Origin of the sequence: Pseudomonas sp. HAR-UPW-AIA-41, assembly GCF_002304225.1 — a bacterium.
Taxonomy (GTDB): domain Bacteria; phylum Pseudomonadota; class Gammaproteobacteria; order Pseudomonadales; family Pseudomonadaceae; genus Aquipseudomonas.
Window position 1 is genome coordinate 223,361 of record NZ_NSLB01000003.1, and the last position, 52,629, is coordinate 275,989.

General features: G+C 62.0%; 61 protein-coding genes and 1 pseudogene (2 of these 62 only partly in view). 28 read left to right on the top strand and 34 right to left on the bottom strand.

The annotated features are described in order from the left end of the window. From CK486_RS08280 to CK486_RS08310, 6 genes and pseudogenes are all read right to left on the bottom strand, one after another. Window positions 1-147: the 5' portion of a chemotaxis protein CheW gene (locus tag CK486_RS08280; protein WP_095939816.1), read on the bottom strand. Its footprint begins 342 nt before the window's first position; only the first 147 of its 489 coding nucleotides appear in the window; it begins with the start codon at window positions 145-147; its stop codon lies beyond the left edge, outside the window. Next, window positions 131-2,211 (bottom strand): annotated as a pseudogene (locus tag CK486_RS18495) (chemotaxis protein CheA). The gene CK486_RS08280 and the pseudogene CK486_RS18495 overlap by 17 nt, the downstream one beginning before the upstream one ends. A 27-nt stretch (window positions 2,212-2,238) precedes the next feature. Continuing rightward, window positions 2,239-2,604, bottom strand: a complete 366-nt coding sequence (locus CK486_RS08295; protein ID WP_095939818.1) for a response regulator — start codon at window positions 2,602-2,604, stop codon at window positions 2,239-2,241. Window positions 2,605-2,631: 27 nt separating this feature from the next. Beyond that, on the bottom strand, window positions 2,632-4,362 hold the full coding sequence (locus tag CK486_RS08300) for a fused response regulator/phosphatase (protein ID WP_095939819.1): 1,731 nt from the start codon (window positions 4,360-4,362) through the stop codon (window positions 2,632-2,634). Window positions 4,363-4,371: 9 nt separating this feature from the next. After that, on the bottom strand, window positions 4,372-4,662 hold the full coding sequence (locus CK486_RS08305; protein ID WP_095939820.1) for an STAS domain-containing protein: 291 nt from the start codon (window positions 4,660-4,662) through the stop codon (window positions 4,372-4,374). A gap of 9 nt (window positions 4,663-4,671) precedes the next feature. Then, a complete protein-coding gene (locus CK486_RS08310; RefSeq protein WP_176481672.1) occupies window positions 4,672-5,880 on the bottom strand; it encodes a methyl-accepting chemotaxis protein in 1,209 nt (402 codons plus the stop codon). 147 nt (window positions 5,881-6,027) lie between these two features. Here CK486_RS08310 and CK486_RS08315 point away from each other — a divergent pair, with 147 nt between their 5' ends. Next, complete coding sequence (locus tag CK486_RS08315; RefSeq protein ID WP_095939821.1) at window positions 6,028-6,414, top strand: MAPEG family protein; 387 nt, start codon at window positions 6,028-6,030, stop codon at window positions 6,412-6,414. Between the two features lie 60 nt (window positions 6,415-6,474). Next, window positions 6,475-6,924: a cytochrome c gene (locus tag CK486_RS08320; RefSeq protein ID WP_095939822.1), complete on the top strand. Its 450-nt coding sequence runs from the start codon at window positions 6,475-6,477 to the stop codon at window positions 6,922-6,924. Between the two features lie 72 nt (window positions 6,925-6,996). Here the strand turns inward: CK486_RS08320 and metK are convergent, their stop codons facing one another. From metK to CK486_RS08335, 3 genes are read right to left on the bottom strand one after another with little or no spacing between them, the layout of a single operon-like run. Beyond that, a complete protein-coding gene (metK, locus tag CK486_RS08325) occupies window positions 6,997-8,187 on the bottom strand; it encodes a methionine adenosyltransferase (protein WP_095939823.1) in 1,191 nt (396 codons plus the stop codon). Between the two features lie 16 nt (window positions 8,188-8,203). After that, window positions 8,204-9,199, bottom strand: coding sequence for a metalloregulator ArsR/SmtB family transcription factor (locus tag CK486_RS08330; RefSeq protein WP_095939824.1), 996 nt, complete (start codon window positions 9,197-9,199; stop codon window positions 8,204-8,206). Window positions 9,200-9,245: 46 nt separating this feature from the next. Continuing rightward, window positions 9,246-10,157 (bottom strand): LysR family transcriptional regulator, encoded by a 912-nt coding sequence (locus CK486_RS08335; RefSeq protein WP_095939825.1) that lies wholly within the window; start codon window positions 10,155-10,157, stop codon window positions 9,246-9,248. 110 nt (window positions 10,158-10,267) lie between these two features. On the opposite strand from CK486_RS08335, the gene CK486_RS08340 reads away from it, so the two are divergent. The 6 genes from CK486_RS08340 (at window position 10,268) to fba (ending at window position 17,313) form a co-directional block, all read left to right on the top strand. Beyond that, complete coding sequence (locus CK486_RS08340) at window positions 10,268-11,380, top strand: TDT family transporter (RefSeq protein WP_095939826.1); 1,113 nt, start codon at window positions 10,268-10,270, stop codon at window positions 11,378-11,380. A gap of 147 nt (window positions 11,381-11,527) precedes the next feature. After that, window positions 11,528-13,528 carry a transketolase gene (gene tkt, locus CK486_RS08345; RefSeq protein ID WP_095939827.1) on the top strand — a complete coding sequence of 667 codons (2,001 nt, stop codon included), beginning with the start codon at window positions 11,528-11,530 and terminating at the stop codon, window positions 13,526-13,528. 51 nt (window positions 13,529-13,579) lie between these two features. After that, on the top strand, window positions 13,580-14,671 hold the full coding sequence (gene epd, locus CK486_RS08350; protein WP_095939828.1) for an erythrose-4-phosphate dehydrogenase: 1,092 nt from the start codon (window positions 13,580-13,582) through the stop codon (window positions 14,669-14,671). Further along, window positions 14,668-15,831, top strand: a complete 1,164-nt coding sequence (locus tag CK486_RS08355; protein WP_095939829.1) for a phosphoglycerate kinase — start codon at window positions 14,668-14,670, stop codon at window positions 15,829-15,831. The genes epd and CK486_RS08355 overlap by 4 nt, the downstream gene beginning before the upstream one ends. A gap of 23 nt (window positions 15,832-15,854) precedes the next feature. Beyond that, the gene (locus CK486_RS08360; protein ID WP_095939830.1) at window positions 15,855-16,178 is read left to right on the top strand and encodes an MliC family protein; all 324 of its coding nucleotides are present in this window, start codon (window positions 15,855-15,857) and stop codon (window positions 16,176-16,178) included. A 70-nt stretch (window positions 16,179-16,248) separates the two neighbouring features. Next, window positions 16,249-17,313 (top strand): class II fructose-bisphosphate aldolase, encoded by a 1,065-nt coding sequence (gene fba / locus CK486_RS08365; protein ID WP_095939831.1) that lies wholly within the window; start codon window positions 16,249-16,251, stop codon window positions 17,311-17,313. Between the two features lie 85 nt (window positions 17,314-17,398). On the opposite strand, the gene CK486_RS08370 is transcribed toward fba, so the two are convergent. Next, window positions 17,399-18,358 (bottom strand): carboxylesterase, encoded by a 960-nt coding sequence (locus CK486_RS08370; RefSeq protein ID WP_095939832.1) that lies wholly within the window; start codon window positions 18,356-18,358, stop codon window positions 17,399-17,401. 126 nt (window positions 18,359-18,484) lie between these two features. Here CK486_RS08370 and CK486_RS08375 point away from each other — a divergent pair, with 126 nt between their 5' ends. Continuing rightward, complete coding sequence (locus tag CK486_RS08375) at window positions 18,485-18,991, top strand: M48 family metallopeptidase (protein ID WP_095939833.1); 507 nt, start codon at window positions 18,485-18,487, stop codon at window positions 18,989-18,991. Window positions 18,992-19,444: 453 nt separating this feature from the next. Beyond that, window positions 19,445-21,346 (top strand): bifunctional diguanylate cyclase/phosphodiesterase, encoded by a 1,902-nt coding sequence (locus CK486_RS08380; RefSeq protein ID WP_095939834.1) that lies wholly within the window; start codon window positions 19,445-19,447, stop codon window positions 21,344-21,346. Here CK486_RS08380 and CK486_RS08385 read toward each other — a convergent pair. After that, a complete protein-coding gene (locus CK486_RS08385; RefSeq protein WP_095939835.1) occupies window positions 21,337-21,807 on the bottom strand; it encodes a transcription elongation factor GreAB in 471 nt (156 codons plus the stop codon). The genes CK486_RS08380 and CK486_RS08385 overlap by 10 nt on opposite strands. Before the next feature lie 444 nt (window positions 21,808-22,251). On the opposite strand from CK486_RS08385, the gene CK486_RS08390 reads away from it, so the two are divergent. Next, a complete protein-coding gene (locus CK486_RS08390; RefSeq protein ID WP_095939836.1) occupies window positions 22,252-23,109 on the top strand; it encodes an HDOD domain-containing protein in 858 nt (285 codons plus the stop codon). A 22-nt stretch (window positions 23,110-23,131) separates the two neighbouring features. Here the strand turns inward: CK486_RS08390 and dbpA are convergent, their stop codons facing one another. Both dbpA and CK486_RS08400 read right to left on the bottom strand, forming a co-directional pair. Then, window positions 23,132-24,520 carry an ATP-dependent RNA helicase DbpA gene (gene dbpA, locus CK486_RS08395; protein ID WP_095939837.1) on the bottom strand — a complete coding sequence of 463 codons (1,389 nt, stop codon included), beginning with the start codon at window positions 24,518-24,520 and terminating at the stop codon, window positions 23,132-23,134. 82 nt (window positions 24,521-24,602) lie between these two features. After that, window positions 24,603-25,841, bottom strand: a complete 1,239-nt coding sequence (locus CK486_RS08400; protein WP_095939838.1) for a diguanylate cyclase domain-containing protein — start codon at window positions 25,839-25,841, stop codon at window positions 24,603-24,605. Window positions 25,842-26,020: 179 nt separating this feature from the next. On the opposite strand from CK486_RS08400, the gene CK486_RS08405 reads away from it, so the two are divergent. Further along, window positions 26,021-27,277, top strand: coding sequence for an HD-GYP domain-containing protein (locus CK486_RS08405; protein WP_095939839.1), 1,257 nt, complete (start codon window positions 26,021-26,023; stop codon window positions 27,275-27,277). Window positions 27,278-27,285: 8 nt separating this feature from the next. Here CK486_RS08405 and rfbD read toward each other — a convergent pair whose 3' ends face one another. From rfbD to rfbB, 4 genes are read right to left on the bottom strand one after another with little or no spacing between them, the layout of a single operon-like run. Continuing rightward, complete coding sequence (rfbD, locus tag CK486_RS08410; protein ID WP_095939840.1) at window positions 27,286-28,149, bottom strand: dTDP-4-dehydrorhamnose reductase; 864 nt, start codon at window positions 28,147-28,149, stop codon at window positions 27,286-27,288. Then, window positions 28,146-28,694 (bottom strand): dTDP-4-dehydrorhamnose 3,5-epimerase, encoded by a 549-nt coding sequence (gene rfbC, locus CK486_RS08415; protein WP_095939841.1) that lies wholly within the window; start codon window positions 28,692-28,694, stop codon window positions 28,146-28,148. The genes rfbD and rfbC overlap by 4 nt, the downstream gene beginning before the upstream one ends. Then, entirely contained in the window at window positions 28,691-29,563 is an 873-nt protein-coding gene (gene rfbA / locus CK486_RS08420; protein ID WP_095939842.1) for a glucose-1-phosphate thymidylyltransferase RfbA, read from the bottom strand. The genes rfbC and rfbA overlap by 4 nt, the downstream gene beginning before the upstream one ends. Before the next feature lie 2 nt (window positions 29,564-29,565). Next, window positions 29,566-30,624, bottom strand: a complete 1,059-nt coding sequence (gene rfbB, locus CK486_RS08425; RefSeq protein ID WP_095939843.1) for a dTDP-glucose 4,6-dehydratase — start codon at window positions 30,622-30,624, stop codon at window positions 29,566-29,568. Between the two features lie 356 nt (window positions 30,625-30,980). Between rfbB and CK486_RS08430 the strand changes: the two genes are divergently transcribed. Both CK486_RS08430 and CK486_RS08435 read left to right on the top strand, forming a co-directional pair. Then, the gene (locus CK486_RS08430) at window positions 30,981-31,502 is read left to right on the top strand and encodes a hypothetical protein (protein WP_095939844.1); all 522 of its coding nucleotides are present in this window, start codon (window positions 30,981-30,983) and stop codon (window positions 31,500-31,502) included. 1 nt (window position 31,503) lies between these two features. Continuing rightward, complete coding sequence (locus CK486_RS08435) at window positions 31,504-32,109, top strand: hypothetical protein (RefSeq protein WP_095939845.1); 606 nt, start codon at window positions 31,504-31,506, stop codon at window positions 32,107-32,109. 39 nt (window positions 32,110-32,148) lie between these two features. Here CK486_RS08435 and xerC read toward each other — a convergent pair whose 3' ends face one another. From xerC to CK486_RS08520, 17 genes are all read right to left on the bottom strand, one after another. Beyond that, window positions 32,149-33,297 carry a tyrosine recombinase XerC gene (xerC, locus tag CK486_RS08440; protein ID WP_095939846.1) on the bottom strand — a complete coding sequence of 383 codons (1,149 nt, stop codon included), beginning with the start codon at window positions 33,295-33,297 and terminating at the stop codon, window positions 32,149-32,151. Continuing rightward, window positions 33,294-33,506, bottom strand: a complete 213-nt coding sequence (locus tag CK486_RS08445; protein WP_095939847.1) for a DUF4224 domain-containing protein — start codon at window positions 33,504-33,506, stop codon at window positions 33,294-33,296. Before CK486_RS08445 ends, xerC begins: the two co-directional genes overlap by 4 nt. Before the next feature lie 15 nt (window positions 33,507-33,521). Further along, complete coding sequence (locus CK486_RS08450) at window positions 33,522-33,983, bottom strand: hypothetical protein (protein WP_095939848.1); 462 nt, start codon at window positions 33,981-33,983, stop codon at window positions 33,522-33,524. A gap of 9 nt (window positions 33,984-33,992) precedes the next feature. Next, entirely contained in the window at window positions 33,993-34,820 is an 828-nt protein-coding gene (locus CK486_RS08455) for a DNA cytosine methyltransferase (RefSeq protein ID WP_256574387.1), read from the bottom strand. Next, entirely contained in the window at window positions 34,736-35,308 is a 573-nt protein-coding gene (locus tag CK486_RS08460; protein WP_095939850.1) for a phosphohydrolase, read from the bottom strand. The genes CK486_RS08455 and CK486_RS08460 overlap by 85 nt, the downstream gene beginning before the upstream one ends. After that, a complete protein-coding gene (locus CK486_RS08465; RefSeq protein ID WP_095939851.1) occupies window positions 35,305-35,856 on the bottom strand; it encodes a 3'-5' exonuclease in 552 nt (183 codons plus the stop codon). The genes CK486_RS08460 and CK486_RS08465 overlap by 4 nt, the downstream gene beginning before the upstream one ends. Then, window positions 35,853-36,353: a hypothetical protein gene (locus tag CK486_RS08470; RefSeq protein WP_095939852.1), complete on the bottom strand. Its 501-nt coding sequence runs from the start codon at window positions 36,351-36,353 to the stop codon at window positions 35,853-35,855. The genes CK486_RS08465 and CK486_RS08470 overlap by 4 nt, the downstream gene beginning before the upstream one ends. 72 nt (window positions 36,354-36,425) lie before the next feature. After that, window positions 36,426-37,247, bottom strand: coding sequence for a YfdQ family protein (locus CK486_RS08475; protein WP_095939853.1), 822 nt, complete (start codon window positions 37,245-37,247; stop codon window positions 36,426-36,428). Between the two features lie 35 nt (window positions 37,248-37,282). Further along, entirely contained in the window at window positions 37,283-37,633 is a 351-nt protein-coding gene (locus CK486_RS08480) for a hypothetical protein (protein ID WP_095939854.1), read from the bottom strand. Window positions 37,634-37,695: 62 nt separating this feature from the next. Next, complete coding sequence (locus CK486_RS08485; RefSeq protein ID WP_095939855.1) at window positions 37,696-37,935, bottom strand: pyocin activator PrtN family protein; 240 nt, start codon at window positions 37,933-37,935, stop codon at window positions 37,696-37,698. After that, window positions 37,932-38,312 carry a hypothetical protein gene (locus CK486_RS08490; RefSeq protein ID WP_095939856.1) on the bottom strand — a complete coding sequence of 127 codons (381 nt, stop codon included), beginning with the start codon at window positions 38,310-38,312 and terminating at the stop codon, window positions 37,932-37,934. The genes CK486_RS08485 and CK486_RS08490 overlap by 4 nt, the downstream gene beginning before the upstream one ends. Then, entirely contained in the window at window positions 38,309-38,593 is a 285-nt protein-coding gene (locus CK486_RS08495; RefSeq protein ID WP_095939857.1) for a hypothetical protein, read from the bottom strand. The genes CK486_RS08490 and CK486_RS08495 overlap by 4 nt, the downstream gene beginning before the upstream one ends. Before the next feature lie 9 nt (window positions 38,594-38,602). Then, window positions 38,603-39,181, bottom strand: a complete 579-nt coding sequence (locus tag CK486_RS08500) for a deoxynucleotide monophosphate kinase (RefSeq protein ID WP_095939858.1) — start codon at window positions 39,179-39,181, stop codon at window positions 38,603-38,605. After that, on the bottom strand, window positions 39,178-39,360 hold the full coding sequence (locus CK486_RS08505; protein ID WP_095939859.1) for a hypothetical protein: 183 nt from the start codon (window positions 39,358-39,360) through the stop codon (window positions 39,178-39,180). The genes CK486_RS08500 and CK486_RS08505 overlap by 4 nt, the downstream gene beginning before the upstream one ends. Window positions 39,361-39,444: 84 nt before the next feature. Further along, window positions 39,445-39,825, bottom strand: a complete 381-nt coding sequence (locus CK486_RS08510; protein ID WP_095939860.1) for a hypothetical protein — start codon at window positions 39,823-39,825, stop codon at window positions 39,445-39,447. Next, window positions 39,822-40,457, bottom strand: coding sequence for a BRCT domain-containing protein (locus CK486_RS08515; RefSeq protein ID WP_095939861.1), 636 nt, complete (start codon window positions 40,455-40,457; stop codon window positions 39,822-39,824). Before CK486_RS08515 ends, CK486_RS08510 begins: the two co-directional genes overlap by 4 nt. Window positions 40,458-40,483: 26 nt before the next feature. Beyond that, on the bottom strand, window positions 40,484-41,125 hold the full coding sequence (locus CK486_RS08520) for a LexA family transcriptional regulator (RefSeq protein ID WP_095939862.1): 642 nt from the start codon (window positions 41,123-41,125) through the stop codon (window positions 40,484-40,486). A 100-nt stretch (window positions 41,126-41,225) separates the two neighbouring features. On the opposite strand from CK486_RS08520, the gene CK486_RS08525 reads away from it, so the two are divergent. From CK486_RS08525 to CK486_RS08580, 14 genes are all read left to right on the top strand, one after another. Then, window positions 41,226-41,453 (top strand): hypothetical protein, encoded by a 228-nt coding sequence (locus CK486_RS08525; protein WP_095939863.1) that lies wholly within the window; start codon window positions 41,226-41,228, stop codon window positions 41,451-41,453. A 168-nt stretch (window positions 41,454-41,621) separates the two neighbouring features. Further along, entirely contained in the window at window positions 41,622-42,110 is a 489-nt protein-coding gene (locus tag CK486_RS08530) for a phage regulatory CII family protein (RefSeq protein ID WP_095939864.1), read from the top strand. After that, window positions 42,103-42,306: a TraR/DksA C4-type zinc finger protein gene (locus CK486_RS08535; protein WP_095939865.1), complete on the top strand. Its 204-nt coding sequence runs from the start codon at window positions 42,103-42,105 to the stop codon at window positions 42,304-42,306. The genes CK486_RS08530 and CK486_RS08535 overlap by 8 nt, the downstream gene beginning before the upstream one ends. Further along, window positions 42,303-45,008, top strand: coding sequence for a bifunctional DNA primase/polymerase (locus tag CK486_RS08540; protein ID WP_095939866.1), 2,706 nt, complete (start codon window positions 42,303-42,305; stop codon window positions 45,006-45,008). Before CK486_RS08535 ends, CK486_RS08540 begins: the two co-directional genes overlap by 4 nt. Continuing rightward, window positions 45,005-45,349 carry a hypothetical protein gene (locus tag CK486_RS17940; RefSeq protein ID WP_141248892.1) on the top strand — a complete coding sequence of 115 codons (345 nt, stop codon included), beginning with the start codon at window positions 45,005-45,007 and terminating at the stop codon, window positions 45,347-45,349. Before CK486_RS08540 ends, CK486_RS17940 begins: the two co-directional genes overlap by 4 nt. After that, window positions 45,342-45,872: a hypothetical protein gene (locus CK486_RS08545; protein WP_095939867.1), complete on the top strand. Its 531-nt coding sequence runs from the start codon at window positions 45,342-45,344 to the stop codon at window positions 45,870-45,872. Before CK486_RS17940 ends, CK486_RS08545 begins: the two co-directional genes overlap by 8 nt. Before the next feature lie 300 nt (window positions 45,873-46,172). Further along, complete coding sequence (locus CK486_RS08550; RefSeq protein ID WP_095939868.1) at window positions 46,173-46,514, top strand: phage holin family protein; 342 nt, start codon at window positions 46,173-46,175, stop codon at window positions 46,512-46,514. Continuing rightward, window positions 46,495-46,857, top strand: coding sequence for an HNH endonuclease (locus CK486_RS08555; protein ID WP_095939869.1), 363 nt, complete (start codon window positions 46,495-46,497; stop codon window positions 46,855-46,857). The genes CK486_RS08550 and CK486_RS08555 overlap by 20 nt, the downstream gene beginning before the upstream one ends. Window positions 46,858-47,014: 157 nt before the next feature. Then, window positions 47,015-47,506 carry a P27 family phage terminase small subunit gene (locus CK486_RS08560; protein ID WP_176481673.1) on the top strand — a complete coding sequence of 164 codons (492 nt, stop codon included), beginning with the start codon at window positions 47,015-47,017 and terminating at the stop codon, window positions 47,504-47,506. Next, window positions 47,469-49,292 carry a terminase large subunit gene (locus tag CK486_RS08565; protein ID WP_095939871.1) on the top strand — a complete coding sequence of 608 codons (1,824 nt, stop codon included), beginning with the start codon at window positions 47,469-47,471 and terminating at the stop codon, window positions 49,290-49,292. The genes CK486_RS08560 and CK486_RS08565 overlap by 38 nt, the downstream gene beginning before the upstream one ends. Next, window positions 49,289-49,465, top strand: a complete 177-nt coding sequence (locus CK486_RS18065; protein ID WP_176481674.1) for a hypothetical protein — start codon at window positions 49,289-49,291, stop codon at window positions 49,463-49,465. Before CK486_RS08565 ends, CK486_RS18065 begins: the two co-directional genes overlap by 4 nt. Before the next feature lie 2 nt (window positions 49,466-49,467). Continuing rightward, the gene (locus CK486_RS08570) at window positions 49,468-50,742 is read left to right on the top strand and encodes a phage portal protein (protein ID WP_095939872.1); all 1,275 of its coding nucleotides are present in this window, start codon (window positions 49,468-49,470) and stop codon (window positions 50,740-50,742) included. Beyond that, window positions 50,735-51,685: a S49 family peptidase gene (locus CK486_RS08575; RefSeq protein WP_095939873.1), complete on the top strand. Its 951-nt coding sequence runs from the start codon at window positions 50,735-50,737 to the stop codon at window positions 51,683-51,685. Before CK486_RS08570 ends, CK486_RS08575 begins: the two co-directional genes overlap by 8 nt. A 63-nt stretch (window positions 51,686-51,748) precedes the next feature. Next, on the top strand, window positions 51,749-52,629 hold the 5' portion of the coding sequence (locus tag CK486_RS08580; RefSeq protein WP_095939874.1) for a phage major capsid protein. It continues 430 nt past the right edge of the window; the window shows 881 of its 1,311 coding nt (coding positions 1-881); its start codon is at window positions 51,749-51,751; its stop codon lies off the right edge, out of view.

Genomic DNA, 52,629 nt, shown 5'->3' on the forward strand with positions numbered 1-52,629 from the left:
CGGGCTGTTGGCAATCGCCGTGACTTGATCGTAGCCGCGGATTTCCTGCACTCGCAGGATGTCGATGGCGTATTCCTCGCTACCTAGGGTAAAGGTGAGGAACTCCTGCACCGGCTCGCTGCTGTTGTTGTCACTCGCAGGATTCATTGACTAGCTCTCCATGACTGGCCAGGCGCGGCAGTGCGTCGACGTCGAGAATCAGGGCGACGCTGCCATCACCCATGATGGTGGCGCCGGTGATGCCGTCGATGCGGCGGAAATTCTGTTCCAGGCTCTTGATCACGACCTGCTGCTGGCCGATCAGGTCGTCAACCAGCAGGGCAAACTTGCGCCCTTCGGCTTCGAGGATCAGCACAATGGCCTCCCACGGCGCGGGCGGTTCGCCTTCCAGGTTGAGCAGGCGATGCAAGCTGAGTAGGGTCAGGTATTCGCCGCGCACGCGGATCACCGTGCGCTGGCTGCCACGCATGCTGCGAATGTCATCGACCTTGGGTTGCAGTGACTCGATGATGTACGTCAGCGGAATCACGTAGTGCACTGTACCTGCCGCGACGATCATGCCGTCGAGGATGGCAAGGGTCAGTGGCAGGCGAATGGTGATGCGGGTGCCGTGGCCGGCCAGTGACTCGATGTCGATGCGGCCGCCGATGGCGGAGATGTTGCGTCGTACCACATCCATGCCGACGCCGCGGCCGGACAGGTCGGTGACCACTTCGGCGGTGGAGAAGCCGGGCATGAAGATCAGCTGCCAGACTTCGCTGTCGGGCATGTCGTCGCTGACCGTCATGCCCTGTTCGCGGGCCTTGGCGAGGATCTTTTCGCGGGCCAGGCCTTTGCCGTCGTCATTGATCTCGACCACGATGCGGCCGCCCTGGTGAAAGGCGGACAGCCGTACGGTGCCGTGCTCGGGCTTGCCCGCGGCGAGGCGCTCGGCCGGCATCTCTATGCCGTGGTCGACGCTGTTGCGGATGATGTGGGTGAGCGGGTCGGTGAGCTTCTCGATCACGCCCTTATCCAGCTCGGTGTGCTCGCCCTGGAGGATCAGTTCGACCTTCTTGCCCAGCTTGCTGGCGGTGTCGCGCACGACTCGTGGGAAGCGGTTGAAGATAAAACTGATTGGCAGCATGCGGATCGACATCACCGACTCTTGCAGCTCGCGAGTGTTGTGCTCCAGCTGACTGAGGGCTTGGTTGATCTTCTCGAAAACTGCCGGATCGAGGCCGGCCGTCAGTTGGGCGAGCATGGCTTGGGTTATGACCAGCTCGCCCACCTGATTGATGAGGCTATCGATTTTTTCCACGCTGACACGGATTGAACTGGACTCATTGTCACCTGCTGGTCGTGGTGAGGTCGGCATACTGCCGGAGGCTCGTCGATCGGTGCTGCGTCGGTCGCCACTGCGACGCTCTTCCATCGGAGCATTGGGGCTGCTGAGCGGCGCCGTAACAACTGAGGGGGCTTGGGCATTGGTAGCTTCCGGGCTGCCGGGTGCTTGGCATAGAGACCATAGCTAGGTGTTTCCACGACCATTTCAGCAGTCTCGACAGGAGCTCCTGGCTGCTCATCGAAGAAACCGAAGGACTCATCTTTCGCTACGGTTGCCACTTCGCCAAACAGGCCATACGCCTCTGCTTGAACGGAGGCATTTGGGCTACCTGGCTGTTCCTCGAAGAAGCCAAATGCGTCCTCGCTGGCTGTGGTCGTGTGTGTTGATCCCGGTGTGTCGTCAAAGAAGCCAAATACTTCATCTTCGCTCTGGGTTGGCTCGGCAGTGAACAGACCATAGGCGCCATCCTCTGCAACACCTGCATGCGTCTCAGATTGGCTATCGATGAGGGCCTGCAGGCGGGCCACGGTGCTTTCCACCGGAATGCTTGGGTCGACACTTTGATACTTGTGGCAGGCCAGCAGTTGAGCCAGTACATCGCGTGCCTGGAGAAAAACGTCGATCATCTCGCTACGTAGAGCAATCTGGTCGCTGCGGATCTTGTCGAGCAGGGTTTCCAGAACATGGGTGACGGCCGTCAGGTCGTCGAAACCGAACATGCCGCTGGAGCCTTTGATTGAATGAGCAGCACGGAAAATGCCGTTTAATGCCTCGCGATCGGGCCTGCTGACGTCCAATGTCAGCAGCAGGTGTTCGAGATTGGCCAGGTGTTCCTCGGCCTCCTCGAAGAACACCTCGAGAAATTGCTCCATGCCAGCATTCATGATGATCTGCCTGTGCGGGGCTGCGGATTAGGGGAGCACCTTTTTGGTAACTTCCAGCAGCTTAGGCGGATCGAACGGTTTGACCAGCCAGCCTGTTGCTCCAGCGGCTCGTCCCTGTTGCTTCATGGCATCGCTGGATTCCGTGGTCAGCATGAGAATCGGTGTGCTGCGGTAAGTGGGTAGGCCGCGCAGACTCTTGATCAGGGTCAAGCCGTCCATGTTGGGCATGTTTTGGTCGGTAAAGACCAGTTGGTAGGCCTTACGCTGGGCTTTGCCCAGGCCGTCTTTGCCGTCTACAGCTTCATCCACTTCATAACCGGCTGCGCGCAGGGTGAATCCCAGCATCTGGCGAATCGACGCCGAATCATCGACGATCAGGATGGACTTGCTCATTGCACTGCTTCTCCCTCATAACCTTAGCTAATTCCTTTCTGCGGCTCCTGCCGCCTCTTGGCTCCAGCGTAGTTCAGCAATTACCTGATTGCCGTTGCCGAGAAACTCCAGGCGCGAACATATCTGTCTCAGCAACATCAACCCGCGACCGTGATAGCTCACGGTGTCGTTTCGTTTGCTATCGGGGTCCAGTCGGTGAAATGCGAAACCGGGGCCGCTGTCGCTGACCTTGATCGTCAGGCAGTTACCGCTAAGGTCATGGTGCTGACTGATGTCTAGACGTATTTCGCCTTCACGGAGCTCTTGCAGACGTTCGCTGCGTAGCTGGAAGTAGCGCTCAAATCCGTCCATTTCTCGCTTGAGACTGGAGTCAAGCCCCAGCAGGCCGTGATCTAGAGCGTTGCACAGCAACTCTCGCAAGATCAGGCTGAATGCGCCCTGGCGTGATTCGTCGAGCCCTAGGACCTGGCAAAAGTTGCTGATCAGTGGCTCAAGATCAAGGCGCTGGAGTTGTGGCGCTGTCAGTAGCAGCTGCAGGCTCCATTTATCGGCTGTTTGCGGACTGTTTGGTTCACTACTTTGCTGGGGGGGCTGATTGTCGGCGCTGAGATTCTTGCAAAGCAGTTGCAGATAAGAGACGTCGTCATGTGCCGGTTGTTTGCCGAGGTGATCATCTAGGCTGGTTCGTAGTTTGACGAGCCGCTCTTCGGGACGGCATTGCAATACATCTTGTAATCGCTGTTTGCCAAAGGCCTCGCCGGTTGCATTCTCGGCTTCTATCAGGCCATCGGAATACATGAACAGCTGTGTGTCTTCCTCAGGAAGCTTGAAGGCTTCTACTTCACGGCTGAATAAGTCGTTTCCCACAATGCCCAGTGGCAGATTCTGTGAGCGGAAGCGCCATAGCACTTGCCCGCTGCTGTTTAAAAGCAATGCCGGTGGAATACCCCCGTTCCATACCTCCAGGATGCCTTCGCGTGGCCTGTAGCAGGCGGCGATGGTGGCGACAAAGCGATCGGAAGGGCTGTGAGCGCGATGTTGCAAGTTCAGTTCGTGAACAATGGTACTGAGTTGGAATCCCTTGGCGGCCATGGCGTAGAAGGTCTGCGATAGCGGAATAAGGGATAGTGCCGCGGGTAGTCCGTGGCCGGTGGCGTCAGCCAGCATCACGTATATATCTTTGCTGCGTGAGGTACAGACCAGCAGTAGGTCACCGGAAACCACGCTTGCGGGTTGTAAATGGTGCTGGATCAGGGGATTTTCCAGTTGCTCGCGTCGCACCAATCGCTCCATGAGGAAGTTACTGATGCGCTTTTCTTCAGCCTCAAGATTGGCGTAGTGCAGTAACTCATCGTGCTGACGAGCAATCTGTTGCTGCATGTCTGCAATGCGCCAGAAGGCGTTGATCTTGGCTTCAAGGATGCTGAAGTTAATTGGCTTGGCGAGAAAGTCATCACAGCCTGAGTTTAGAGCCAGCACTTGCTCATCAATGTTGCTTGCTCCAGAGAGCATGATGATGGGGCGCCAACCGCTTTGCTCCTGCAATGTGCGCAGCTGGTGTGTGGTCTCCAGTCCGTCCATGCCGGGCATGATGCGGTCTACCAGTACAAGATCGAAATCGCTTTCCTGATAGCTGCGGATGGCTTCGATCCCCCCAGTCGCATGTACGCACTGGTGGCCTAGGCGCTTGGCAAAAGCACTGATGGTCAGACCAATCAGTGGATCGTCATCGACGGCAAGAATCTGCAGTGGGCGCATTTTGAGCGCTTAGCGAATGGTGAAAATTTTCTGGAAATTAGCGATCTCCAGTACTTCCTTCGCTGTTCCCTGCAGGTTGTGCAGTTCGACCTGCTTGTTCAGGCTGGTAGCGCGATCACGTAGCAGCAGAAGTATGCCCAGCGCTGCCGAGTCGATGTATTGCACATCTTTCATATCGACAACCAACAAGCGTACGACGGGGCTTTCCAGAGCCGCCTCATAGGCATTGCGAAAGTCGCGAAAACTGTTGAAGTCGAAGCGGGTGGCGGGACGCAGTGAAACCGTGCTTTCGCTAGTCATAGACAGTCCTCAGAACAGATCGATATCGCCAGCCGTCATGCTTGACTGGGCGACGGGGTTATGGGGTTGAAGCTTGAGCTCGTCGCTTGCTTTGCGCAGTTCCTGTAGCTGTAGCTCGCTATTGCCGTGGGGCAGTGAGCCAAGCTCTCGGGCGAACAGTGACAGTTGCTGGCAATGTTTACGCATCAGTCCCAGCAATTGGCTGCTCATATCTTGGAACTGCAGAGCGGTAATAGCCCTATTGACCATTTGACCAACATCCTGAGATAGCTGATTCAGATCGGTCACTACGCCAAGAGTGTGGTTATTGAGGTTGTCCAGGCTGCTGAGCATGTGTTCCACCTGACGCTTGGAGGCCAAGGGAGAGGACATGTCACGCGCGGCCAGTTGGCTGACCGAGTTGTCTGCAGCCTTCAAATCGTTATAAACCTCATTGACGTGACCTCGGATAGCTTCTGAGAACAACGTGGATCGGTTGGATAGTGCGCGGACTTCGTCGGCGACCACGGCAAATCCTCGTCCAGCCTCACCAGCTCGAGCGGCTTCGATCGCGGCGTTAAGGGCCAGCAGATTGGTCTGCTTGGCAATTGCATCCATGTCGGTAGTGGATTGCAGAATCAGTCCAATTTTTTGAGTGATGCGCTCCATTAGCTCGACCAGCTCGATTGAGATACGGCTGGTTTCCACTGTGGCCTCGACAAAAACCGACAGAGTGTTTTGAGTGGTTTCAACGAAGGCATGGAAGCCACTGATGTGGTTGTCGGGCTTCTCGCTGTTATGGCTGTAGCGCTCGATAAGCGACGCGGCCAATGCATGCTGTTCGTCTAGGTTGCGGGATAGCCCATGGAAAGTCTGGGATATCTCACTGATTGCACTGCTGAGTAAGCCTTCGACTTTGCCAATTTCTGAATCCAGCATGTCGCTGTGGCCTTTGAGCGCGTTAGCTGCGGGGATCAGCTCCGAAACCGGGAGGGGGGCTACTTGGAGGGGCTCGGTCACAGGGCTGGCCTTGCTGGGGGAGATCCACAGCAGCATTGCTGTGCTACTAAGCAGTCCCAGGCCGACGACCAGCCAGCCCGGTAATTGCAGCCACATCAGTAAGGCTGCTAGCAACCAAGGCAGTGTCTGCATGAGCAGGCGCTGGGCGGTAAACGTGGCGGGGAAAGTCGAGCCGTGCATGCCAACTCCCTTGATGGCTGGATCGTCAGTGTTGTTCATGCCTCCTGACACCTCACTGATCTTAGTCAACGCTTAGCTGTCGTGCGTATTGGCTCGGGCGCAAATTGCGGCGGCAGGCTGGTCATCGACACTATCGGCGTGCTCCGGGCATGCTTGAAACTCAATTCCACGTTACGGAGCGTTGCGATGACCCTGGCTTACTGGTGTGTGTTGGTGGCAATCCTTTTGCCCTATCTGTGCACGGCAACGGCAAAATTCACCGGCGGTGATTACGGCCCCCGGGCCAACAGTGATCCGCGTGCCTTCCTGGCCGGGTTGGAAGGCTGGCGCAAGCGGGCCAGCAACGCTCAGTTGAATGGTTTCGAAGTAACACCCGCTTTCGCAGCCGCAGTCATCATCGCCCATCAGGCCGGTGGTGCCGGGCAGGCGCTGTTGGATCAGCTGGCACTGGCCTTCGTCGTCAGCCGACTGCTGTACTTCGTCTGCTACCTGGCTGACTGGGGACCGCTGCGTTCGCTGGTGTGGATGGTTGGCATGGGGCTGATCGTCAGTCTGTTCGTGGTGTCGGCCTAGCTGCGTTGGCGGGCGCCGATCCAGTACACTGGCGCCCGTTTTCAACCGGGTGTTGTATCGATGAAACCGTCCAAGCTGCTGTTGCTGTGTTCTGCTGTGTTGTTGCTAAGCGCCTGTGGTGGCGTGGATCCCGACTCGCCCATGGGCAAGCGGCAGACTCTGTTCAAGGAAATGCTCAAGACCAGCGAAGACCTTGGCGGCATGCTGCGTGGGCGTTTGCCCTTCGACGAGACGCGCTTTGCGGCCGGTGCCGAGCAGCTCGACAAACTGTCGCGCCAGCCCTGGCAGCATTTCCCGCAGGTGCGTGACGAGGGTGACAGCCGGGCCAAGGACGAGGTCTGGCAGCGTCAGGAGCGCTTCCAGCAACTGGCCCGTCAGCTGGAGAGTGACACCGCTTTGTTGCGTGAGCTGAGCCGGCAAAAGCCTTTGGATCCCAAGACCGTTGAGCCCGCGGTGAAAAAAGTCGAAGACAGCTGCCGCGCCTGCCATGACGAGTTTCGTGCGTACTGATCGAGGTCCTGCATAAGTCTTGCGTGCAACAAAAAGCCCCGCCGAAGCAGGGCTTTTTGCATTTCGCGGGGCTTACAGGCCGGCCGCGGCACGCAGGGCCTCGACCTTGTTGGTCTGCTCCCAGGTGAAGGTGGTGAAGCTGTCGTCGCCGACGGTCTTCTGCTGAGGGGTACGGCCGAAGTGACCGTAGGCCGCGGTGGCCTGGTACATCGGGTGCAGCAGATCCAGCATCCTGGTGATGGCGTACGGACGCAGGTCGAAGACTTCGCGCACCAGCTGGATGATCTTGTCTTCGGCAATCTTGTGGGTGCCGAAGGTGTTGATCGAGATGGAGGTCGGCTGGGCCACGCCGATGGCATAGGACACCTGAATCTCGCAGCGGTCGGCCAGACCGGCGGCGACGATGTTCTTGGCCACGTAGCGGCCGGCGTAGGCGGCCGAACGGTCAACCTTGGACGGGTCCTTGCCGGAGAAGGCACCGCCGCCGTGACGGGCCATGCCGCCGTAGGAGTCGACGATGATCTTGCGGCCGGTCAGACCGCAGTCGCCCACCGGGCCGCCGATCACGAAGTTGCCGGTCGGGTTGATGTGGAACTGGGTGTCCTTGTGCAGCAGTTCGGCTGGCAGGGTGTGCTTGACGATCAGCTCCATCACCGCTTCACGCAGGTCGGCCAGCGACACTTCCGGGTTGTGCTGGGTGGACAGCACCACGGCGTCGATGCCGACGACCTTGCCGTTCTCGTAACGGCAGGTGACCTGGGACTTGGCGTCCGGACGCAGCCACGGCAGCAGGCCGGACTTGCGCGCTTCGGCCTGGCGCTCGACCAGACGGTGCGACAGTACGATGGGGGCCGGCATCAGCACGTCGGTCTCGTTGCTGGCATAGCCGAACATCAGGCCCTGGTCGCCGGCGCCCTGGTCTTCCGGCTTGGCGCGGTCCACGCCCTGAGCGATGTCCACCGACTGCTTGCCGATGATGTTCAGTACACCGCAGGTGGCGCCGTCAAAGCCGACTTCGGAGCTGGTGTAGCCGATGTCGCAGATGACGTCGCGGACGATCTGCTCCAGATCAACCCAGGCGCTGGTGGTGACTTCACCGGCGACGATGGCCACGCCGGTCTTGACCAGCGTCTCCACGGCCACACGGGCGTGCTTGTCCTTGGCGATGATGGCGTCGAGCACCGCATCGGAAATCTGGTCGGCGATCTTGTCCGGATGGCCTTCGGACACGGATTCGGAGGTAAACAGGGAGTATTCGCTCATTTCTTCTAGGTCCTGATCAGTCCTGGGGGTGCTTCGCATCCGGCTTGGCAAAGTGCCGAACCTGAATCTGAAAGCCGTTCTTGAGACCCACATAGAGGCTTTCGCCGGGCGTGAGCCCTGCGGCATCGGCCCAGCGGGCCAGATCTTCTTGCTCAAAGCCCAGCCAGAGATCGCCACAGGCTTCCCGGGCCCAGCTCTGGTTGTGGCTGCATAACTCGGTAATCAGCAGGCTGCCGCCGTTTTTGAGCAGCGGGGTCAGCTGGCGCATGGCCTCGGCCGGCGCGGCGAAATGGTGCAGCACCATGTTCAGCACCACGCAGTCGGCCGGCGCCTGGGGTGTCTGCAGGGCGTCGGCCAGCTGCAGGTGAACATTGCCCAGACCCTCGCGCACGCAGCGTTCACGCGCCAGCTCGAGCATGGCCGGGCTGTTGTCCAGGGCGGTGACGCTGGCAAAGCGCCGTGCCAGTTCCGGCAGGAAGGAGCCGTCACCGGGGCCGACTTCCAGTGCCGTGGCATCGGCCGGAAAGTTCAGCGCATCGAGCAGAGTCAGCAGGCTGTCGCGGTATTGCGGCAGGCCGGCAATCAGGTCCTGCTGGGCCTGGAAGTTGACGGCCATGCGCGCAAAGAACTCACGACTGGCCTCGGCGCGCTGGCCGTGGACGGTGGCGATGCGTGCCTGCAGCTCCTCTGTCAGGGGCAGGGCATCGACTTCCTGCAGCAGCGCGGCGTGCAGGCTGCCGCCGAGCTGGTCGCTCTGGGCCAGGGCGCGGCGGTAGAAGATCGCGTTGCCTTCGCGGCGGGTGGCCACGAGGCCGGCCTGGGCCAGCACCTTGAGGTGGTGGCTCATGCCCGACTGACCGGTGGCGAAGATCTGCGCCAGTTCCAGCACGCCGAACGAGTCGTTGGCCAGCACGCGCAGAATATTCAGGCGCAGCGGATCACCGGCGGCCTTGCACAGGGCCGCCAGTTCGTCGACTGGCTCGCTGCGGAGCTGGGGGGCGGGCAGGTTCATAGTGGGTGCAGTCTAGTCGGCACTATTTGCCTCGGCAAGGGCTGTATCAAAAAGTTTTGATATAGCCCTTGCGGTTGGCCAGGGCATGCCGCACCTGATCCAGCAAGGCCTGGGCGGCGGGGCTGAGGCTGCGCTCGCGCCGCCACAGGGCGTGCAGGTCGCGCTGGATGTGCAGGTCATCGACTGCCAGGCGCACCAGTTCGCCGCTGCGCAGTTCATCCTCCATGGCCAGTTCGGAGATCCAGGCGATACCGCGGCCGCCCAGCAGACTGCGCTTGAGCGCCACGCTGTTGCCCAGCGCCAGCGCCACCTTGGGTGTCAGGCCGTGGGCCTGGTAGACCTGTTCCAGTGTGCTGCGGGTGCCCGAGCCTTCTTCGCGCAGATACAGCTCCGCCTCGGCCAGCTCGGCTGCGCTCAGGCGGGAGCGGCTGGCCAGTGGATGGCGCGGGCTGCTCACCGGTAGCAGGGCATCGCTGCCCAGTAGCTGGTAGTTGTAAGCCTCGCGGGTGAAGGGGCCTTCGATGAAGGCCAGGGAGCAGTCGCCACTGTCCAGCGCGCGCAGGCTGCTGGCGGTGTTGCCGATCTGCAGGCTGATGCTCAGGCCCGGATGCTGTTGCCTGAACTCGGCGATCAGGCCGGGTAGCAGGTAGCTGCCCAGGGTGGCGCTGGCGCACAGGCGCAGCTCACCGGCGCCGAGACTGGCGAACTCGGCCAGGTCGCGTTCGGCAGCCTGTTCCAGCGCGAAGATGCGCTCGGCATAGGGCAGTAGGCGCTGGCCGGCTTCGGTGAGGCTGACGCCGCGGGTCTGGCGGTCGAACAGGGGCAGCTGCAGGCGGCCTTCCAGTTCGCGGATCTCGCGGGTCACGGCCGGCTGGCTGATGAACAGGCGCGCCGCGCCGCCGCTGATGCTGCCGGTCTGGGCGACGGCGAGAAAGACCTTGAGGTGGTGCAGATTCATAAATGAAAGGCATGCCTTGTATCTTTTATATGTATTTTACCTATAGCACGCCGATCCCTAGCCTGACAGTCATCGTCCTGACACGGACATCGCTTTTGCTGGAGGCTGTCATGCCCAGACCCTTTACCCGTTTGCACGAGCCGTGGGCTTTCGTGCGCCACTTCACTCCCAACTGGTTCGCCATGACCATGGGTACCGGCGTGATGGCGCTGGTACTGGCGGCACTGCCCTGGGATTTCCCTGCGCGGTTGTTGCTCGCCGAGGCAGTCTGGGGGCTGGCGCTGTTGCTGTTCGCTCTGTTTACCCTGCTGTTCACGGCGCGCCTGCTGCTGTTCCGCGACACCGTCCGGCCGATGCTGGAGCATCCGGTGCAGTCGATGTTCCTCGGCGCCATCCCCATGGGGCTGGTGCCGATCATCAACGGTTTGCCACTGTTTCTTGGCGAGGCGGCCGTGCCTCTGGCACATGCCCTGTGGTGGCTGGATGTGGCGCTGGCGCTGGGTGCGGCCTTCGGCGTGCCGTACCTGATGTTCACTCGCCAGCAGCATGCGCTGGAGCGTCTGACCGGCGTCTGGCTGCTGCCGATCGTGGCACCTGGCGTGGCGGCGGGTGCCGCAGGCCTGCTGGCACCCCATCTGCCGGCGGCCGCGGCGCAGTTGGTGGTGATCGTCGGCTATGTGCTGTGGGGGTTGTCGCTGAGCCTGGCCGTTGGCCTGATTACGTTGGTATTGCTGCGTCTGGCCCTGCACAAACTGCCGGACACCGATTTCGCCGCTACCTCGTGGCTGCCGCTGGGGCCGCTGGCGACCGGCTGCCTCGGTCTGCTGACGCTGGGGCAAGCGGCACCTCAAGCCTGGCAGGGCACGCCGCTGGCGGGCATGGCTGAACTGGCCCAGCAGTTGGGGCTGGTTGGCGGACTGGCGCTCTGGGGCGCCGGGTTGTGGTGGCTGGTGGCCGCCAGCCTGTTTACCCATCACTACATCCGCCGCGAACTGCCGTTCAATCTGGGGTGGTGGGGCTTCACCTTCCCGCTGGGGGTATTCACCCTGGCCACGCTGGCGCTGTACCGCCAGTTCGGGGTGGAGTTGTTCGGGCTGTTTGGTGTTGTGCTGGCGGTCAAGCTGGCGCTGATCTGGCAGCTGGTGCTGCGTCGTACCCTGCAGGGACTCTGGCATGGCGAGTTGTTCCGGGCGCCTTGCCTGGCCACTCAGGCCTGCCGCTGAGCGCAGTTTGTGAGGGAAGCAGGGCGCTTGATGGGATCAATCTGCTGCCCCGCGACCATCTGTCATTGCCCCTGAGGGCCTGGCTGGGCGAAAATGTCCGCCTTTTTTCGACCCTTGCTGCCCAGCCAGCCTCTCAGGAGATCAGCGATGCCCAGCCGTCGTGACCGTGCCAATGCCATCCGCGCCCTCAGCATGGATGCCGTGCAGAAAGCCAACAGCGGCCACCCGGGCGCCCCCATGGGTATGGCGGATATCGCCGAAGTACTGTGGCGCGACCATCTCAAGCACAACCCGCAGAACCCGCAGTGGGCTGACCGTGACCGCTTCGTACTGTCCAACGGCCACGGCTCGATGCTGATCTACTCGCTGCTGCACCTTACCGGCTACGACCTGTCGATCGACGATCTGAAGAACTTCCGTCAGCTGCACAGCAAAACCCCGGGCCACCCGGAGTACGGCTACACCCCGGGCGTTGAGACCACCACTGGTCCGCTGGGTCAGGGCATTGCCAATGCCGTGGGCTTCGCCATCGCCGAGAAAGTGCTGGGCGCGCAGTTCAACCGCCCCGGCCACAGCATCGTCGACCACCACACCTACGTGTTCCTGGGCGATGGCTGCATGATGGAAGGCATCAGCCATGAAGTCTGCTCGCTCGCCGGCACCCTCGGTCTGGGCAAGCTGATCGCCTTCTACGACGACAACGGCATCTCCATCGACGGTGAAGTGCACGGCTGGTTCACCGACGATACCCCGGCGCGCTTCGAAGCCTACGGCTGGCAGGTGATCCGCAATGTCGACGGCCACGATGCCGAGGAAATCCAGACCGCGCTCAAGACCGCGCGCGCCGAGACCGAGCGCCCGACCCTGATCTGCTGCAAGACCGTGATCGGCTTCGGCTCGCCCAATAAGGGTGGCAAGGAAGAGTGCCACGGTGCGCCGCTGGGCAACGACGAAATCGCCCTGACCCGCGCCAAGCTGGGCTGGAGCCATGGCCCGTTTGAGATCCCGGCCGACATCTATGCCGAGTGGGACGCCAAAGCCGCCGGCGCCGCCAACGAGGCCGAGTGGAACCAGCGCTTCGCCGCCTACGCCGCTGCCCATCCGGAACTGGCTGCCGAGTTCAAGCGCCGCATGGCTGGCGAGCTGCCGGCTGACTTTGCCGAGAAGGCCGCTGCCTATGTCGCCGAAGTGGCTGCCAAGGGCGAAACCATCGCCAGCCGCAAGGCCAGCCAGAACACACTCAATGCCTTCGGCCCGCTGCTGCCGGAATTCCTCGGCGGCTCCGCCGATCTCGCCGGCTCCAACCTGACCCTGTGGAAGGGCTGCAAGGGCGTGGAAGCAGGCGACGCGGCCGGCAACTACCTGTTCTACGGCGTGCGCGAGTTCGGCATGAGCGCCATCATGAACGGCGTGGCCCTGCACGGTGGTTTCATCCCCTACGGCGCGACCTTCCTGATCTTCATGGAATACGCCCGCAACGCCGTGCGCATGTCCGCCCTGATGAAGCAGCGCGTGCTGTACGTGTTCACCCACGACTCCATCGGTCTCGGTGAAGACGGCCCGACTCACCAGCCGATCGAGCAGCTGGCCAGCCTGCGCGGCACGCCGAACCTGGACACCTGGCGCCCGGCCGATGCCGTGGAGTCCGCCGTGGCCTGGAAGTACGCCATCGAGCGCGCCGACGGTCCGTCCGCGCTGATCTTCAGCCGCCAGAATCTGCCGCACCAGGCCCGCGATGCCCAGCAACTGGCCGATATCGCCCGCGGTGCCTACGTCCTCAAGGACTGCGATGGCGAGCCGGAGCTGATCCTGATCGCCACCGGTTCGGAAGTCGGCCTGGCCGTGCAGGCTTTCGAGAAGCTGAGCGAGCAGGGCAAGAAGGTCCGCGTTGTCTCCATGCCGTCGACCTCCGTGTTCGATCAGCAGGACGCCGCCTACAAGCAGGCCGTACTGCCGCTGCAGGTTGGCGCGCGCATCGCCATCGAGGCATCGCATGCCGACTACTGGTACAAGTACGTTGGTCTGGAAGGCCGCATCATCGGCATGACCACCTTCGGTGAGTCGGCGCCGGCGCCGGCGCTGTTCGAAGAGTTCGGCTTCACCGTCGAAAACGTCATCGCCACGGCCGAAGAGCTGCTGGACGCCTGATGAGCACAGGCCCCTGCCGTCAGTGCAGGGGCCGGTTGCCGCGAGAATCCCATGGCCAATGCCCGTCCCTACCGCATCGCCCTCAACGGCTATGGCCGTATCGGTCGCTGCGTGCTGCGCGCCCTGCATGAGCGCGGTGCGGCGGGTGGTCTGGAAATCGTGGCGCTGAACGACCTGGCCGATCAGGCCAGCATCGAATACCTGACCCGCTTCGACTCTACCCATGGCCGTTTTCCCGGCGCGGTGGAGGTGGACGGCGATTGCCTGCACATCAATGGCGACTGCGTGAAGGTGCTGCGGCACAGCACGCCGGAAGCCATCGACTGGGCGGCGCTGGATATCGACCTGGTGCTGGAATGCTCCGGCGTGTACCACAGCCGTGCCGATGCCGAGCGCTTCATCAACGCCGGCGCTCCACGTGTGCTGTTCTCCCAGCCGATGAGCAGCGAGGCGGATATCGACGCCACCGTGGTCTACGGCGTCAACCAGCAATGCCTGAGCGGCACCGAGCAACTGGTGTCGAACGCCTCCTGCACCACCAATTGCGGTGTGCCGCTGCTCAAGCTGCTCAACGAGACGGTGGGGATCGAGTTCGTCTCCATCACCACCATCCACTCGGCGATGAACGACCAGCCGGTGATCGATGCTTATCACCACGAAGACCTGCGCCGCACGCGTTCGGCCTTCCAGTCGGTAATCCCGGTGTCGACCGGTCTGGCGCGGGGCATCGAGCGCCTGCTGCCGGAGCTTTCCGGGCGCATTCAGGCCAAGGCCATCCGCGTGCCGACAGTGAATGTGTCGTGCCTCGACATCACCCTGCAGATGGCCCGCGACACCACGGCCCAGGAGATCAACCAGCTGCTGCGCGAGGCTGCCCAGAGCGGGCCGCTCAAGGGGCTGCTGGCCTATACCGAGTTGCCGCACGCCAGCTGCGACTTCAACCACGACCCCCATTCCGCCATCGTCGATGGCAGCCAGACCCGCGTGTCCGGCCCGCGCCTGGTCAATCTGCTGGCCTGGTTCGACAACGAATGGGGCTTTGCCAACCGTATGCTTGACGTCGCGGCTCACTGGCTCGACGTTGCTGCCTGCTCCACCGAACAGAAAGCCATCACCAGCCCAGCTGAAGGACTGATTCCATGACTGTTTTGAAGATGACCGACCTCGACCTCGCCGGTAAGCGCGTACTGATCCGCGAAGACCTCAACGTGCCGGTAAAGGACGGCGTGGTGAAGAGCGATGCACGTATCGTCGCTTCGCTGCCGACCATCAAGCTGGCGCTGGAAAAGGGCGCGGCGGTCATGGTCTGCTCCCACCTGGGTCGTCCGACCGAGGGCGAATACTCCGAAGAGAACAGCCTGGCGCCGGTCGCTGCCTACCTGTCCAAGGCCCTGGGCCGTGACGTGCCGCTGGTCAAGGACTACCTTGGCGGCGTTTCGATGGCGGCCGGTGAAATCGTTCTGTTCGAGAACGTGCGCTTCAACAAGGGCGAGAAGAAGAACGCCGACGAGCTGGCTCAGCAGTACGCTGCCCTGTGCGATGTGTTCGTCATGGACGCCTTCGGTACTGCTCACCGTGCCGAGGGTTCGACCCATGGCGTGGCCAAGTTCGCCAAGGTTGCCTGTGCCGGTCCGCTGCTGGCGGCCGAACTGGAGGCTCTGGGCAAGGCCCTGGGTAATCCGGCCAAGCCGATGGCGGCCATCGTCGCCGGCTCCAAGGTGTCGACCAAGCTGGACGTGCTGAACAGCCTGAGCCAGATCTGCGATCAGCTGATCGTCGGTGGCGGCATCGCCAACACCTTCCTCGCCGCCGCCGGTTTCCCGGTTGGCAAGTCGCTGTACGAAGCTGATCTGGTCGACACCGCCAAGGCCATTGCTGCCAAGGTCAGCGTGCCGCTGCCGGTGGATGTGGTGGTGGCCAAGGCCTTTGCCGAAGACGCCGAAGCGACCGTCAAGCTGGTTGCTGATGTGGCCGAGGACGACATGATCCTCGACATCGGCCCGCAGACTGCTGCGCAGTTCGCCGAGCTGCTCAAGGCTTCCAAGACTATTCTGTGGAACGGCCCGGTCGGCGTGTTCGAGTTCGACCAGTTCGGTAACGGCACCAAGGCGCTGGCCCAGGCCATCGCCGAGAGCCCGGCATTCTCCATTGCCGGCGGTGGCGACACCCTGGCGGCCATCGACAAGTACGGCGTGGCCGAGCAGATCAGCTACATCTCCACCGGCGGCGGTGCTTTCCTCGAGTTCGTCGAGGGCAAGGTGCTGCCGGCCGTAGCTGTGCTCGAACAGCGCGCTAAGGCCTGATGGGCCAAACCTGGGAGCACGCTATGCGTCTTTATGGAGTGACTCTGACCTTGTTGGCCCTGCTCGGTGGCTGTGTTAGCCAGCCGGGCGGCGCGCCCTGGACCCACTGGGTCTGCGACGGTGATATCGACCTGCACTGGCGCCATGTGGATGGCGCAGCCGATCAGGTGGAAGTCCGCCTGGAGGCCACTGAGCGGGTCTACCAGCTAAACCGCCAGGAGGTGGGCAGCGGGACTTTCTATACCGACGGTCAGCTGGCGTTCCACAGCAAGGGCAAGCAGGGCCTGGTGTACTGGGCGCAGACCGACGAACTGATCGGCCGTGGCTGCAAGGCTCCCGGCAAATAACTTGAACCGAGCCTGCCGCTGCGGCAGGCTTGCACACGATTAACGACCCCCATCGGGAGACTGGAAACTCATGGCACTTATCAGCATGCGCCAGATGCTGGATCACGCCGCCGAATTCGGCTACGGCGTACCGGCTTTCAACGTCAACAACCTCGAGCAGATGCGCGCCATCATGGAAGCGGCCGACAAGACCGATTCCCCGGTGATCGTCCAGGCTTCCGCCGGTGCCCGCAAATATGCCGGTGCCCCGTTCCTGCGCCACCTGATCCTGGCCGCCATCGAAGAATTCCCGCATATCCCGGTGTGCATGCACCAGGACCACGGCACCAGCCCGGACGTGTGCCAGCGCTCCATCCAGCTAGGCTTCAGCTCGGTCATGATGGACGGCTCGCTGAAGGAAGACGGCAAGACTCCGGCCGACTACGACTACAACGTGCGCGTCACCCAGCAGACCGTGGCCTTCGCTCATGCCTGCGGTGTGTCCGTGGAAGGCGAACTGGGCTGCCTGGGCAGCCTGGAAACCGGTATGGCCGGTGAAGAAGACGGCGTTGGCGCAGAAGGCGTGCTGGACCACAGCCAGCTGCTGACCGATCCGGAAGAAGCCGCAGCTTTCGTCAAGGCGACTCAGGTGGATGCCCTGGCGATTGCCATCGGCACCAGCCATGGCGCTTACAAGTTCACCAAGCCGCCGACCGGTGACGTGCTCTCCATCGAGCGCATCAAGGAAATCCACAAGCGCATCCCCAACACCCATCTGGTGATGCACGGTTCCTCCTCGGTACCGCAGGAGTGGCTGGCGATCATCAATCAGTACGGTGGCGACATCAAAGAGACCTACGGCGTGCCGGTCGAAGAGATCGTCGAAGGCATCAAGCACGGCGTGCGCAAGGTCAATATCGATACCGACCTGCGTCTGGCCTCCACCGGTGCCATCCGCCGCATGATGGCCGAGCATCCGAGCGAGTTCGACCCGCGCAAGTTCTTCGCCAAGACCATCGACGCCATGCGCGACATCTGCATCGCCCGCTACGAAGCCTTTGGCACCGCCGGCAACGCTTCCAAGATCAAGCCGATCTCTCTGGAAGGTATGTTCAAGCGCTACGCCAGTGGCGAGCTGGCCGCCAAGGTCAACTAAGCCTGGTGCTGTGGGCTGCTCCGGCAGCCCGCTGATGAAGAAAAAGCCCGCGTTGATCGCGGGCTTTTTCATGTCTGACCGGCACTCAGGGCGTAGGCAGCTGCTGCACGAAGGCGGCAATCTGCGCCTGAATCGCCGCGGTGTCATCGGGCGCGAGAATGCGTCCGGCCAGCACATGATGGGACGGGTCCTGGCTTTCCGGCCGGGCGATCAGCTGCTTGCGCGGGCTGCCGAGGCGGGCAAAGGCGGCTTCCGCGGCTTGTGCTGAGACCACCTGATCGTTGGGCGAGTAGATCATCAGGGTCGGTATGCGAATGTCCTGCATGGGCAGATCGTTGACATGCCTGACCAGGGCCATCATCGGGAACAGGGCCTGGGTCGGGTAGTGGTGATTCCAGTAGCGCGCCTGCTCGGGATTGCGCGGTTTCCAGACATGCTCGGCCGGCAGCACCCAGGGCAGCACCTGTTGCGCCCACGGCCAGGTGAGCAGCGTGGCCATCGGGTCGCGCGGGGAAAAGTTCGGCGAAATCAGCACCAGAGCGGCGAGGTCCGGCTGCCGGCTGGCCAGCCAGGTACCCAGGGTACCGCCGGTGGAGACACCGAGCACGATGACCCGCTTGCCCAGTCGCTGGCCAATCGCCAATGCTTCCTGGGCATCTTGCAGCCAGTCGCGCACGCTGGGTTCACCCATGGCCTGCGGGCTGCGCCCGTGGCCGCTCAGGCGGGTGACGAACAGATTGGCCCCCAGCTGGCGGGCCAGGTCTTCGCTCAGGGGCGCCGTCTCCTGGCGGCTGGCGGAAAAGCCATGCAGGTAGACCAGCGCCAGATCGGTCTGCCGGCGGTCGGCATGGGCCCAGATGATCTGTTTTTGTGTGCCGGGCACCAGATCGCTGAAGCGGGCTTCGCTCTGCGCCAGGTAGGCGTCCAGATCAGCGGGCAGCGCCGGTTGTGCCGGCGGCGCTTCGACTGGAACGCGCGGGCCGCTGGCCAGCAGCAGGCCGAGAAGGGAGAGACAGAGCAGGGTCCAGCGCAGCGTCTTGGGCATGGTCTTAGGGATAGCAGGACGGGGGTGCCAGTGTGCTCAACTCCAGCGCTGCTGCCAATCCTGGTGCTGGGCGCTCGTCAGTCATGCCGCGTAAAATCGCGGCATCCCGCCTTCGGAGTGTTGTGCATGCCGCTGCGTTATCTGCGCGCCTATCCCCCCGCCTTGCAGGAGCAGGTCCGCCGTCTGCTGGAGCAGGGCAAGCTCGGCGATTACCTGCAGCAGCGCTACCCGGAGCAGCATGCGGTGCAGAGCGACAAGGCGCTGTACGCCTACACGATGGCACTCAAGCAGGAGTACCTGCGCAACGCGCCGGGTCTGGACAAGGTGCTGTATGACAGCAAGCTGGATGTGGTCAAACATGCCCTCGGCCTGCACACCGCCGTGTCGCGGGTGCAGGGTGGCAAGCTCAGGGCAAAGAAGGAGATCCGCATCGCCGGGCTGTTTCGCGAGGCCGCGCCGGAGTTCCTGAGGATGATTGTGGTCCACGAGCTGGCACACCTGCGCGAGTTCGAGCACAACAAGGCGTTCTATCAGCTGTGTGAGCACATGCTGCCGGGTTATCACCAGCTGGAGTTCGACCTGCGCGTCTACCTGACCTGGCGCGACGCGCAACCGCCTATCCGACCAGCGTGACTGGTTGTGGGGCAGGCAGCGGATTGGTCTGAATCAGAGCGCGTGCTTCTCGTCGGCCGGGTATGGACAAGTCTGATCCCACACATCAGTAGCCGGCAGCGTGAACGACGGGTCAGCTTTGGTGATCGGTTATCTCTGTTGTTGGATGTGCGCTTGCTGCTGGAGTACCGTCAAGGTCATCATCCGGGTTGCCTCAGCCTTACTTGTGCCGCGACTGCGTGGAAAGGCCAATAGCCTGGCCCGAGTCCCATTATCAGCGAGGCTGGTTTCGCCACTGGTTGTGCATTTGCTCCATCAGCTGGATTTTGAGGCATGACTGCTGGGCGAGCAGCTTTGGCTGTCACTGGTCACCGTTTCAGTAGTCCTGAATGGCTACGCTCAGTTAAAGCCTGGGGGCGGTTGTGCTTGAATCCACAGGTCGTTTGCCGTCTGGTGATGCCGGAGTCCTGATACATGATTGCGCCTGAGTCTCCCCCTGTTGCAGGCAACCCATTGCGGACCTTACAGCGTCATCGCCTGGCGCAGTTGCTGAAGATTTTGCTGGCGGCGCTGACCCTGATTGGTCTGTCCAATCTGTACTTTGCCAACTGGCTGACGTTAGGTCTGCTGAGCTTGGCGGGCGGCATGCTTTTCAGCTCATATCGTCTGTTGCAGCGTGGACGTGCCGATGAGTCCGCGGCCTTGATGCTATGGACGCTGGTCAGCCTGGTGAGCCTGATCATGTGGGTTGATCTTGGTCTGCGCGACAGCGGACTGCTGGCCTATCCGGGGTTTCTGGTGTTTGCTGCGATTTTAGCCAGTCGTCGTACCTTCTTTGCCTTGCTGGCGTTCATGCTGCTGAACGTCAGTCTGCTGGCGCTCGGTAATTTGCAGGGGTGGCACGTCAATCGCCTACCTCCAGTCCGTATTGGCACCTGGATCGACATCACCTGCATTCTGTCTGTCATCGCCTCTGCGGTGTGGCTACTGGCCGGCGATCTGCGAGATGCGTTGCTGCGCCTCGGAGAGGAGAATCAGCGTGTGCGCCAGTCGCAGGCACAGATCGAATTTCTCGCCCAGCATGACGCGCTGACCCAACTGCCTAATCGAGTGCTGGCGCGCGCACGTTGTGACCAGGCCCTGAGCCAGGCTCGTCGAGAAGGAAGCGGTGCGGCGCTTCTGTTTCTTGATCTGGACAACTTCAAGACACTCAATGACTCGCTGGGGCATGTGGCTGGTGATCGTTTGCTGCAGCATGTGGCTGAGCAGTTACGCCGTGGCACCCGCGAAGGGGACACGGTATGCCGGCAGAGTGGTGATGAGTTTCTTGTGGTGCTGGGTGATATCGCTGATGTGGATGCGGTGGCGGCAATCGCCTCTGAGTTACTGGAACTCTTGGCGCTTCCTCTGGATATCGATGGTATCGAGGTCAGCGCCACATGCTCGCTGGGCATTGCATTGTTCCCGGTGGATGGCGATGACTTCGATACGCTGCTGAAAAAAGCCGATATCGCGATGTACCGGGCCAAGGACAGCGGGCGTAACAACTTCCGTTTCTATGATGCGCAGATGAACACCAGCGTTCTGGAGCATCTGCACATGATCACAGCCATGCGCCAGGGGTTTTCCCGCGGTGAGTTCAGCCTGCACTACCAGGCGCAGTACGACTTGCGTAGTGGCCGTGTGGTCGGTGCCGAAGCTTTGTTGCGTTGGCAGCATCCCCAGTTCGGTCAGGTTTCACCGTCAGTGTTTATTCCTCTGGCGGAAAAGTCCGGACTGATCATCGAGCTCGGCGCCTGGGTATTGCAGCAGGCCTGTGCTCAGGCTGCGCAGTGGCTGTCCGAGGGACTCTCACTGGTTATGGCGGTGAATCTTTCGCCTTTACAGATGCGTCGACACGATATTGATCAGATGGTTAGCCAGGCACTGAACAGCAGTGGTCTCCCGGCGGAGTTGCTGGAGTTAGAACTGACCGAGTCGATGCTCATCGATGACTCCAGTGGTCTGACCGACATGCTGGCACGCTTGAGGGCTATGGGCATAACCTTGGCCATCGATGACTTTGGCACCGGCTATTCCAACCTGGCTTACCTAAAGCGCTTTGATGTTGAATCACTGAAGATTGACCAATCCTTTGTCCGTCGCCTGTGCGAGGACAGTCAGGATGAGGCTATCGTGCGGGCCATCATCCAGATGGCGGCCAGCCTCAACCTGCATACGGTGGCCGAGGGTATCGAGGACGCCGCTACCTTGCTTCGATTGAGGGAGCTGGGCTGCACGCGTGGCCAGGGTTTCTACTGGGCGCCGGCGTTGCCCGCAGAGAGCTTTGCCGAACGTGCGCGAGCACCGGTGGCACAGACCGTGGCTCAGTCGTAGGCGACGACTGTCAGTGTTCTTCCCGCCACCTGCAGTTCGTCGCCTTCCTGCAGTCCCAGCAGCTGGCGCGTCAGTGGCGCTTGTGGGCTGATCAGCAGTACCTCGCCTTGTTCGCTCTCGAGCTTACCGGCGGCGCCCTCCGGCCCGAGGAACAACTGCTGGCGACGCCCCTGCTCATCTTCCAGACTCACGAGCGAAGTCAGCTGGATGCCGCGTTCGGTATCGTGCGGCCTGAGGCTCAGAGCGTTGTAACGTAACAGGGCTTCGCGCAGTTCGAGTACTCGCCGGGAGTGCCCTGCCGCCAGGTAGGAAGCTTCCAGTCCCAGGGTGTCGTACTGGTTTTCCGCCACGCTCTCCTCGTGGGTCGCATCCGCATGGGCCGCTTCGGCAGCCAGCACGGCCTGCTGCAGGTCGGCATTGAGGCGCTGGATGATGTGAGCCAGCAGGGCAGGTTTGTCCATGGTCGACTACAACCAAAGCTGAGGGAGGTAGATTGTCGCCTGAGGCTAGCGGGGTGGCCAATCGTCTTACTTGGGGGGATGAGGTGATGTTTAGCAAGCAACTCTTGCTGCTCCTGCTGCTCGGGACGTTCAGCTCAGTGTGGGCGGCGATCGAGCCTGGCCGGGCAACGCCGCAGCCCTATGGCAGCCCTCCTGTAATGCAGAACCCAGCGTTGAGCCCTGCGCCCTATGGGCATGCTCCCCTGCTACGTGGGCCTGGGGCCGCCACGCACCAACCATCGGTTAGCTCGCCGACTGTGCCTGGTACTCTGCAACGTCCAGCTACTTCCACGATCAGGCCAGCTGAACAAAAGACCGGCGATAAAGCCGGTGAACGTTGAACCGACTGGCGTCGGGTAATTCGCTACCGTTGCTGACAGCAGGAAACGGTTGGCAGGAGAGCATGTGAACAGGGCGCAAAGCGATTATTCGATCTACCGACAGGTAGTGTCGCAATTGATGGAGGGGCAGGAGCAATTACCCAGTCTGCCCAGCATCACCCTGGAGATTCGTTCCGCGCTGCGGGCCGGTGACGTCAGTCTGACTGGCTTGGCGCGCTTGATCAGCCGTGATCCGGCCTTGAGCGCACTGCTGATGAAGTATGCCTCCAGTGCTCTGCTGCGGCCTCGGCGTCCCCCAAAGACCCTGCTTGAGGTGCTCAATGTACTCGGCTTGGATCAGGTGGATCGGATCACCATGGCGCACAGCGTGAAAAGCCTGTTTACCTTGCACAGTGCCGGGCATAAAAAATTGTTTCTTGAAGCATGGGAGCGCTTGGTTCTCAAGGCCAGCATGGCGGCTTTCCTGGCCAGGATGATTGGGCATGTGCATCCCGAGCATGCACTGCTTGCCAGTTTGCTCAGTGAGGTGGGAACCCTGGGCGTGCTTTCGGCGTTCAAGGGCGAAATTGATGCACCGACCCGCGAGTTGTATTACGGCTTGTGCAGGGAGTACAGCAAGTCACTGGGGGTGATCATGTTGAAAAAGTGGGCGGTCGATGAGGAATACATCGAGGTTATTCGCCACACCGGCAATTGGCATGAGCGTCTCTCTGTTGAAGTGCAACTGACTGATTTGGTTAATCTCAGCCTCTACCACGCTATCAAAGAGATAAATCCGCTGACGGACTTGCCGCCTTTGCAAAGCCTGGCAGCTTACGAAAAGCTTCTCCCGCCGCTCGACTTCATCAGCGAGAACGGCGAGCTGACCTTGCTGGTCAGCCACCAGGCCGAGATTCACGCCATCGCCGAAGCCTTGCGCTAGCCGCTGATCCCCTTGTGGAGGCCTAAACCTCCAGCAAGCGCACCTTCAATGCCCGTCCCTTGATCTTGCCGGCACTCAGACGTTTGAGGGCGCTGCGGGCCACGGAGCGCTCGACCGCGACGAAAGCCTGGTAATCGAAGATGGCGATCTTGCCCACCTGGCTGCCGGGGATGCCGGCCTCTCCCGTGAGGGCACCGAGGATGTCGCCTGGTCGTAGCTTGTCCTTGCGCCCGGCGGCAATGCACAGGCTCTGCATCGGGGCCTGCAGGCCGGCACCTGAGGCTGCTTTGAGTTCGTCGAGGCTGGCCCAGTGCAGCGGGCTGCGCTGCAGGTCTTCGATGGCCTGTGCGCGGGAGGCTTCGGACGGTGCTACCAGGCTCAGGGCCAGGCCCTTGGCGCCGGCACGGCCGCTGCGGCCAATACGGTGGATATGCACTTCCGGATCGCGCGCCAGCTCGACGTTGATGACCATTTCCAGATCGCTGATATCCAGCCCGCGAGCGGCCACATCGGTGGCCACCAGCACGCTGCAGCTGCGGTTGGAAAACAGCGTCAGCACCTCGTCGCGGTCGCGCTGCTCCAGATCGCCGTGCAGAGCGAGGGCGGCAATATGCCGGCTGCGCAGCACCTCGACCAGCTCCTGGCATTGCTGGCGGGTATGACAGAAGGCCACGCTGGATTGCGGACGGAAGTGCTCCAGTACTCGCGCGACCAGCTCAAGCCGCTGCCGAGGATCGATCTCGTAGAAACGCTGCTCGATCTGGTTGTCGCTGTGCAGGGCCTCGACCTTGACCTGCTGCGGCTGGCGCATGAAGGTCGCCGCCAGTTGCTCGATGCCAGCCGGGTAGGTGGCCGAGAACAGCAGCGTCTGCCGCTTGCCCGGGGTCTGGTTGATGATCTCGGCAATGCTGTCGTAGAAGCCCATGTCGAGCATGCGGTCGGCTTCGTCGAGCACCAGGGTGTTGAGACCGTCGAGCTTCAGCGTGCCCTTGCGCAGGTGTTCCTGAATGCGCCCCGGGGTGCCGACGATGACGTGGGCGCCGTGCTCCAGCGAGCCGATCTGCGGGCCGAAGGGCACGCCACCGCAGAGGGTGAGAATCTTGATGTTGTCGGCGGCGCGGGCCAGTCGGCGCAGTTCCTTGGCTACCTGATCGGCCAGCTCGCGGGTCGGGCAGAGCACCAGTGCCTGGCAACCGAAGAAGCGCGGGTTCAGCGGTGCCAGCAGGGCGATACCAAAGGCGGCGGTCTTGCCGCTGCCGGTCTTGGCCTGGGCGATCAGGTCGCAGCCCTGCAGCATCAGCGGCAGGCTCGCGGCCTGAATCGGAGTCATCTGCTGATAGCCGAGGGCTTCGAGGTTAGCCAGCATGGCGGGTTTCAGCGACAGGCTGGAAAAGAGCGAGGAAGTGGTCACGGTAGGCCGTCTGGCAAAGAATAGGCCGGCAGTTTAGCAGGGCGTCCATGCTGGTGGGGCGGGAGGCGCCGAGTGGGACTGCTCAGCCCGGTGACTGGACCAGTTGCACGGTACGCCCGCGCCCATCAGCCTTGGCCTGATAAAGGTTGTCGTCGGCCTGGCGTAGTAGGTTTTCCAGTTTCTCGTCCCAACCTTGGTAGACCCCGGCGCTAAAACTTAATGGCGGCGCCCCAGGGCTGTAGCTCAGGGTGGCCAGCTGGGTGCGGAATCGGTCGAGTTGCAGGCTCAATTGCTCGGCGGTCAGCAGGGGGCTGAGTAGCGCGAACTCTTCACCACCCAGCCGTCCCTGTAGGGCTTGGGGAAAAGCCGTGCGCAGCGCGTTGGCGAAGGTCAGGAGGGCTGAATCGCCGCTGGCATGGCCGAACTGGTCGTTGATCCGCTTGAAATGATCGAGGTCGAGCATGGCGACCGCCACTGGGCGTTTTTTGCGCAGTACCTGTTGGCACTGCTCTGTGAAGGCGCGGCGGTTTAGCAGCCCTGTCAGGCTATCGAACAGGGCTGCGCGCTCCAGTGCGTGCAGCAGGTCGCGCCGGTCGAGGGCGTGCATGACACGACAGTTGAGCTCTTCGGGGTAGAAGGGTTTGCGCAGGAAGTCGTCTGCGCCCTGCTTGATGAACTGAGCGCTGAGAGAGCCTTTTCCGTCGGCCGAAAGCCCCAGAATGATCAGCTCGGTCCGCTTGAGCTCATGGCGTAGGCGTTTCACAAGCTCGAAACCCGAGAGACCTGGCATGGTGTGGTCGACCAGCAGCAGGTCCATATCCGGCTGCTCCTGGAGAATGCGCAGTGCTTCCAGACCGTCGTCAGCCTCGACAATCTGATAAAGATGAGGGGTAAGAATGCGGCGGATGAAGTTGCGGGTGGCTGCCGAATCATCGGCAATCAGCAGCTTGATATGGCGATTACGCTCCAGGCGGTGCAGCAGGCGCAAAGCGTAGGTGTAGGAGTGGCTTTCCTTGAGCACGTAGTCGACCACGCCCTTGAGCAGCAACTCGTCGCGGCGCTGCTCGTCGTAAGTGGCGGTGAGAACTACGGTGGGCAAGTGATAGCGAAGGACCAAGTCGACCACTTCGCCATTCGGTGCGTCCGGCAGGTGAAGGTCGACCAGAGCGGCGAACAGCTGGCCGGCGAAGGTCTCCAGAACGACCTCTGCTTCGGCCAGTGAGGCGCAGAAGATCGGCTGCAACTCGCTTTCCTGCTGGAACTGATGCTGCAGAACCTTCAGCACCAGAGGGCTGTCTTCGATGACTAAAATTGTCTGCACAGAGCGCTCCTGTTCAATGCCTTCAGCATGGCACAGTCACGCGGTGTCGTCAGCGAGGCGCGGTAGAAGTTGCCGGTCTATATGGCTTACTTCAGCCAGAAGACAATTTCTTACCTTGGTTGCGGTGCTTCTAGCCTATCCTTAGTGAAGTCTGCAGTGGTGTTGATGGACGAGTTACTGTGCTGAAAAAAATCGATGTGGCGCACCTGCGTTTAGGCATGTACATCCATGAGTTTTGTGGCTCTTGGATGGAGCATCCTTTCTGGAAAGCCAAGTTTGTCCTTGAAACACAGAAAGATCTGCTGCGTGTCCGCGAAAGCGCTGTGCGTGAAATCTGGATCGATACCAGCAAGGGGCTGGATATTGAGGCCGGGCAAGCCAGCCAGAGCGAAGAGGAAGTGGCTGCTGAGACGGAGGCCCGTTTGCTTGCCGCAGTGGTGGAGCCTGTTAAACAGCCCAGGGCAAGTCTGGACGACGAGGTCGAACGTGCGCTGAAGCTCTGCTCTCGTTCGCGTGAAGCCGTAGTGGCGATGTTCAGTGATGCGCGCATGGGGCGGGCGATCGAAACCGAGCAAGCCGCAGCTCTGGTTGAGGAAATTTCCGACTCGGTGCTGCGTCACCCTAATGCTCTGATCAGCCTTGCACGTCTGAAAAGTGCCGATGAATACACCTACATGCACTCGGTAGCGGTCTGCGCGTTGATGATCGCGCTGGCCCGCCAATTGGGTTTGGCTGAGGCTCAGGTGCGTGAGGCCGGTCTGGCCGGACTGCTGCATGATGTCGGCAAGATGGCGATTCCTGATGAGGTACTGAATAAACCCGGGAAGCTTACTGATAGTGAATTCTCCATCGTACGCAACCACCCGGAAGCGGGGGGGCAGATTCTTCGCGACAGTGGCAATGTCAGCGCGCTGGTGCTGGATGTCTGTCTGCATCACCACGAGAAGGTCGATGGCAGCGGTTATCCACATCGCCTAACCGGCGACCAGATCAGCCTGTTTGCCAAGATGGGCGCAGTCTGCGACGTGTACGACGCGATCACCTCAGACCGGCCCTACAAGAAGGGCTGGGACCCGGCCGAATCGATCCGGCGCATGGCAGAGTGGAGCAAAGGGCACTTCGACGAGGCGGTGTTTCAGGCCTTCGTCAAATCGGTGGGCATCTATCCGACCGGCTCGCTGGTGCGTCTGGAGAGCGGGCGTATTGGCGTGGTCACCGAGCAGCACGAGAAGTCCCTGCTGACTCCGCGGGTCAAGGTGTTCTTCTCGGCCAAGTCGAAAGCGCCGATCCCCATCGAGGTGCTTGACCTGAGCAAGCTGGTCGGCAGGGAAAAGATCGTTGCCCGCGAGTCCCAGGAAGACTGGGGGTTCCGCAATGTCGAGGAACTGTGGAGTGGCCTGCCGGCGGGGCGGAACGGTTTTTCCGGGCCGGCTTAGTCAGGCTCTCAGCGAGGGCTGTTCCAGCACTGCTCCAGCGCGGCTTGCCATTCAGGTAGCTGAACCTGCCAGTCGGTTTTTAGTTTGCTGCAGTCGAGGCGCGAGTTCGTGGGGCGTTTTGCCGGGGTTGGGTAAGCGCTGCTGGCGATGGGCTGTAGCTGTGCTTTGAGCTGTCCCTGTGCGGCCAGGTGCGCGGCGATGGCTTGGGCAAAACCGAACCAGCTGGTGCTGCCACCACAGCTGAAGTGATAGGTGCCCCATGCGGTGCAGCCAGCTTGCCAACGTTCGATCAGCATGGATGTGGCTTGCGCGATGCTGCCTGCCCAGGTCGGTGCCCCGATCTGATCGTCCACGACACCGACATGCTCGCGCTCACTCAGCAGACGCTGCATGGTCAGCAGAAAGTTCTTTCCATGCAAGGCATAAACCCAACTGGTGCGCAGAATCAGGTGAGCGCAGCCACTGCGGCGTATCGCCACCTCTCCGGCCAGTTTGCTCTGACCGTAGACGCCCAGAGGGTGAGGTATGTCCTCTTCGCTCCAGGGAGCTTGTTTGCTGCCATCAAAGACGTAATCGGTGGAGTAATGAATCAGCGGTATGCCAAGTGAAAAGGCTTCCTCGGCCAGAATGCCCGGAGCTTCGGCGTTGAGCTGAAAAGCGGCAGCTACGTTACTCTCTGCCAGATCAACAGCCGTGTAGGCCGCTGCGTTGATAATAAGTTGCGGCGCTTGCTTGCGTACCATCTGGCGTATGGCTTGTTCTTGACTCAGGTCGAGCGCCTGGCGGTCCAGAGCGATCAGTTCGTGCTGATCCAGAGCCAGGCGGAGCTCACGTCCAACTTGGCCGGCCGCTCCCGTGATCATGATTTTCATGGGAACAGGTCAGCCTCTTGAAGCGAGGTGCCAGCCTGATCCTTGCCGGATAGCTGAGGTGTCAGGCCTTGCAGTGGCCAGTCTATAGCCAGCCGCGGGTCGTCCCAGCGGATGCAGCGCTCATGGGTCGGTGCGTAGTAGTCGGTAGTCTTGTAGAGGAACTCGGCATATTCGCTGAGAACAAGAAAGCCGTGGGCAAAGCCTTCCGGTATCCACAGCTGACGCTTGTTATCCGCCGACAAATGCAGCCCGAGCCACTTGCCGAAGGTCGCCGAGTGTCGGCGTATATCCACGACCACATCAAAGACCTCACCCGCCGTCACCCTTACCAGCTTGCCCTGCGGCTGTTGAACCTGATAGTGCAGGCCGCGCAGCACACCACGAGTGGAGCGGGAGTGATTGTCCTGAACAAAGGCGGGATTCAGGCCGGTAGCATCCTGAAAACTGCGGGCATTGAAGCTTTCATAAAAGAAACCGCGATCATCGCCAAATACCTTTGGCTCAAGGATCAGTACGCCAGGCAGCGTGGTCTCAGTTACCTTCATTCCTGTTCTCCGGCGAGTTTGGTCAGGTACTGGCCGTAGCCTGTCTTGCCCAGCGCTTTGGCTTGCGCCATCAGTTGCTCGCGGCTGATCCAGCCCTGCTGGAAGGCAATCTCTTCAAGGCAGGCGACCTTGAGACCCTGTCGGTGTTCGATGGTTTGCACATACTGCGACGCATCGAGCAGGCTGTCATGGGTGCCGGTATCCAGCCATGCAAAGCCCCGGCCGAAGCGCTCTACTCGCAGGTCGCCGCGCTTGAGGTAAGCGTTGTTGACGTCGGTGATCTCCAGCTCACCGCGCGGCGATGGCTTCACCGCCTTGGCAATGTCGATGACGTCATTGTCGAAGAAGTACAGACCGGTGACGGCGTAGCTGGATTTGGGCTTGGCCGGCTTTTCTTCAATGGAAATGGCTTTGCCCTGCGCATCGAACTCCACCACGCCAAAGCGTTCAGGGTCACTGACCCAGTAACCAAAAACCGTAGCGCCATGGGGCTCGGAAGCCGCTCTCAGGAGCTTTTCGGTGAAATGCTGGCCGTGGAAGATATTGTCGCCGAGGATCAGGCAGACCGAGTCCTTGCCAATAAAACTCTCTCCGATGAGAAAGGCCTGTGCCAGTCCATCAGGTGAGGGTTGTTCTGCGTAGGAGAAGTGCACGCCAAACTGGCTGCCATCGCCCAGCAGCTTTTCAAAGTTGGGCAGGTCGTGTGGTGTCGAAATGATCAGTATTTCGCGAATGCCTGCCAGCATCAGCACCGAGATCGGGTAATAGATCATCGGCTTGTCGTAGATGGGCAGCAGCTGTTTGGAAACCCCAAGCGTGATGGGGTGCAGGCGTGTACCGGAGCCACCAGCCAGAATAATCCCTTTCATGTTTATGCCCCCAGTCGCTCGCGTTGATAACTGCCGTCCTGAACATGGCGGCACCAGTCGAGATTGTTCAGGTACCACTGCACAGTCTTGCGCAGGCCTGACTCGAAGGTTTCTTCGGGCACCCAGCCCAGTTCTCGCTCGATCTTGCTGGCATCAATCGCATAGCGCAGGTCGTGACCCGGGCGATCCTTCACGTAGGTGATCAGGTCGCGGTAAAAAGCCACGCCGCTGGGCTTTTGTGGAGCCAGTTCTTCCAGCAAGCTGCAGATGGTTTCTACAACATGCAGGTTTTTCTGTTCGTTGTGGCCACCGATATTGTAGGTCTCGCCAACTTGGCCCTCGCTCACCACCTTGAACAATGCGCGGGCATGATCCTCGACATAGAGCCAGTCGCGTATCTGCTGGCCGTTGCCGTAGACAGGCAGGGGTTTGCCTTCCAGCGCATTGAGAATCATCAGGGGAATCAGCTTCTCAGGGAAGTGATAGGGGCCGTAGTTATTCGAGCAGTTGGTGATCAGTACCGGCAGACCATAGGTTCTGTGCCAGGCGCGCACCAGATGGTCTGAGGCCGCTTTGCTGGCAGAGTAGGGCGAGCTTGGTGCGTAAGGCGTCGTTTCGGTAAACAGATCATTCACACCGTGCAGATCACCGTAGACCTCGTCAGTGGAAATATGGTGAAAGCGGAAGCTGCTTTGGCGGCTGCTATTCAGGCCACTCCAGTAGGTCCGGGTAGCCTCCAGCAGGGCATAGGTGCCGACGATATTGGTCTGTATAAAGGCGGCAGGGCCATCAATCGAGCGATCGACGTGGGACTCTGCGGCCAGGTGCATGATGGCATCCGGTTGGAAATCACTGAGCGTTCGATTGACGGTTGCAGCATCGGCTATATCGGCCTGAACGAACTGATAGCGCGGGCTGTCAGCAATACTGGCCAATGACTCCAGATTGCCGGCATACGTCAGCTTGTCCAGATTGAGTATTTCGTGAGTGGTTTCGCTCAGCAGATAGCGAACCAGTGCCGAGCCGATGAAGCCCGCACCGCCGGTGATCAGAATGCGCATATGCAAGGGTTATCCGTAAGCCAAGTGCAGGTCGTTAGCTTGTGGACTGTGCGCAGGCAAAGCAAGCCAGCTGTTTGCGTTCGTTGCTCTGAAAAACAAAAAGCCCGCATTAAGCGGGCTTTTTAAATGGTGCCGGCACCAGGAATCGAACCCGGGACCTACTGATTACAAGTTACCGCCTTTTAGTAAGCCTTTCAATGGCTTGGGGCGTGTTTATTTACGTCGTTAAGCCCTTGAGGCCCCCAATCTGATGGGTTCGCCGGGCTTATTTTACGTGGCGAACTGGCTCCGATGATTGCGCCAAAGGTCAAGAACGACGATGATTCGCGCCTGCGAATGTGCCGCCTGGACTTGATATGACAAAAGGGAAGAAGCTTTCTCGAGGAGAGCTGGAGAGCCAACTTGAGCATTGCCGGACGTCCTGCAGGAACCACTGGCTAGGCAAGGGGTTCACATCCATTTGCAAGACGGTAATGTGGCTTGGAATCGCCTATTTTACCTACATGGCCATTGCGGCTATGGCTGGCAAGCAGACCACGGCGCAGATTGATGTGCAGGCAGTGGCGGGATTAAGTACTGGCACTCAGAAGCCAAGCAGTGGAAAGGCTGATACTGTCGAGAAGCCAGAGCCAGCTAAGGCTGCTACTCAAGCACCAACGGGCACAGTTCAACCCATGCTTCCGTCCGGTTGGCTGAATCTGTTGTGTATACTGGTCGGAGCAGGAGGCGTTTTTTATGGTCGGCGCCAGGCAGATTTTAGGCGGAGCGTTGTTGAACGATTCCAGCCGTACATTGCCGAATTAGAGCAGACGCTCGACCCGAACAGGACCTCAAGTGATCTGCCCCTTCGTGGTGGCACGCGTCTGGAGGATGTTTGATATGGACTATACGATTCTCGTTTCAGGTATCTGCGGCCTCGCGCTCCTTTACTTCATTTACGAAGTTGAGTGGAAGCGCTATCGGCTGGATAAGTTGCGCGATGACCTGTTTGTTATTCGCGATGACTTATTTCGGGCTGCGGCCAATGGCGATATTTCATTCGACTCTGATGCCTACAAGATAATCCGGACTAATCTGAACGGTATGATCAGGTTTAGCCATGATCTTTCGTTTTTCCGTTTCATGCTTGTTCGCGGAGAGGTAAAGAAGCCTGCTGGGCGCGCCATTGCTGGTGAGTACCGTAGCCGAATTGCAGGCGCGCTAGAGCAGTTGACGCCTGAGCAGCGGGCTTTGATTGTGAATGTTCAGAAAAAGGTGCACGATCGCGTGCTCGTATATCTGGCGTTTAACTCGTTGCTCGGTTGCGTTTGTTTCGGGATTGTTTCTGTTTTGGCTTTGATCACTTTTATTGTCAGAGAGGGAATCAAAGCTATAGGCTGGAACTCTAAGGACAGACTGCTGGGCGACATTAGCAATATCGGTGGAATGAAGCGCCGTATAGAAGCACTTGATGCTGAGGCTAATAACATAGGCTGTCTGGCATAATTTGCTTTGAATAAAAAAGGGGGCGATGGCCCCCTTTTTTCATTCTGCAGCAGGATTTACCACCGGGACGCTGAGATCGTAGACGTCCAGCATCCCCTCGCTGCGGTGGCCTGAGGCCTGCTGCTTGTCGGCGCGGGTGCCTTCCGTGTCGGTGATGCCCCTCCTCTTGAAGTCGTGCAGGCCGAAGCGTTGCTCGGCGGTCATGACTCCCTTCTCGATTGCCTGGGTGACCAGGCGCTGCCAGGCCGTGTCCAGACTGGTCTTCTGCAGGGCGCCGCCGTGGGCGGCGACGATCAGCCTGCGCTGCTCGGCCGCGATCGGCACCGGCATTTTCTTCTTCTCCCAAATATCAGTGCGCACCTGCTTGGCTGCATCCCACGCCGCGCGTAGGCGTGGCGTCCAGCGCACGATGTTGTCGCGGCTGCCCTTGCGGCGGTTGGTGAGCACGCCTTCGGGGGTCTCGTTCGCATCGGTGAGGGTGACGGTCTCGATGCCGCGCAGGCGGCACAGGTAGCTGATCTCCATCACGTACCAGAGGTACGGCGCGCAGGCGCCTTTCTCGCCGCGGGTCAGCCTGCCCTGCTGCTGGGCAAACTGGATCAGCGCGGCCATCGCCGTGGGCTCCGGCAGGCGGCGCAGCTTGCGCTCCTTCGGTGCCTCGATGCCTTGGGCCGGGTTGACGTCGACATAGCCACGGTTGCGGCCCCACTGCATCAGCCGGCGCAGGTAGCGCAGGGCGTGGGCTGCCTTGGATGGTGTGCCGTCCTCGGCGATCCGATCCACCACGCGTTGCACCAGAGGCGGGGTGAACTTGCGCACGGCCAGCTCGCCCAGCGGCTTGCCCAGCTTCGTCGGGATGCCCAGCAGCACGTCGCGGGAGTAGCAGTAATCGTCCTGGGTCTTCTTGGCCAGGCGCTTGAACTGGTCGCTCTTATGGAACTGCTCGGCGAGGAAGGTCAGGCTGTCGCGGTCAATGCCGGCGCGCTCTTCCATGATCCGGTGCAGCTCGGACAGGGTTGCATCCCGGCCGGCGAGGTTGGTGCGGCGCTGCTTGCCTGCCTCGTCCAGATAGAGGGTGTACCACACGCCAGATCCACGATGGTCGAAGTAAACGGCCGCTGGGAGAGCGGCCTGGTCGATGTGCTTGGGTATGTGCGGGCTGTGCTGCCGCTTGCGTCCACGTCTCATACGATGCTCGGGTCGTAGTGTTCCTGGTTGCCGGGCTTGAGGCCGCCCGCTTGGTTGATCAGATCGGTGGTTGTCCACGGGCCGAGGCGGCCGTGGAATATCCGGATGCCTTGCTTGCGGAGCGTGCGCTCGACGTCGGCGCGGCGCTGGTAGCCCGTCACCTTCTGCAGGTCTTCGAAGTCTAGGATGCCGGCGACATTGCTGCTCATCTCCGCGCCCTCCTGTCAGGCTGCTGCCGCCGCCGGCCACGCGCCGACAGCGTCGAAGATGCGTGCGGCCTGTCCTTCGTCCAGGGACACGCTGTTGGGGATGGCGATCCAGCCGGAGCCCACTATGTGCTGCTTGTTGCAGCCGTCGAGGTGTTGCCGGTAGCAGGCCTCGATGACGTCCGTCAGCTGGTCGGCGAGGTAGAGGCCCTGGGGTTCTACCTCGATGCTCTTGATGTAGCGCTGGCCGAACTGGTCGATGCACAGGGCGCTGATGTAAATGCACCATGGGTGAGCGAAGTCGCAGACAGCGTCGGCGATCGCGCGCCCGGGCGCGATGGACTTCGCGTTCTTCCAGTTCACCAGGCCTTGGCGGCCGCTGGGGTCGATGTTGACCACGGCGACGTTGTTGCTGCGCAGGGTGGCGCGGCAGGTGCGCGCTATGCGGGCTCGCATGTTGTGAGGCTTGCGTGCTTTCATGCGGCCTCCTTAGCTGAAGCTAGATAGTAGGGCGAATGCTGCAGCTTCCACTCGAGGTACCTGTCCATTGCCAAGGGCTCTATTGCGGTCCACCCTGTGGGCCAGCCCATGAGCCACTCGACAAACTCTGGGTTCAGGCGGCCATTCTGGCCATCGCGCTCTACCCAATAGTCCAGCCTGTTCCTGAGTCGTGATTGGCCATTTTTGCGTGTCAGCGCCTTTAGAGATGATCCCTTGACCATTGCAACTGAGGGTGTTGGAAATGTCTCTCCCGACCAGCCGGGTGCGATCTCTTTCATGAGCCGCGCCGAGTTCGCGTGCTGATAGACATAGCCACTGCGTGTCATACCCCATGTTGGTAAGGTCACCGATGACCACGGCAAGGCCTCTTCCCACAAGCAGCGGTGAGTTTTCCAGCTCGACGTAGAGGGGTCGTACCTCACCGATGATTCGAGCCATTTCCTTCCAAAGCCCGGATCTTGGACCTTCAATTCCGGTTCCGGGGCCTGATGCCGATATGTCTTGACATGGAAAGCCGCCCGAAACGACATCAATAATTCCTCGCCACGGGATGCCGTCAAAAGAGCACACGTCAGACCAAATTGGGAAAGGTTTGAGTACTCCATCGTTTTGTCTTTGCGCCAGAACTTGTGCTGCGTAGGCATCACGTTCAACGGCGCAAATAGTTCTTCTGCCGTGCAGCTGGCCGCCGAGTATTCCGCCACCAGCGCCCGCGAAAAGAGCCAGCTCATTCACATTCCCCTCCGGCGATGCGTGGTGCAAAGCAGCTGCAGCAGGCGTTGGTGGTAGTGGATGGCGGCATAGCTGGGCTGCCATGGGTCGATGTAGCCGGCGTGGGGCTGGATGCCTTCTAGGCATGGCCACGGCTCGGGGTGGCTGGGCATCAGGTCGCGCTTCTCGGTGGCCAGCGCTACCAGGTCGGCGTGCTTCACGCAGTCGGGCAGGATCGGGTCGAGGTCGAAGCGCTGGCAGATGGCGATCCAGACCCGGCGCTCGGTGAGGTCGTACAGGCACTCGTCGCCGTGGCTGTTGGCGAAGTCGCGCATGCCTTCCTTGAGCGGGCGCACCAGGTCGCCCACGTAGGCCTCTGTGGCGTCGTGCAGCAGGGCGGCCAGGTGGTGCTCGGTCGGTACCAGATCGGCCACCAAGTAGCAGTGTTGGGCCACGCTGTAGAAGCTGCTGGTGTGGCCGTTGAAACGGCACTGCATGCTCAGACTGTGGGCGATATCGGTCGGGTCCACCATGTCGGCGGTGGGGTTGGCCAGGTCGAACTTGCGGCCGCTGCGGGTCAGTATCCAGCTCATACCAATGCCCCCACCTGTAGGGTCTGATGGAGATTCAGCGCCATCAGCAGTTGCTTGGCCTCGTGCATGGCGTCATCGAGGGCGTGATGCTTGGTGCCTTCGAAAGGCAGTGCCTTGGCTTCGGGGTAGAGGGCCAGCAGGGTGCGCAGGTCGCGGTCGTTCCAGAAATGCCAGAGGTTGCCCATGCCGCAGGCGTCGAGCGCGCTGCGAACGATGACGTTGTCGAAGCTGCTGCCGTTGCCCCACACAAGTGCATTGCCTTCTGCGATGAAGTTATTCAGGCCTGTGAGTGCGACAGCGAGCAGCACGGAGGCTTGGCTGCCGTCCACCTCGGCGCGGGCGGCGGCGTCCTGCTTCAGACACCAGTTCACCGTGCTGGCATCTGCCACCAGCCCGGCCTGCAGAGATGACTCCAGGCACACGCGGCGGTAGAGGGTGTCGGTGATGGCGCCTTGCTCAATGCGCACGCAGCCAATGGCCACGATGGCGGCGCGCGGGCCTTTGCCCATGGTTTCCAAGTCGAGCACGTAGTGGGTGGCGTTGATCATGCTGCGGCCTCCAGGGTGCGTGCTTCCTGCTGGGCGGTACGTGCGGCCAGTGCGGCGCGCAGGCGTTCTGCCATGTTCAGCGTCTGCTGAGCGATGTGGCTGGCCTGGGTGGCGTTTTTGGTGGACCCGAAGCCGTGGAAGGTGCGGCTCAGCAGGCCAAGCTGCTCGGCGGCCGTTTGCAGGGTGAGCAGGTCGGCCTCGGTGAAGGGGTTGGAGCGGCTGGCGTAGATGGCGATGCGGCGGTCGGCGTCCTGGATCAGCTCGTCGCGCTCAAGGCGGCGTGCAGTTTCGAGGTCGGCGGCAAGGCCGCTGAGGTCATCCAGCTCGCCCTGGAGCAGTTCGATGCGGGCGAGTTGGGCGTTGCGGGCGTCGTCGTAGCCTTGGTCGTAGCCAATGGCGCGGGCCTGCTGGGCAGCGCGGAAGGCGAGCCATGCGAGGGCGAGGCCGATGATGATGGCCAAGGCGGCGCCGAGCTGGAGTACGGTGATGTTCTGCATGTGCTGTGTCCTCGTTAGGACCCGCCGCCGGGAATAGTTGTCAGAGTCCGGCGGCGGGGTGTTGCTGAACGGTTAGAGGGTCGCTTCGTACACCGGCACGTCGCCGATGCTGTCTGCGATCTGCTTGCGGACGGCGTTGTAGGCCTCCTCGAGCACCTTGTCCGGGCGCACCAGCTCGAACCACATCGACAGGCGGCCTTCGCTGATGCGGTAGCGGAAGCGGGCGGTGATCAGGAAGGCTTCGCCGCCGAGGAACGGCTTGAGGCCGATATAGAACTGCTCGGGGATATTGAGCTGCCCGGCTTCACCCGCTCGGCCCTCGATCTGCTCGTTGTAGGTGAGCTGTACCTGGCCGTTGTCCAGGCGGGTGCCCTGGCGGAAGCTGATGTTCTTCTTCGCCTCGAGGGTGCGGCTGATCTCCAGCATGTCCGCCGCGCTCGGTGCTGCAGGGTTGTCCGGCGGGGTGACGATGTCCTTCACGTTGTTCTCGATGAACTCGGCGAAGCTGGCCTGATCCATGCGCTTGCGGTCGGCGTCTTTCCAGTTGCCCCACTCGATGGTGAGCGGGCAGCAGTAGGTGGCGGTGTGCTCGCCCCAGGCCGGCTGGTCGGGCTGGTGGTAGTCGAACACGGCGCGGAAGGTGCGGCCTTCCGGACCATTGCAGAACACGGCTGTGGCCGGGGTGGCGAAGCGGGTGATGTAGGCGATGAAGGTCAGCGCGTCCAGCACGGTGAGGCGCTGGCGGGTGCGGACCGGTGCCGGGAGGTGCTTTTCCAGGCCCTGCAGCTCAACGCCTTGCGGCACCAAGGCGATGGGGCACGCCAGACCGGGATGATCGATCGGCTTGCCGAGTGCCTGGGCGAGGGTGACGAGCTGGTTGATGGCTTGTTGCATGGGGTGTGCTCCTTGTGAGCGGTGTCAGAGAGGGGTTATTCGTTGACCGTGCGCAGGGCTTCGGTCGGCGGGGTGTCGTCGGTCACCGAGCGCAGCGGGATTTCCTGCTGGCGTGGGTCGCGGCGGGTCAGGTTGCCTTCCGGGGTGAGGAAGAACAGCGAGGTGCCGCGCGACAGCACCGGCTCCTTGGCCTTCACGTCGGCCTTGATGGTCATCTGCCCGGCACCGTCTGGCTTGTAGGCGAGCTTGATGGTCAGCTCACCGGCTTTGCCGGTCAGGCGGATGGCGTCGACCAGTGAGTGCTGGACTTCGGTCAGCTCGTCCAGCAGGCCGCCGGCCTCGATTTCGCGCAGGGTGTCGATGAAGGGTCGTGCTTTCTTGCTCATGTGCTGTGCCTCGTTGTTGTGGATCGTCAGAGAGTTGCCCGGAGCGGCCGGGCACCGTGTTGCTAGGCTGCCTGCTCGGCCTGGGCGTCGAGGTACTCGGCCAGGTCCTGGAGGAACACCTTGGGCTTCTCCAGTCGGGAGTCGGTGAACTTGCGGGTGCGCAGCTTCACCTTGCCGCGGTTGATCAGCGCGAGCAGGCTCTTGTCGGTTTTCAGGTGGGGGAAGTAGCTCTCCCGCACCTGGGTGATGGTCAGTACCTCGGTCTGCCACTGCAGCAGCAGGCGCGCGTGGGTTGTGCTCATGCCCGGGCCTCCCCGGCCCCCGCCAGGGGGAGCTGGGCTGCCACAAGCTCGACCAGGCCTTCGATGGTCTTGCCCAGTTGGCGGGCGACCACGTTGTCGGCTGGGTCTGTGACCACCACGCCGAAGGGGCGCTGCGGGTCTGTGGTGACGGTGACGTGAGGCACGTAGCCTCGCGGCAGGCGGTGGAACAGGGCACAGAACAGCGCCGGCAGGTGGCGCGCGTTGGCGTCCTGCGGCTGCTGCAGGCGCTCGATGGCCTCCCGGCTGGCGCCGCGCACGGTGGCGCGGTCTATTACCGTGGGGAAGTCGAGGTGCAGCTCGACCAGCTTGAGCGCGCCGATCGCATGCTCGGCGGCGGTTGGCTTGTGCGGATTCATGCGGCGGCATCCTTGTGCTTGGTGATGGTGACGGTCACGCCCAGTTGGGCGGCGAGCCAGGCAATGCCGGCCTCGGTGACCATCAGCACGGCGTAGTGGCTGTACTGCTTGCGCTGCTCTACCCAGCGGCTGCGGGCATCCATGAACAGGTGGCCACCGCCGACGTGCTTGGCAGCCAGGGAGCCGTCGTTGTTCACGGCCTTGGTGCGGCGCAGGTGAGCGCGCAAGGCGCTCTCCCGCAGGCCCAGCACCTGGGCGGCTTCACGAATGGTCCGGTTCATGGGCTGCCCTCAGGCTGCGCTGCGCAGGGACTGGCGGCGCATCAGGACGCCCATGAGGCGGTCCAGCTGCTTGTAGAGGTGCGGCAAGTCCTCGTCGTTGTGGATGACGAAGTCGTTGTCGTGCACCCCGATGCCGCTCTCGCTGGCGTGGCTGGCCACCGCCTGGGCCTCGGGCCGATGGATATGGACGATGACGCCGCCCTTGCTGCGCACCCAGTCGGCCTCGTTCTCGAAGCGCACGTCGCGCAGGATGAAGCCGGTGATCGGGTCCTGGTGCAGGGCGGCCATGTGGTTGAGGTTCTGCTCGGCCAGCAGCAGCCAGAGCTCGCGGTGCACCATGTCGCGGCCCCAGTCGGTGCCGAGCAGCTGCATCAGCTGCCGCGGGGACTTGCCGATGCCTGGCAGCGGTTCTTCCTTGAGGGCGCCTTCGATGTGTTCGGCGGTCAGGTTGAACATCTGCATGATCGCGGCCTTGAGCGGCTCGGCGAAGGCGTAGGAGAGCAGGGCGTAGTGCGCGGCCAGGTAGCGGGCGGCGGTGTCTTTGCCCGTGCGGGCGAGGCCGTGCAGGCCGATGACGAGCTGTTTCATGCTGCGTCACCTCCCTGCGGGCCGAGACTGCTGCTGCGCTGGGCGCGGCGCTGCTCGCTGGTGACGTACTGGCAGCCGGCATCGCGCGCCAGGCGGCGGACTTCAAAGATGCGGGCGAGATTGCTGGCCGGGTGCATAAGCACCTGGCAGGGGGTGGGTGCGTGCTGTGTCGTTTGCATGTCGCGTACTCCAAAGGTCAGAGTGTGGGTACGCGGCTAGATTAGGATACCTGTTGGGTATATGCAATACCTGCTAGGTATTCTTTAGTTGTCTCCGGTTTCGTTTGCGAGCTTGCTAATGTCGGGGGTGAAGACGATCAGCATGCCTGTTGCGGAGCAGGTCATGGGGTGTTCTTTGGCTGCATCAACCGCGAGGTCTTGGCCTCTAAGGCCCTGCCAGGCGGCCAGATAGAAAAGCGAACCGTACTTCTCTTTTTTCTTGAGCTGCCTGCTTACTCCGCCTTTCCAGTAGAGCGGTGGTAGATGGCCTGATAGGCAGCGCTGAGCTAGTTCGGGGTCGCTAGCAGCCAGCCTGCGGCCGATCTCCCAGCTGGCGATAAGTCCGCGCTCAGTGTTGCCCCATAGTTGCTCTTGATTGAGCCCTGCGCGGAGTGGCTCGCAAATGCTCCGGGTTATGAGGGTCATAGGTGTTTGGCCCAGAACTGTTCGCTGACGATATGGATGGGGTGACCGTCTTGAGCAAGCATCTGAGCGTGCTCGATCTTGCGGCCCCAGCTCGCGGTAGCCCAGTCACGGCTGCCGATCTCGCCAATTATCAGATAGTTGACCGTGCGGGTTATGCGGTCGCTTGCTGTGCCGCCGCGGGATTCCGTTTCTGCGATGCACTGATCTCGAGTCCCAAGGGCGAACTTGCCTGTGAATACAAAGACCTTGTCCGGGAAGATTATCTCGGGCGGCTCTGTGAGGGGCAGTGTCGTGCTTCGGGGCTGCTCTGGTTCTTCGGGATGGGCTGGCTCTGCTGGTGGCGGCGCTAGTTCGGCCAGAATTCCGATCAGCTCTCGCTCTTCATCGCTATCCAGGTGTCCATCCTGGAGCATCTCGCTGATGCGATCGTAAAGGGCGTTCCAGGGCCATACATCAAGGAGGTCGCGCTTCTGGACAAGCCATCGCTGAATGAACTGTGCTTCCAGTGCGTTGATCGCGCCGTCTGCTAGGACGCCGTGACAAAGGCCGATCAGTTCGTTGGCGTCGCGTGTGGCATTGCGGGCGGCGCAGATGCGTTTGGAGATGGGTTGGCCATGTTGGTCAAGTTTCATAGCGTTTAGCCTCCATGCCTATTGCTCTAAAGATCGACGATTTTCCATCTGGCGCGACCGCAGATGTGCCACTCCTCCGTCAGCCTGATGATGCGTTCTGGCCAGTTTGGGTTTACGGCATAGAGGTAGTACTCGCTGCCTTCTTGCCGCAATTGCTTGAGGGTTACGCCCTGGTCGCTTAAGCGCTTGGCTACAACATAGTGCCCGGGCTGGGCCTCAAGTGATGGGTCAATAACAACCTTCTCGCCAGCAGTGAATAGTGGCTCCATGCTGATGCCTTCGACGCGAAGGATGAAGGCGTTTGCCCCCACCGGGCCAGGCGCTTCAACCCATTCCTCGGCGTCGCCCGGGTTGAACTGGTCGACGGCTTCACACCAGGCGCCTGCTGCGATCGATCCGATCACTGGCAACTTCCTCCCTGTGGTGCCCACGATGGTTCCATTTCCATGGCTGTCGTGCGGGGCATCCAGATAGCCACGCGGGAGATCAAGCGCGCGCTCAATCTCTCTGGCGATTTGCTCCCCAATGTTCTTGTGCGCGCTCTCTCCGGCGAAGGCGGAAACCTGAGCCGGCGACTTGCCGAGCAGATTGGCCAAGTCTTTGAGCATGAGCTGCCGCTCTTTGATTTGGCGGCGAGTATTGGCGAGGCGGATTTCGTAAATGGTCATGTGGCCATTCTGGGTGCGTGATACCTGTCAGGTAAATTCCCCAAAGGGTATTGCCTTAACAATACCTGACAGGTATCTTTTGTTTCGGAGGTAACCAGCCATGAAACTTCGCGACTACATCGGTGGCATGAGTGAGCAGCAGCTTGCGGATTACGCAGAGCGCTGCTCGACCACTGCAAATTACCTGAGCACGCACATTCGCTATGCCACCAAGGATCCGAGCGTGAAGCTCATCCGGGCGCTGGCGAAGGAAAGTGGTGGGGCCGTAAGTATGAGTGAGGTCTTGGAACACTACCGCCTCACTGACGCCTGGAATCAGGCGGCCTAAGAAAGGTTTGCCGGCGCGGGACTCTGACCTCCCGCGCCGGCGGGGTGCCGGGCAAGGACTCTGACCTCCTTGCTTCGGCTTACGACGACACAGCACTGCATCGGTCGTAGCTATAGAGTAGGGCCTGCCCTGCGCGATGGCTACACCGTAAAGGGGGCATTTACGGTTATGAGTCGCACAGACCTACTGCCGGACGCGGGTCCGGTTCTTTCTCTCCGCCAGGCGCTGTACCGCGCCGGGCGCGACTACAAGGGGGGCATCACGTCCCTCGCCCATGACATGGTCATGGATCTGGATTCTCTGCAGAAGAAGCTCAAGCTCGACGAGGAACGCCGCTGGCCGACCCCGGATGAGTTGGAGGAGATCATCGCCCTGACCCGCGACGACCGTCTGCTGGATGCGCTGATGCGCCCGGCCGGGGCGGTGTGGTACCGCCCTGATCCAGTGCCTGCCACCAAGGATGCGCTGGAGGCCGTGGGCAAGCTGCTGGAAACCGAGGGGCAGTTTGTGCGCAGCCTGCACAAGGGCGCCGAGGACAACAAATGGGAGGCTGATGAGGTCGCCCTGCTGGAGTACCACGGCAACCGGGTTATCCGCGCGGTGCTGGGCATCATGGCCGGCGCGCGGCAGGCCATGGAGGCGCGCAACGATGGATGAGCGCTATATGGAGATGGCTGAGCAGGCCGCCGAGGCCGAACGCCAGCGGGCGATTGCCAGCCGGGTGCAGTACAGCGGCGAGAGTGCGCTGGAGTGCGAGTCGTGCGGTGATGAGATTCCCCAGGCGCGCCGTGAGGCGGTGCCAGGGTGCCAGACCTGCATTGAGTGTCAGGCGCTGCGGGAGCGGCGCGTATGACGCAGGCAGGGACCGCCACTCCGATTGCCGCTTGGGCGCGGCGCTACATCGAAACCTTCAACCTGGCCCTGGTGCCGATCGCCCCGGGCGAGAAGGCACCGAAGGGCAATGGCTGGAACCAGCCCGGCGGTTACTTCACCGAGGCGGGCGAGGCCGAGCGCTTCTGGCAGGAGCATCCGCGGCACAACATGGGTGTGGTGCTGGGCCCGAGCCGGGTCTGCTCGCTGGACGTGGATGATGTGCCGAGTACCCGCCAGGTGCTGGGCGACCTGCTGGGCATGGATCTGGATGCGCTCGCGGTGGTCTACCCGACGGCGGTAGGCAACCCCGAGCGCTTTCGCATTCTGTTCCGGCTGCCGGAAGGCGTAGAGCTGACCCGCCACTCGCTGAGCTGGCCGAACGAGCAGGACCCGGACGGGAGCAAGTTCAAGCTGGCAAAGGCCGCTGAGCTGCGCGCCAAGGAGACGGGCGACAAGCAGCTGGAGCAGGAGATGCGTGCGAAGGCCGATGGCCTGAAGCGCTTCACGGTGTTCGAGCTGCGCGCCGGCCTGGTGCAGGACGTGCTGCCGCCCTCGATTCATCCGGGTACCGGCAAGCCGTACACCTGGCGCACGCCGCCCTCGGCGGATGGCCTGCCGGAGTTGCCGCGCGATCTGCTGAACATCTGGACCAACTGGGACATCTTCAAGCGGATGGCCGAGGAGGTTTGCCCATGGGCGCCGAAGGCTCAGCAGCCGGCGGCGGTGAAGAAGCCAGCGCGGCCGGCGCAGCAGGGTGGTGGTGATCTGCCGAAGGTGATCGATGCCTTCAACAATGCGAACCAGGTGGAGAGCCTGCTGGCGGCCCACGGGTACCAGCGCCGCGGCAAGAAGTGGCTGTGCCCGCAGAGCAGCACCGGGCTGCCGGGTGTGACCATCAGCGAGGATGGCCGGGTGTATTCGCACCATGGGTCTGACCCGCTCGCGAACGGGCACCAGAATGATGCCTTCGATGTGTTCTGCATACTCGAGCACAACGGCGACGTGCCGGCGGCGATCAAGGCTGCCGCCAAGGCGCTGGGCATCGAGGCGCCTGCGCGGCAGCGGGCTGCTCGCCCTGATGCTGCGGACCTTCCCCCAGCCCCATCCTCGGGTGATGCGCCGGTAGCGCCGGCCGGCTCCTCCGACAACGGGGGGCAGGGGGAGGCCCTGACTCTGGAGGCCTTGCTGCGGCGCTATGCGCTGGTGGAAGGAACCACCCATGTGTGGGACTTCGACAAGGCGAAAAAGATGAAGCGCGCCGGGTTTGAGGCGCACGTGGGCAAGGAGTTGTTCAAGGAGTGGGCTTCCGTCACCGACCCTGACCGCAAGAAGCGGGTGAGCGAGGAGTGGGTGCGGGATGTGGAGGAGACCCGCCGCATGGACGGCAAGAAGGGCGGCGCCTTGGGTGTGCCGGCCATCGAGCGCTATGTGTACATCGACGGGACCAAGGATGTGTGGGACGCGGCGAAGAAGCGGCGCATCCCTGAGGGCGCTGTGAAGATGGCGCTGGGTGACGGCTACAGCTTGTGGCTGAACAGCCCGACTAGGCGTGTGGTGGACGTGGATCACATCGTGTTCGATCCGACGATGACGAAGGACCCGGCGGTTTACATCAACACCTTCGAGGGTCTGCCGCTGGAGCCGGTGCGGGATGACGAGGCGTGCGCGAACCTGCGCTGGTTGATCAGCTTCCTGTGCAACCACGATGAGAAGGCCACCGAGTGGCTGACGCGATGGATGGCCTACCCGCTGCAGCACCTGGGCGCCAAGATGGACACGGCGGTGCTTATGCACTCGACGATGGAGGGCTCGGGCAAGAGCCTGCTGTTCGCGGACACCATGGGGATGCTGTACGGGAAGTACGCGGCCACGGTGGGGCAGACGCAGCTGGAGAGCAACTTCAACGCCTGGCAGAGCGGCAAGCTGTGGGCGGTGTTCGAGGAAGTGGTCTCGCGTGACCAGCGTTACAACCAGGTGGGCAAGATCAAGCACCTGATCACCGGCAAGACGGTGCGCATGGAGAGCAAGTTCATCAACGGTTGGGAGGAAGCCAACCATATGAACGCGGTGTTCCTGTCGAACGAGATCATGCCGTGGCCGATCAGCGACAGTGACCGGCGCATGCTGGTGATGTGGCCGCTGGAGACCCTGCCGGAAGAACGCCAGAAGGCGATCGGCCGTGAGTTGGAGGGCGGCGGGGTGGCGGCGCTGTATGCGTGGCTGCTGTCGGTCGACCTGGCCGACTTCGCCCAGCGCACCCGGCCGCCGCAGACCGAGGCCCGCCAGCGGCTGGTGGCACTGAGCAGGGCGGGGTGGCAGACCTTCCTGCATCTGTGGCGCACCAGCGAGCTGGGCACCGGGTTGTGGGGCGCCTGCCTGTCGAGCGACCTGTATGCGTTGTTCCTCGAGTGGTGCTCGCGCAACAAGGAGCACGCGATGAGCCAGACGAAGTTCAGCCTGTTCATCAGTGCCGAGGTGCAGAAGACCCGGGCCATCCCGTGGACGGATGGCAACAGCAGGCGCTTCGGGGCCTTCTTCTTCCCCTGCGATCCCGGGGCTTCCCTGCCCCCATCCACCAGTTCGGCCGACCTGGGCAAGCACGTGACGAAGTGGCGCGATGCCGCGCGCATGGCGGGCTGGAACGTGGATGCCTGGGAACACCTGAAGGGGGCTGCGGCATGACTGCGCGCGATTGTGTGTTGGGTTGTGTTGGGTTGTGTCGGGTTGGTTTTTGCGAGCCAACACAGGCGCAAGCCACGATTTGCGCGGGTTCTGGCGGGCTGTTGCGGGTGTGTTGGGTTTTTTCACGCGCGCAGGCGTGCGCGAATTTTTCCCAGCGGCCCGATGGTGGTGAGTCGTTTTTTCCTTACGCGAGGACTGAAAAACCCGACAAACCCAACACACTCAACACAGCATTAATCAATGTGCTGTTTTTAAAGGGTTTTTTGTGTGTTGGGTTTGTGTTGGGTTGGGCGTTTTTGTGTTGGGTTGGTTCTGGTGATGGGGAGCAGGGCGATGATTGAGGCGATCGAGGACGTGATGCGGCATTGGGGTGAGCAGCAGCGCAAGTGCGGCCCCAGTGGCGGCCTGGCCAGCCCGATGGGGGCGCTGATCCAATACGGCGGCCCGGCGCCGCGCGGTGGGGTGAGCGGGCACCGGGTGCTGATGGCCGGGGCTGGGGTGGATTACCTGGCCAGCGAGGTGGCTGCCGCGGTGGCTGCGGTCGAGCGCGATGCCGAGGATGGGGTGCTGCTGGCGAAGCTGGCCCGCAAGCGTTACCTGCCGTGCCCGGCGCTGGCTCTGCGCGATCAGCTGTATGACCTGGAGCTGGCGGTGAACGATACCGGTGGGCGCATGTACCGGCGGCTGGTTCATCGGCTGCATGAGCTGGTGGCTGCGGAGCTGAAGGCGCGGCATCAGCGCAGCGCTGCCCAGCTCGCGGCGGCCAAGCGCGAGGGCGATCGGCTGCGCAGGGCATCGGTGCAGCAGGCCGCAAAGGCCCACTCGCGGCGTGGCGCGGAGCTGCATGGGGCTAAAAAGGCGTGACCGTTCGTCGGCTGTTCGGCGTCGGTGCGCCCCGGTGCGCCCCCGTCAGCCCCCGTCAGAATGTACCGATAACGGGGGCTTTTCGGTTTGTCCGTCGGGGGGTACAAAGGCGGCACGATTCGATAGGTGCGCCTCTCGACCACTAGGCACAGTGCTGTGCGCCGCCCGTGAGTCCCCACTCCGGGCACCTGCAAAACCCCGCCCACCCCGGCGGGGTTTTCTTTTTCCGATTCCCTGCACGCCGAATGCGGGCAGGCTCTGCCCGTGGCAGCGGGCGTTTTCTTCCTTGGAGGTCGCACCGTGGATAAGGACCCGACCAGCTACGGGCTGCTCACCTATGGGTGGGTGCTGCTGCTGGCCGCCTGGGGCGGCTTCACCAACTATCGGGCGCGTGTCATGAGCGGCAAGGTTCAGAAGTTCAGCCTGGCGGAGCTGGTGGGCGAGGTGTCCACCAGTGCATTCGTTGGCGTGATCGCCTTCTACCTGTGCGAGGCGGCCCGGCTCGACCCGCTGTGGTCGGCGGCCATCGTCGGCATCAGTGGGCACATGGGTGGTCGGGCCATCTTCCTGTTCGAGGATGTGATGCGCTCGAAGCTCGGTGTGCGCTGGGAGCGCTCGCACGATGACAACGGCGCGCAGTAACTCGAACGCGCGTGGCTACGGCTACCGCTGGCAGTTGGCGCGCGAGGATCACCTGCGCCGCCATCCCTACTGCGCCGAGTGCAGCACCGCCGAGCGGCCGGTGGCTGCTGTGGTTGTGGACCACAAGATTCCGCCGCGGCTGACCGAGGCCAAGCAGAGCGGGATTGCTGAGCGCATCAGTGAGGCATGGCGCCTGTTCTGGTCGCGCGACAACTGGCAGTCGCTGTGCAAGCACTGCCACGACTCGGTGAAGCAGCGCCTGGAGAAGTCCGGGCGCCGCGTCGGGTGCGATGCCTCGGGCCGCCCCACGGACCCCGCTCACCACTGGAACCGCCGGGCATAGCCCTGCCCAGGGGTAGGGGGGGTGAAAAACATTTCGCCGCTCACCTTCTAGACCGCCCGGTCCCCTTCGTTCGCAACGCCGGGAAAAATGGAGGGTGGGGGGTCTAAAGATTCTGGAGATGGATATGTCCGGGAATGGCAATTCAGGGCGCCCCGGGTTGCCCGCAACCGTTCACCTGCTGCGTGGGAACCCTGGCAAGCAGAGCGTGGCCGCGTTGCAGGCCGCAGCGCATGAGCCTGCGGTACCAACCGCCGCGCCGCCTAAGCCTGACTTCCTGAGCCCGGCTGCTGCTGAAGAGTGGGACCGGGTAGTGGCTGCCCTGCTCAGCCTGGGCTGGGTCAGCACCCTGGACATGATGGCGCTGGCTACCTACTGCGAGGCGGTTGCCGACTGGACTCGCTTCCGCCGCATGATCGCCGAGCAGAATGCCAAGGCTGACGGTGCCGGTGATGTGCAGACCTACGCCAGCGGCGCCAAGCAGATTAGCATCTGGCGGCAGCTGGCCAATGATGCCGAGCGCCGGGCCAACCAGGCGGGAGCCCTGTTCGGCTTCTCGCCGATCGCGCGGCGCAACATGAAGGCCGCCGCGCCTCAAGGCGAGCTATTCCCCAATGACGCACGAGACGCAGCAGACCGCTACTTCAACTGAGTGCCGGGTCAAGGCGTTCGCGCTGGATGTGCTGGACGGCAAGATCGTCGCCGGGCCACATGTGCGCAACGCCTGCCGGCGCCATCTGCGAGACCTGGAGACCGGCGCCCTGCGCGGCCTGGTCTGGAGGCAGGATGCTGCAGACCGCGCCATCGGCTTCTTCGAGGACGTGTTGTGCCTCAATGGTGGCGACTACGAGGGCCAGCCGTTCCTGTTGGCGCCGTGGCAGGCGTTCGTGGTGGGCAGCCTTTTCGGCTGGTACACGGACGATGGCTACCGGCGGTTCCGCATGGCCTACATCGAAACCGGCAAGGGCTCAGGCAAGTCGCCGCTGGTGGCCGGCATCGGTCTCTATGGCCTGGTATCCGACAAGGAGCAGCGAGCCGAGATATACGCTGCCGCGACCAAGCGCGATCAGGCGCAGATCCTGTTCCGCGATGCGGTGAGCATGGTCACCATGTCGCCGGCCCTGTGCAGTCGCCTGGTGCAGTCCGGGCGGGACGAGAAGGTATGGAACCTGTATTACCCCTCGACCAAGAGCTTCTTCCGGGCGATCAGTTCCGACGATGGTCAGTCAGGCCCGCGGCCGCACATCGCTCTGATCGACGAGCTGCACGAGCACAAGACGGCCAGCGCAGTGAACATGATGCGTGCCGGTACCAAGTTCCGGCGCCGCGCGATGATCGTGATGATCACCAACAGCGGCTCGGACAAGAAGACGGTCTGTGGTCAGCACCATGACCTTGGCGTGCGAATCTGCTCGGGGCAGGAGGAGAACGACACCTTCTTCGCCTTCATCTGCTCGCTGGATGAAGGGGATGACCCGTTCACCGATGAGTCCTGCTGGCCGAAGGTCAACCCGTCGCTGGACTACATCCCTGAGGGCCAGACCGATGGCATCCCCGGGCGTAAGTACCTGCGCGAGCAGGTGCAGGAAGCGCGCGGCCTGCCAGCCAAGGAGGCCGTGGTAAGGCGCCTCAACTTCTGTGAGTGGACGCAGGCTGACTCACCGTGGATTGGCTGGGACGTCTGGAGCCAGGCCGAGGAGCGCGTGCCGATGCGCGTGCTGCGCAATCGTCCCTGCGTTGCTGGTCTCGACCTGTCCAGCACGACTGACCTGACCGCCTTCGTGCTGCTGTTCTACCCGACCGCGGCCGATCCGCACTGGCGCCTGCTGCCGTACTTCTGGATTCCAGATCACCAACTGGACAAGCGCGAGCAGCAGGACAAGGTGCCCTATGCCTTGTGGATCAAAGAGAAGCACCTGGAGACAACGCCCGGCCGGGCGATCGGCAAGCTGCATGTGCTGCGGCGCTTGCAGACCATCTGCCACTACTTCGAGGTGCAGCAGATCGCCTACGACCGCTGGCGTATCGAAGACCTGCGCGAGCTGATGGCGGAGCACAGCATCGAGCTGCCTGAGCTGGTCGGGTTCGGCCAGGGCTTCAAGGACATGGGGCCGGCGGTTGACGAGTTCGAGCGGCGCCTGCTTGGCATAGCGCCAGAGCCAGAGGTGATCGATCTGGCGCCGGAGGATTACGAGCTGCTGGATAGTGCTCCGGTGGAGATCGAAACCCTGCGTCACGACGGCAACCCGGTGCTCACCTGGAACGCCGGTAACGCCATCACCGTGTCGGACCCTGCAGGCAACCGCAAGGTAGACAAGGCCAAGGCAATCGGGCGAATCGACGGGATTGTCGCCGCCATCATGGCTACCGGCATCAGCGGCGCGACCGCGGCCGGCAGCGGCAAATCAATCTACGAGGAAGAAGGGGTCGGAATATGAAGTTGGTCATCCTGTCCTGGCTGGCCGGGCTGTTTGGCTTCGGCCTGCTGGTGGCGGGCGTGGCCATGTTGCATGTGCCGGCTGCATTCATCGTTGCGGGCGTTGGGCTGCTGGCCTGGGCTCGCCTTGCTGACAAGGCGGCTGCGGCCGCCGCTATGGCCAAAGGAGGCTGAGCATGTTCTTTTCCAGCGTGCTCTCCAGTGGGCATGGCAGTGTCAGCGACGGTAGCAGCAACTTTTGGCGCGGCCTGATCGGCTCTGGTCGCAACAGCACGGGCATCAAGGTCACGCCAGAAACTGCGCTTGGTGTGCCTATCCTGCAGAACTGTGTGACTCTGCTGGCCGAGAGCATGGGGCAGCTCCCACTGGAGCTGTATCACCGCAGGGATAAGGGGCAGCGGGAGGCAGCAATCAACCACCCGCTGTATGACGTGCTGCGCTACCAGCCCAACGGATTCCAGACGCCCTACGAATTTCAGGAATGCAAGCAAATGGCTTGCGGCCTGCGAGGCAACAGCTTCAGCTGGATCGATCGGCGCGACGACGGCAACGTCAAGGCTCTGTGGCCGCTGATGAACGATGCCACGCAGGTGCTCAAGGGTGCCGACTTGCTGCCGTACTACCGCATCGGTAGCAATGAGCCGGTACCCATGCGCATGGTGCACCACGTGCGTTGGGGCAGTCTCAATCACTACGTGGGAATGTCACCCATCGAGCTGCACGCCGAAGCCGTTGGGCTTGCTCAGGCCGTGCGGCAGTACACCGGCAAGTCGTTTGCCAATGGTGTAGCCGTGTCGGGTGTAATCGAGCGCCCCCGCGAGGCGCCGGCCATCAAGGACCAGGCGACCATCGATCGCATCCTCGATCAGTGGGGTAGCAAGTTCGGCGGCATGGACAACGCCAAGAAGGTCGCCTTCCTGCAGGAGGGCATGGCCTTCAAGCCGGTGTCGATGAACCACGTCGATGCCGAGATCGTGAACATCCTCAAGCTCACTGGCACCGATGTGGCGAGGATGTACAAGATCCCGTTGCCGATGGTGAATGACCTTGAGAAGGCAAACTACAACACCATCGAACAGCTACTGATTCAGTTTGTGGTGTTCGCCTTGTTGCCGTGGGTCAAGCGGCACGAACAGGCCATGATGCGGGACTTCCTGCTGCCGCAGGATCGCCGCGAGTACTTCATCGAGTTCAACCTGTCCGGCCTGCTGCGTGGCGACCAGAAGAGCCGCTACGAGGCTTATGCCATCGGGCGCCAGTGGGGTTGGCTATCGGTCAACGATATCCGCCGACTGGAGAATATGCCGCCGGTCCCCGGTGGTGACGTGTACCTGCAGCCGCTCAACATGGTGGACGCCAGCAAGGGCATGCCTGACCTGAACAACCCGAACGTGCGGGCGCAGCTCGAGCTGCAGCAGCGCGAGATCGAAAGGATCCTGGCCAATGAGTAAATACCTCCGAGCCTCCAGCCTGCTGTTCAACCAGCCGTTGCTGGTGACGCCCGACATGCTCGACCTGGGTGTGCAGTGGGCAAACCGCACGATGAATCTGAACATCATCAACATCGGGGCACCCGCTACGCCGCAAGTCATGGAGGATGACGACTACTCCAGCGTCCGCATGGAGCGCATGGAGGAGCAGCGCCGGGCGGCCATCGCGCAGACCGGCGTGGAGGTGCTGCCGGTGCACGGGGTGCTGGTGAGCCGCGGTAGCCACATGAACCCCTGCGAGACCATGACCAGCTACGAGGGCCTGCGACAGCAGTTGAAAGCGGCAGTAGCAGACCCGCTGGTCGAGCACATCGTGCTGGACATCGACAGCCCGGGAGGGTCAGCCGTCGGCGCCTTCGAGCTGGCCGCTGATATCCGCGCGCTGGCTCAGCAAAAGCCCATCACGGGTCTGGTCAACTTCATGGCCTACAGCGGCGGCTATCTGATCGGTTCGGCCTGCTCCGAGCTGGTGGTGAGCCAGACCAGTGGCGTCGGATCCATCGGTGTCATTGCCAGCCACATGGATCGCTCCAAGCTGGAAGAGAACATGGGCGTGAAGGTCACCACGGTTTTTGCCGGGGCACACAAGAACGACCTCAGCCCGCACGAGCCGATCAGCGACCAGTCGCTGAAGGTTCTGCAGGACATCGTGCAGGAGAGCTACCAGCTGTTCGTCAGCGCTGTGGCCGAGTATCGCGGCCTGACGCCCGAGCAGGTAATGGCGACGGAGGCCGCCCTGTACCGTGGAAAGGCAGGCATTGCGGCCGGCTTGGCCGATCGTCTGCAGAGCCCGCAGGATGCCGTGGACCACATTTCCCGAGCAGTGGCCAACAGCCGGGCGATGCGCCAACAGGGCCGCATCGGCTTACGCGCCGCCGCGCTCAATATCCAGACCCGACTCTGACCGCGTTCGCGGCAGTCAACCAGGCCCGCCATGTGCGGGCTTTTTCATGCCCAGGAGGCACGTATGTCCCTTGTACTTCAAATGCGTAGCGAACGCGCCAAGCTCAATGACCAGCTGCAGGCGCTGGCCAAGATCGAGGCCGATGGCGGTAGCCTGACTGCCGAACAGCTGTCCCAATTCACCAGCCTGGAAAGTCAGATCAATGCGCTGACCGACAAGATCAGCCGTGCGGAAATTGCCGAGCGGGCCAGTGCGGCCGCTGCCGTACCGGTCAGCGAAGGCGCTCAAGGCATCGCGGGTCCGCCCGCCGTGGTCAGTCAGCTGCACAAGGACACCGACCCGAAGGTGGCCATGGCGCAGATGGTTCGCCTGATCGTTCAAGCTGGCGGCAACCAGCACCAGGCCGCCGAGATGGCCAAGGAGCAGGGCTTCAACTCCGACGTGCAGATGGCACTGTCGACCGTCACTCCGGGCGCAGGTGGTGTTCTGGTACCGACCAACTTCAGCGGCGGCGTGATCGAATCGCTGCGTCCGAAGTCGGTGGTTCGCCGCATGGGTGCCGTCAGCCTGCCGCTGAACAATGGCAACCTGACCATCCCGCGCATCACCGGCAATACCTCGGTCAGCTATATCGGTACCGAGACGGATATCTCCCTGACCGGCATGACCTTCGGTGACCTGAAGCTGTCGGCCAAGAAGGCCGCGGCCATCGTGCCGATCTCCAACGATCTGCTGGCGGTTGCTGGCGTCAGCCCGCGTGTGGATCAGCAGGTCAGTTCCGACCTGGCCACCAGCATGGCGCTGTCTGAGGACCTGCATTTCATCCGCGGCTCCGGCGTTGGCGTGCTGCCCAAGGGCCTGCGTTACTGGGCGCCCGCCGGCAACATCGTGCCGCAGCCTGCTGGCGTCACCTTGGCCGATATCGACACCTTCCTGGGTGGCCT

Excerpts from the sequence above, each read along its gene's own strand:
- CK486_RS18065 (WP_176481674.1), top strand. The coding sequence starts at position 49,289 with ATGAAGTTGGTCATCCTGTCCTGGCTGGCCGGGCTGTTTGGCTTCGGC.
- fba (WP_095939831.1), top strand. The coding sequence starts at position 16,249 with ATGGCACTTATCAGCATGCGCCAGATGCTGGATCACGCCGCCGAATTC.
- CK486_RS08430 (WP_095939844.1), top strand. The coding sequence starts at position 30,981 with ATGACAAAAGGGAAGAAGCTTTCTCGAGGAGAGCTGGAGAGCCAACTT.
- CK486_RS08490 (WP_095939856.1), bottom strand. The coding sequence starts at position 38,312 with ATGAATCCGCACAAGCCAACCGCCGCCGAGCATGCGATCGGCGCGCTC.
- xerC (WP_095939846.1), bottom strand. The coding sequence starts at position 33,297 with ATGAGACGTGGACGCAAGCGGCAGCACAGCCCGCACATACCCAAGCAC.
- CK486_RS08540 (WP_095939866.1), top strand. The coding sequence starts at position 42,303 with ATGACGCAGGCAGGGACCGCCACTCCGATTGCCGCTTGGGCGCGGCGC.
- CK486_RS08295 (WP_095939818.1), bottom strand. The coding sequence starts at position 2,604 with ATGAGCAAGTCCATCCTGATCGTCGATGATTCGGCGTCGATTCGCCAG.
- CK486_RS08555 (WP_095939869.1), top strand. The coding sequence starts at position 46,495 with ATGACAACGGCGCGCAGTAACTCGAACGCGCGTGGCTACGGCTACCGC.
- CK486_RS08515 (WP_095939861.1), bottom strand. The coding sequence starts at position 40,457 with ATGAAACTTGACCAACATGGCCAACCCATCTCCAAACGCATCTGCGCC.
- CK486_RS08370 (WP_095939832.1), bottom strand. The coding sequence starts at position 18,358 with ATGCCCAAGACGCTGCGCTGGACCCTGCTCTGTCTCTCCCTTCTCGGC.
- CK486_RS08360 (WP_095939830.1), top strand. The coding sequence starts at position 15,855 with ATGCGTCTTTATGGAGTGACTCTGACCTTGTTGGCCCTGCTCGGTGGC.
- CK486_RS08460 (WP_095939850.1), bottom strand. The coding sequence starts at position 35,308 with ATGAGCTGGATACTGACCCGCAGCGGCCGCAAGTTCGACCTGGCCAAC.
- CK486_RS08510 (WP_095939860.1), bottom strand. The coding sequence starts at position 39,825 with ATGACCCTCATAACCCGGAGCATTTGCGAGCCACTCCGCGCAGGGCTC.
- CK486_RS08470 (WP_095939852.1), bottom strand. The coding sequence starts at position 36,353 with ATGCAGAACATCACCGTACTCCAGCTCGGCGCCGCCTTGGCCATCATC.
- rfbA (WP_095939842.1), bottom strand. The coding sequence starts at position 29,563 with ATGAAAGGGATTATTCTGGCTGGTGGCTCCGGTACACGCCTGCACCCC.
- CK486_RS08335 (WP_095939825.1), bottom strand. The coding sequence starts at position 10,157 with ATGAATCTGCACCACCTCAAGGTCTTTCTCGCCGTCGCCCAGACCGGC.
- CK486_RS08435 (WP_095939845.1), top strand. The coding sequence starts at position 31,504 with ATGGACTATACGATTCTCGTTTCAGGTATCTGCGGCCTCGCGCTCCTT.
- CK486_RS08450 (WP_095939848.1), bottom strand. The coding sequence starts at position 33,983 with ATGAAAGCACGCAAGCCTCACAACATGCGAGCCCGCATAGCGCGCACC.
- rfbC (WP_095939841.1), bottom strand. The coding sequence starts at position 28,694 with ATGAAGGTAACTGAGACCACGCTGCCTGGCGTACTGATCCTTGAGCCA.
- CK486_RS08310 (WP_176481672.1), bottom strand. The coding sequence starts at position 5,880 with ATGAACAACACTGACGATCCAGCCATCAAGGGAGTTGGCATGCACGGC.
- epd (WP_095939828.1), top strand. The coding sequence starts at position 13,580 with ATGGCCAATGCCCGTCCCTACCGCATCGCCCTCAACGGCTATGGCCGT.
- CK486_RS08545 (WP_095939867.1), top strand. The coding sequence starts at position 45,342 with ATGATTGAGGCGATCGAGGACGTGATGCGGCATTGGGGTGAGCAGCAG.
- CK486_RS08500 (WP_095939858.1), bottom strand. The coding sequence starts at position 39,181 with ATGAAACAGCTCGTCATCGGCCTGCACGGCCTCGCCCGCACGGGCAAA.
- CK486_RS08445 (WP_095939847.1), bottom strand. The coding sequence starts at position 33,506 with ATGAGCAGCAATGTCGCCGGCATCCTAGACTTCGAAGACCTGCAGAAG.
- CK486_RS08570 (WP_095939872.1), top strand. The coding sequence starts at position 49,468 with ATGTTCTTTTCCAGCGTGCTCTCCAGTGGGCATGGCAGTGTCAGCGAC.
- CK486_RS08340 (WP_095939826.1), top strand. The coding sequence starts at position 10,268 with ATGCCCAGACCCTTTACCCGTTTGCACGAGCCGTGGGCTTTCGTGCGC.
- CK486_RS08495 (WP_095939857.1), bottom strand. The coding sequence starts at position 38,593 with ATGAACCGGACCATTCGTGAAGCCGCCCAGGTGCTGGGCCTGCGGGAG.
- rfbD (WP_095939840.1), bottom strand. The coding sequence starts at position 28,149 with ATGAAAATCATGATCACGGGAGCGGCCGGCCAAGTTGGACGTGAGCTC.
- CK486_RS08375 (WP_095939833.1), top strand. The coding sequence starts at position 18,485 with ATGCCGCTGCGTTATCTGCGCGCCTATCCCCCCGCCTTGCAGGAGCAG.
- CK486_RS08385 (WP_095939835.1), bottom strand. The coding sequence starts at position 21,807 with ATGGACAAACCTGCCCTGCTGGCTCACATCATCCAGCGCCTCAATGCC.
- CK486_RS08465 (WP_095939851.1), bottom strand. The coding sequence starts at position 35,856 with ATGATCAACGCCACCCACTACGTGCTCGACTTGGAAACCATGGGCAAA.
- CK486_RS08575 (WP_095939873.1), top strand. The coding sequence starts at position 50,735 with ATGAGTAAATACCTCCGAGCCTCCAGCCTGCTGTTCAACCAGCCGTTG.
- CK486_RS08455 (WP_256574387.1), bottom strand. The coding sequence starts at position 34,820 with ATGGCAGCCCAGCTATGCCGCCATCCACTACCACCAACGCCTGCTGCA.
- CK486_RS17940 (WP_141248892.1), top strand. The coding sequence starts at position 45,005 with ATGACTGCGCGCGATTGTGTGTTGGGTTGTGTTGGGTTGTGTCGGGTT.
- CK486_RS08305 (WP_095939820.1), bottom strand. The coding sequence starts at position 4,662 with ATGACTAGCGAAAGCACGGTTTCACTGCGTCCCGCCACCCGCTTCGAC.
- tkt (WP_095939827.1), top strand. The coding sequence starts at position 11,528 with ATGCCCAGCCGTCGTGACCGTGCCAATGCCATCCGCGCCCTCAGCATG.
- CK486_RS08355 (WP_095939829.1), top strand. The coding sequence starts at position 14,668 with ATGACTGTTTTGAAGATGACCGACCTCGACCTCGCCGGTAAGCGCGTA.
- CK486_RS08300 (WP_095939819.1), bottom strand. The coding sequence starts at position 4,362 with ATGCGCCCACTGCAGATTCTTGCCGTCGATGACGATCCACTGATTGGT.
- CK486_RS08535 (WP_095939865.1), top strand. The coding sequence starts at position 42,103 with ATGGATGAGCGCTATATGGAGATGGCTGAGCAGGCCGCCGAGGCCGAA.
- CK486_RS08525 (WP_095939863.1), top strand. The coding sequence starts at position 41,226 with ATGAAACTTCGCGACTACATCGGTGGCATGAGTGAGCAGCAGCTTGCG.
- CK486_RS08315 (WP_095939821.1), top strand. The coding sequence starts at position 6,028 with ATGACCCTGGCTTACTGGTGTGTGTTGGTGGCAATCCTTTTGCCCTAT.
- CK486_RS08505 (WP_095939859.1), bottom strand. The coding sequence starts at position 39,360 with ATGCAAACGACACAGCACGCACCCACCCCCTGCCAGGTGCTTATGCAC.
- CK486_RS08330 (WP_095939824.1), bottom strand. The coding sequence starts at position 9,199 with ATGAACCTGCCCGCCCCCCAGCTCCGCAGCGAGCCAGTCGACGAACTG.
- CK486_RS08485 (WP_095939855.1), bottom strand. The coding sequence starts at position 37,935 with ATGAGCACAACCCACGCGCGCCTGCTGCTGCAGTGGCAGACCGAGGTA.
- CK486_RS08320 (WP_095939822.1), top strand. The coding sequence starts at position 6,475 with ATGAAACCGTCCAAGCTGCTGTTGCTGTGTTCTGCTGTGTTGTTGCTA.
- CK486_RS08565 (WP_095939871.1), top strand. The coding sequence starts at position 47,469 with ATGACGCACGAGACGCAGCAGACCGCTACTTCAACTGAGTGCCGGGTC.
- metK (WP_095939823.1), bottom strand. The coding sequence starts at position 8,187 with ATGAGCGAATACTCCCTGTTTACCTCCGAATCCGTGTCCGAAGGCCAT.
- rfbB (WP_095939843.1), bottom strand. The coding sequence starts at position 30,624 with ATGCGCATTCTGATCACCGGCGGTGCGGGCTTCATCGGCTCGGCACTG.
- CK486_RS08480 (WP_095939854.1), bottom strand. The coding sequence starts at position 37,633 with ATGAGCAAGAAAGCACGACCCTTCATCGACACCCTGCGCGAAATCGAG.
- CK486_RS08475 (WP_095939853.1), bottom strand. The coding sequence starts at position 37,247 with ATGCAACAAGCCATCAACCAGCTCGTCACCCTCGCCCAGGCACTCGGC.
- CK486_RS08380 (WP_095939834.1), top strand. The coding sequence starts at position 19,445 with ATGATTGCGCCTGAGTCTCCCCCTGTTGCAGGCAACCCATTGCGGACC.
- CK486_RS08520 (WP_095939862.1), bottom strand. The coding sequence starts at position 41,125 with ATGACCATTTACGAAATCCGCCTCGCCAATACTCGCCGCCAAATCAAA.
- CK486_RS08530 (WP_095939864.1), top strand. The coding sequence starts at position 41,622 with ATGAGTCGCACAGACCTACTGCCGGACGCGGGTCCGGTTCTTTCTCTC.